The following is a 57671-nucleotide window of genomic DNA, read 5'->3' as shown; positions in this document are numbered from 1 at the left end:
GGGCGGCAGCTGGCCAGGGGCGGCGGTGCCCAGCGCGGGCGTGCGCACCCCCCGGTGCGTGGCCCGGCCGCGGGCTACCCGTCGCCGCCGGGCGGCCGGGCTGTCCCCGTCGGGCGTCTCCTCCCGATCCGCGGCCTCCCGGCGCGCGGACGGTGCCCGCCCTGGCGCCGGCTCCGGTGCCTGCTCTGACACCGGTTGCGCACCGGCGGCCGGCTGCCGGGGGCCGTCCACCGGTTCCGAGGGGTTACCTGCCACGTCCGCCAGCATGCCTCAGGCACGGGCCGGGGACGGAGATTGAGGGATGGGTCGTCGGCGCGCGGCCCCGGGCGGGCGGGAGGCCCTGCACATCTCGCCGGTGGCAGGGGCGATGCTGAGGGGATGCGAGAGGTGAGCATCCAGGGTGACGCGATCCGGCTGGGCCAGTTCCTCAAGCTCGCCGACGTCGTCGAGGCGGGATCGGACGTCAAGGGGCTGCTGACGGGCGGCATGGTGCGGGTCAACGGTGACGTGGAGAACCGCCGCGGACGCCAGCTCGTGCCGGGTGACGAGGTGCAGGTTCCGGGCGAGCAGCTGCGGGTCGGGTGACGGCGCCGCACTGGTGAGGGCTGGTCGGCGCCAGTCAGAGCTGGTCGGAGAACGTGGCCGCCCAGTCGTGCACCTTCGCCACGTACCGCCGGGTCTCGCCGATGTCGGGGATGCCGCCGGCGGCGCGCACCGCGTCCGGCCCGGCGTTGTAGGCGGCGAGGATCAGCGACACGCGGTCGCCGGGCAGGTGGGCGACGAGCTGGGCGAGCTTCGCCTCGTAGGCCGCGGCGGCCGGGATGGCGTCGCGCGGGTCCATCGGATCGGCGACGCCGTCATGGTTGCCGTCGACGCCGAAATCCGCCCAGGTGGACGGCAGGAACTGCATGATCCCGCGGGCGCCGGCACGCGACACCGCCTTCGGGTTGAACTTGCTCTCCACCCGGGCCTGCGCGGCGAGCTGGGCGGCGGTGAGGGTCCCGTAGGCGGTGGCGGCGGCCTGGAACAGCGGGATCAGCTCGTCCGGCACATGGTGGGGGCGCTGCAGGATCCCGCAGCCGGCGGCCAGGGCGAGCGCGAGCAGGGCGGCCGCGACCGGCCGCGCGGGCACCCGCCGGATCATCGGCCTACCGTCCCTCCCCCAGGCCGGCCTAGCCGACGAGTGCTGAGCGCAGTGCCCGCAGGTCGCCGTCGCTGACGCCGGCCTGGCGCGCCCAGGCCGCGGCGCCGCCCCACTCGGCGTCGACGCCTTCGAGGAAGCCGCTCATGACCTCCGGCCGGCAGCTGAGCTGGCCGGGGGTCAGCGGGACCGCCGAGCGGTTGTAGGACGGGCGGTCGGCGAGCCGGGAGTTGACCCGTTCGATCCGCTCGTTGGTCCGGGTGTAGTCGTCGATGATCGCGGCGCGGTCGACCTCGGCGATGCTGAGGATCATCGCGGCGAGCACACCGGTGCGGTCCTTGCCGGCCGCGCAGTGGAACAGCGCGGGGCCCGCGGCCGGATGGGCCAGCACGCGCAGCGCCTGGGCGACGGCGTCCTCGGCCCGGCGCAGGTAGTTCAGGTAGTGCTCGACGCGGTCGGCGGAATCCTGGTCGCGGACGATCGCGGGGTAACGCGGATCGTCCGGCATCACCCACTCGCCCGGCAGGAACGACAGGTGGTGGTAGGCGATGGCCTCGAACTCCAGGGGGCCGCGGCCCTCCCGCAACGCCTCCTCCTTGGCCCGCAGATCGATGACCGTGCGCAGGCCGTAGGTATCCCGCAGCAGGATGACGTCGTCCTCCGTGGCGGTCTGCACCGAGTCGGCGCGCAGGAAGACGCCGTATCGGGTGAGCGAGCCGTCGGCCGTGGGCAGGCCGCCGAGATCGCGAACGTTGTCACAACCCGTCATGGTGAGCCAGCGATCCACGGGTCAGATCCTACGGTCGCGGACCCGCCCACCACAGGCCGATGACGGCGTTTCAATGGACGAATAGCGATTTCGTGGCTGATGGGGCCGCTAGTCGACGCGGGCGTGGCGCTCGGCGGGGACGGCGCCGCGCGGATCGGGCGCGGTGTCGGGCCAGCCCGTGCGGGGCCGTGGCCGGCCGGGTGCGGCGTCGATGGGCCGGGCCGGGACGCCCGCGACGACCTCCGCGGCGCGGATGTCGTCGGTGACCACGGCGCCGGCACCCACGACCGCCCGGTCGCCGACCCGGCGGCGGCCGACGACGCTCGCCTGCGAGCCGATCCACGCCTGGGCACCGACGGCGACGCCGCCGGACAGGCGCGCGCCAGGCGCCATGGTCACGTAGTCGCCGAGCCGGCAGTCGTGCGCCACGCTCGCCGCGACGTCGACGATCACGTGCCGGCCGGTGCGGATGTTCGTCGTGAGGCTGGCCAGAGCGCAGATGACGGTGCCGGGGCCGAGCCGGACGTCGCCGCCGAGGCTCGCCCGCGGATGCACCAGGGTGGCGGGACGGCGGCCGTGCACGGACGCGTGGTGATCGATGCGCGCCCGGGTCGCGGCGTCGCCGTATCCGATGAGGTAGTCGGCGTCGAGCTGGCCGAGCAGGGCCGGGCCGCCAAGCAGCGGTGCGCCGCGGCGGGCGACCGGATCCGGGTCGGCACAGCCGTCGTCGAGGAAGCCGAGGAACGCGTAACGGGCCGGGCCGCCGGCGGCCGCCGCGGCCGCGTTGACCGCCTCTACCACGTCGAGCAGCTCCCGGCCGTGGCCGTCCGCACCCACGATCACCAGGGGACGTGGCTCGTCAGGCACGCGGCGAAACCTAGAACGTCATCTCTATGAGTTCAACTCAACACTCACAGCGGCGGTGCGGCGCCTGAGGTTGATGTGACGTCCGGCGGGTGACGCGGAGTGTGGCGCCACGATTGCGCGTCGCCATCAACTACTATCGGCATCCTTCTGAACTCGAAGGGTGATGAATCGGTGAAGGTAGTCGTGACAGGCGGTGCCGGTTTCATCGGTGCCCACCTGACCAGGGCGCTGCTCGCCGCCGGTGCGGAGGTGGTCGTGATCGACGATCTCAGCACGGGTGCCGTCTCGAACCTCGCGAGCCTGCCCGTCAAGCTGGTCCGGGGCAGCGTGACCGACCGCGAGGTGGTCGAGGAGGCGTGCACGGGGGCGGACAGCATCGTCCACCTGGCCGCGCGGCCCTCGGTGGAACGCTCGCTGCTCGACCCCATGGCGACCCACGCGGTCAACGCGACCGGCACCCTCACGGTGCTCGACGTCGCCCAGCGGGCCGAGACGCACGTCGTCGTCGTCTCCTCCTCGTCGGTGTACGGCGCGGGCGGGACGCTGCCGCGCCCGGAGGACGGGCCCTGCCGGCCGCTGAGCCCGTACGCGGCGTCGAAGCTGGCCGCCGAGGGATACGCGCTGTCCTACCAGGGCGCCTTCGGCCTGCCGGTGCTGGCGGTGCGGCTGTTCAACGTCTTCGGCCCCTACCAGTCGGCCGGGCACGCCTACGCCGCCGTGGTGCCGACGTTCATCGAGGCGGCGCTGGCGGGCCGCCCGCTGACCGTGCACGGCGACGGCCGGCAGACCCGCGACTTCACCTACGTCGCGAGCGTCGCCGAGATGCTCTGCGACGCGGCGAGACGGCGGCTGAGCCATCCCGACCCCGTCAACATCGCCTTCGGTACCAGGACGGACCTGCTCACCGTCATCGGCGAGCTGGAGCGGATCCTCGGCCGGTCGCTCACCGTGCGCCACGACGCGCCGCGCTCCGGTGACGTCCGAGACTCCCAGGCGGCGACAGCGACGATGCGCGCGCTGTTCCCGGACGCCACCGGGATCACTCTCGGCGAGGCACTGGAGGCGACGGTCGCCTGGTACGCGGAGCGGGGGGTGAGCGCGCCGGCCGACCCGCCGGTCAGGACGTGACGCCCCTCGCCGGGTCCGCCGTCGGCTGGCGGGGGATCAGGTCGCGCACGGAGCTGGGGGCGGGTGCGGCGGCGCGGGTGAGGGCGGCCAGCTGGGCCAGCACCGACGCCGGTGCCGCGCCAGGGTCCAGGGCCAGGGTCAGCGCCGGGTCCAGCGCCGGCACCCCCACGTGCGAGATGAGGGGATGATGCGGGCGCCGGTCGGACTCGCCGGTGCCGAACAGCTCCTCGTGCAGCTTCTCGCCGGTGCCGAGCCCGGTGTAGACGATGTCGATCGGCCGTGGCTCGCGGGCGGCGAGCCGGCGGGCGACGTCGGCGATGCGCACCGGCTCGCCCATGTCGAGGACGAGCGCCTCGCCGGGCGCGCCGATGGCGCCGGCCTGCAGGACCAGCTCGACCGCCTCGGGGATCGTCATGAAGTAGCGCGTCACCTCCGGGTGGGTCACGGTGAGCGGCCCACCCGCGGCGAGCTGGCTGGCGAACACGGTGAGCACTGAGCCGTTGCTGCCCAGCACGTTGCCGAAGCGCACGCTGACGAAGGTGCCGTCGGCCTGGCCGGCCAGGTGCGCGGTGAGCCGCTCGGTGATCCGCTTGGAGTAGCCCAGGGCACTGGCGGGGTTCGCGGCCTTGTCGGTGGAGATGTTCACCAGCCGCTCGACGCCGCAGGCGAGCGCGGTGCGCAGGATCGTCAGCGTGCCCCAGACGTTCGTCTTGACCGACTCGCCGGGGAAGCGCTCCAGCAGGGGCAGGTGCTTGAGCGCCGCGGCGTGGAAGACGACCTGCGGGCGGCGCTCGGCGAAGAGCCTGGTCATCAGGTCGAGGTCGCGGATGTCGCCGAGCACGATGGCGTCGTCGTCGAGCATCGCCCGGCCGGAGATCGACAGCTGGACGGCCCGCAGCGCCGACTCGTCCCGGTCCAGCATGATCAGCTCGGCCGGGCCGAAGCGGGCGATCTGGCGGCACAGCTCCGAGCCGATCGACCCGCCGGCACCGGTGACCAGGACCCGGCGGCCCGCCAGGTAGCCCGCGGCGCCGCTCATGTCGGTGCTGATCTGGCGGCGGCCGAGCAGGTCGGCGAGGTCCATGTCGCGGATGTCGCCGACGCCGACCCGGCCGTCGATCAGATCGCCCACCCGCGGCACGACCTTCACGGCGAGCCCGGCGTTCTCGGCGATTCTGCTGATCTCCCGGAGGAGCTCGGCATCGGCGCTCGGGATCGCGACGAGCACCGTCCGGGCGCCGGTGTCGGCCGCGACGGCCCCGATCGCGTCCCGCCCGCCGCGCACCCGCACGCCGGACAGGCGCAGGTTGTACACGTTCGGGTCGTCGTCGAGCAGCGCGACGGGGTAGTAGGGGCTGTCCTGCGAGCGCAGCATCGCCGCGACGACGCTCTCCCCGCCCTGACCGGCGCCGAAGACGAGGATCGGCTCGGCCCGGCTCCGGTCGGGGCGGCGCAGCCGTTCCTCCAGCAGCCGCCACAGGTAGCGGACGCCGAACATGACCACGAGCGTGACGGTGCCGCCCAGCGGGGGCACGCTCAGCGGCATCGGCCGGGGGGAGCCGAACGTGGCGATGACGACGAGCACCCCGACGATCGTCAGCAGCACCGCGACGAGCAGGCCGAGCACCTCCTCGAACCCGCCGAACCGGTAGCGCCCCAGGTACAGGTGCAGCGCGGTGCCCAGGAAGTGGAGCAGGCAGACCGCGAGGGCGCAGATCACCCAGAAGCCGAAGCCGGACAGCGCGCTGAGGGTGTAGTCGAACCGACCGAACTGGGCTGACGTGAGCCCGATGATCATCGCCAGGCTGTCGAGCGCGATGTGCAGCCCCACTCGCTGGCGGAGGTCGAGGCGCGACACGCGCCGTGCGAGGTGCTCAGTCCACCGGCTACCGACCGTGCCGTCTACTCTACGTCTCCACATGAGGCCATAGAGTAAGCGTAACGGAGAGTAAAATAATCGCTACTCATCGGGTATGTTGGGGGGGTCCTCAATGACGGTGAGTGGTCGGGATCTTCATCCCGGGAGGGTGGTCGACGAGTGGAACTGCGCGACTATGTCCGCGTCCTTCGCCGCAGCTGGATGCTCATGCTCGCCTTCGTGGTGCTCGGCGGGCTGCTCGCCGCCGGCTCGACCTGGCGGTCCACGAAGGAGTACGCCGCGTCGGTGACCATGGTCGTCTCCTCGCCGGACAACGCCGACGGTGCCGCCTCCGCCTACCAGGGCGGCCTGCTGTCCCAGCAGAGGGTGAAGTCGTACGCCAACCTGGTGGCGAGCGACCGGGTGGCGATGGCCGTCATCCACCGGCTGCACCTGCGGACCACCCCGGACCAGCTGCGCGGGCAGGTCACCGCGCAGGCCGTCCCGGACACGGTGCTGTTGAAGGCCACCGTGCGCGACCGGGACCCGCGGCAGGCCACGTCGATCGCCGACGCGGTCGGGGAGGAGTTCTCCGACGCCGTCGCCATGATCGAGCGTCCCGCCGACGACAGCCCGCCGTCCGTGCGGGTGAACGTGTGGGAGCGCGCCAAGCTCCCCACCTCGCCGGTCGCCCCGCAGCCGACCCGCAACATGGCGCTCGGCCTGCTGCTCGGCCTGATCCTGGGGATCACCGCGGCGATCGTCCGCTTCCGGCTGGACACCAGCATCTCCGGCCAGGACGACGCCCGTGACGTCACCGACCTGCCGAACCTGGCCATGATCAACTATGACACCGAGTCGGTGCGCCGCCCGCTCATCACCAACGCCCGGCCGCACTCCGCCCGGGCCGAGGCGTTCCGCCAGCTGCGGACCAACCTGCAGTTCGTCGACGTCGACGCCGGACCCCGGTCGATCCTGGTCTCCAGTTCCGTGCCGGGCGAGGGCAAGACGACGACCGTCTGCAACCTCGCGATCAGCCTGGCGCAGGGCGGCCACCGGGTCTGCCTCATCGAGGGCGACCTGCGCCGGCCGTCGTTCTCCGGCTACCTCGGCGTCGAGTCGGCGGCGGGCCTCACCTCGGTGCTCATCGGCGCGGCCGACCTCGACGACGTCCTGCAGCCGTGGGGAGAGGGCCGCGTCGGCGCCGGCAAGATCGAGGTGCTCGCCTCCGGGCCGGTCCCGCCGAACCCGAGCGAGCTGCTCGGCTCGCAGAACATGGCCGACCTCATCGACCTGCTGCACACCCGGTTCGACTTCGTGCTCCTCGACGCCCCGCCGCTGCTGCCCGTCACCGACGCCGCGGTGCTCGCCACCCGCGCCGACGGGGTCCTGCTGGTTGCGCGGGTTGGCCGGACCCGGCGTGAGCAGTTGCGCCGCGCCACAGAGACGCTGCGCGCGGTGGACGCCCGGATGGTCGGCACGGTGCTCAACATGGTCCCGACCAAGGGACCGGACGCCTACTACTTCGGCCAGTACAGCAGCTACGCGCCCCGCGGCCGGCACGCCCGCGCCGCCGCCGCGCGCGCCACGCGGATGCTCGCACCCGACTCCGGCGTGCGCCCCGCCGGCGGCCGCGAGTCCGTCACGGTGCCGGCCGCGCGGGAGTCCGCGGACGCCGATCCGCAGGGAACCGGCGTGCGCCGCGAGGTGGCTGGGCGCGAGGTGGCGGTGCGCGAGGTGGCGGTGCGCGACGCGGCGGTGCGCGACGCGGCCGGACGTGACGCGGCCGGTTCGACCGGCGGCGGCCGCTCCGGCGGTGACCGCTCCGGCGGAGTCCAGGCCCGCTCCCGAGCCGGCTTCCGCCGGCGGGGCCCCGCCCAGCCGGACGGCGGCCGCCAGCCCGGTGACGCCGGCACGGGCGATGCCGGCGCGACGGCCGGTCCTGCCGAGGCCGGGATGGCGCCGGGCGGGCGGCGCGCCATCCGACCGCCGTCCGGTCGGTGACAACCGGGGGATCGGGGAACAGCATGCCGGAGCCGGGGCAACCGGCCCGGCGAGCGGCGACGGGCTCGGATGATCCACCTGTCATCCCGCGCCAGCCGGGCGCGGGATCCGTCCCGGACGGGTCGCCACGGCCCGCCTGGACACAGCTCGGCACCAGGCCCGGTGCCGCCAGCAACGCACTGCCCCTTCCCGGCCGCGTCGGCGAACCCGCCGATCACCGGCCGGGCGATGGCCCACCACGGGCGGACACGCGGCCCAGCGCCGACGCCGACGACAGCGCTGGCGCCAGGGGAGCCGAGAACGGTGACGGCGGCCAACCGTCCCCGGGCGAGGAGGACGAGCGGGACGGTGCCGAACGGGGCTGGCGTCCACGGAAATGGGTCGTCGCGGGGATCGCGCTCTGTTTCGCCCTGATGCTGGGCCTCCTCGGCTGGGTCGGTGTGCGCGGCCTGCTGGCCCGGGAGCAGCTGGAGCAGGCCCGGGCGCGGATCACGTCGCTGCAGCGGCAGATGATGGCGGGGGACTACCCGTCCGAGCGCGACCTGCGTGCGCAGGTGGCGGCGATCGGCCGGCGGGCCCGCGCGGCCCGTTCCCTCACCGGCGACCCGGTGTGGTCGGCGTTCGGCCACGTCCCCTGGGCGGGCTGCCCGCCCCGGTCGGCGGCGGAACTCATCCGGGCGGTGGACGCCCTGTCGGGCACGGGCCTGCCCGCCGTCGCCGATCTCGGCGCCACCCTCGACCCGACGCGGCTGCGGCATCAGATGACCATCGATGTGGCGGCGCTCGCGGCCGCCCGCCAGCCGGCCCAGCGGGCCGCCGCCGCACTGGACGCACTGCGGGCCGCGGCCGAGCGGGTCCCCGACTGCGGCCGGCTCGGCCGGGTCACCGGCGTGGACGGCGCCCGCGCGGAGCTCGTCGACCGCGGCGGGCAGCTCTCCGACGCGCTGGACAACGTCGCGCTCGCGGCTCGGATCGGGCCGGACATGCTCGGCGCCGCCGGCCCGCGCCGCTACCTGCTCATCGTGCAGAACCCGGCCGAGTCCCGGGCCAACGGGGGAATCATCGGCGGGTTCGGCGTGCTGACGGCGGACCGGGGACGGCTGGCCCTGACCGGCATCTCCGGCAACGGCTCACTGCCGGGCGGGCCCACCCAGCCGGATCCGGTCGCCGAGCTGACCGGCTCGTTCGGCGCGCGCTACAGCTCGTTCTGGCCGAACCGGGTGTGGGCCAACGCGAACCTGACCCCGGACTACCCGACCGCCGCCCGCTTCTACACGGCGATGTACCGCACGGGGACGGGCGTCCCGGTGGACGGCACGATCAGCCTCGATCCGACGACGATGGCCTACCTGCTGGCGGGCGGGCGGCCCGCGGTGCTGCCGGGCGGGCAGGTCGTCTCGGCGGGGAACCTGGTGGATCTGGTGGAGTCGCAGGTCTACGCGCGGATCCCGACGGTGTCGGGGCGGGACCGTTTCTTCGCGCAGGTCGGGCAGGCGGTCTACGGGTCGCTGGAATCCGGCGGGGGCAATTCGGCGAAGCTCCTCACCGCTCTGACCCGGGCGGTCCGAGAGGGGCGGTTGACTGTGTCAAGTGACCACGCCGATGAGCAGGAGGTTCTTTCGTCGACGGCGCTGGGTGGCGCGCTGCCCACCGGCACCGGTCCGTATCTCGCCGTCGTCACCCAGAACGCCGCGGCCAGCAAGCTTGACTACTGGCTGCGACGGCGGACCAGCTACAGCGTGCAACGGCTGCCGAACGGCGCGGGTGCGGTGACGATCGTGGTCCGGGTCACCAACACGGCCCCCGACGGCCTGACCGCATACGTGCGCAACCGAGCGGACGAGCCGAACTCCGACGGCAACCCGGGTGCCCAGAACAGCATCTGGCTGTCGGTGTACACGGGTCGGGACAGCCTCTTCGCGGGCGCACGCCTCGACGGTCAGCCCATCGGTCTGACCACCGGCAGTGAGGCTGGCCTGCCGGTCGTCTCGACCTACCTGACCATCGACCGGGGCCAGACGAGGACGCTGGAACTCAAGGTGCTGGAGCCGCAGGCGGGTCCGGCGCTCGCCGTGCGGCCGCAGCCGCTGCCGGTGCCGGAGCGCCTCGACGTCCAGGGGGTGCCGGTCACCTCCCCATGGTCACGTAGAGTTGGAAGTTGACTGCGGAAGGTTGTGGACACGGAGAGTAGTTATCGATACTCTCCGTGTCGTCAATCGTTCATCTGCTTGACCTGATCTTCCGCAGGGAGAGTGCCTGTATGAAGTTCCGACCCCTCGGAGTCGCGCTGGTGGCAGGCGGCGGCATGGCGCTCGCCGCGCTGCCTGCCCTGCCCGCCGCGGCTATCGACGACCCGCCCATTCTCGGTGACACAGCGTATCCGCCCGTCGGTGGTGGCGGCAGCGGCGGCAGCAGCAACTGCTCGGGGCCTATCGGGTCGGGCAGCGTCAGCAAGTCGGTGATCATCGCCGGCGAGAGCGTGGTGTTCAGCGGCTGCGGATTCGTCCCCGGTTCCGCCATTCAGATCGAGGTCAACGGCGTTCTCCGCACCCGCACCTACGCGGGCCGCACCGGTGCGTTCGGCGTTCCCGTGAACCTCACACAGACCGGCTCGCAGCACCTCGCCGCCATCGGCCGGGGCGTGTTCACCACCGGCACGACCGGCGTCGTACCGGGACCTGGCCGCGGCGGCCAGCCGCGGCACAGGCCGGGCAATGGCAGGCCGATCTTCCCGCCGCACGGCGGCCCCTGGGGCCCGGGCGGTCCGGGTGGCCCCGGTGGTCCCGGCGGCCCTGGTGGACCGGGTGGTCCTGGTGGGCCGGGCGGTCCCGGTGGACCGGGTGGTCCGCAGATCGCTGAGCCCGAGGGACTGACGGATGCCGGTGCTCCCGACGCCGGGACCGGCGAGGTCGGCCCGGTCGTGCCGCCGATCAACGTCGGTCTGGCGGCAGCCCTCGACCCGCCGCCGGCCCAGGCCGCGGGTACCCGCATCGTCAACGCCGACGTCCTGGTCGTCGGATTCGGCCAGCACGGCATCGAGGGCCTGCCCTTCGACCCGGGCTGGATCGGCAGCTGGATCGGCGACTGGATCGGCCACGACGGCAAGGACCGCGACGACCGCGACGGCTGCTTCGGGGACGGCTTCGGGGACAAGGACCGCTTCAGGGACGGCAAGGACGGCTTCCGGGACGGCAAGGACGGCTTCCGGGACGGCAAGGATGGCTTCCGGGACGGCAAGGACGGCTTCCGGGAGGCCCGGGCCGACGAGCTGTCCGACGGGGACCGCTTCAAGGACGGCCACGACGGCAAGGACGGCTTCCACGACGGCAAGGACGGCTTCCGGGACGACAAGGACGGCTTCCGGGACGACAAGGACGGCTTCCGGGACGGAAAGGACGGCTTCCGGGACGACAAGGACCGGGACGACAAGGACGGCCTGTTCGGCGACAAGGACCGGGACGACAAGGACCGTAGGGACGGCCACGACGGCGTGCCCTGCGTCGTCGCCGGCGTCGGCGTCGGTGTCGTCGGCGGCGGCGGCGGGGTGGGCGCCGGCGGCGCGGCGGCACCGGGGGGCGGGGCACTGCCGTTCACCGGTGTCGAGACCGGTGCGATGGCCTCGATCGCCCTCGCCCTGCTCGGTGGCGGAGCGCTGCTGCGGGTGGCCGCCCGCCGCCGCCGGGTCGCCGCGATGACGACCGCCACCGCCACGCGGACCGAGGCCTGATCGGTTCGGGGCCTGATCGGTTCGGTTCTCCCCGCATCGCCGCTGGCCACGCGCCCGCGGCGGTGCGGGTGCATCGCACTCCACAGGAAACAGCGCACTCCACAGGAAACAGCGCACTCCACAGGAAACAGCGCACGACCATCGGTCCCGCCGGGCCGTCCGCCGCCAAGCCGCGGCCACCGGCGGAGGCCGACCCGGCCGCCCCCACCCGCGCGGGGGCGGCCATCCTGGCGTGGGCGCCCGCTCAGCGCCGGGTTCCTGTCAGCGCAGCGGGTCGAAGGGGGCGAGCTCGGGGACGGCACGGCCGGTGACGATCGCGTCCGCGAGCAGGCGGCCGGTGACCGGGCCCAGCGTGATTCCCCACATGCCGTGGCCGCCGGCGGCGAAGACGCGCGGCGACGACGTCCGACCGACCAGCGGCAGGCCGTCCGGTGTGCAGGGCCTGGGCCCGACCCACTCGTGGGTACGCCGGTCGAGGTCCACCCCGCGCAGCAGGCCGCGGGTCGCCGTCACCACCGCCTGGATCCGCCGCGGATCGAGCGGGGCGTCCGGCGCGCGGAACTCCATCATTCCCGCGACCCGCAGCCCGGCGCCGATCGGCGTGCAGGCCACCCGGGAGGCGGGGAAGTAGATCGGCCCGCTCGGCGGCTGCGGGGTCGCGACGTGGAAGCTGTAGCCGCGGCCGGCCTGCACCGGCCGGCGGATCCCGAACGGCCCACCCAGCCGGGGCAGCCAGGCGCCGGTGGCCAGCACCACCGCGTCGACCGCGCAGGCGGCGGACGCGGGTGAGGTGTCCACCTCGACGTGCTCGGCGGCGGGGCGCAGCGCGTCGACCGCCGTCGACTCGTGCAGGACGCCGCCGCGTTCGCGCACGCTGTCGGCGAGCGCGGCGACGAAGCGCCCGGGATCGGTGAACCGCTGCCCGTGCAGCGCCACGACGTAGCGGACGTTCTCGCCGAGCAGGGGTTCGAGGTCGCGCGCGGTGACGGGATCGAGCACGTCGACGTCGGCCCGCTGCCCGGCCGCGCGCACCTCGGCGAGTTCGGCGAGCAGCACGTCGAGGTCGGCGCGCCGCTGGTAGCCGGCGAGCAGCGGTGCCGCTGCGCGGGTCGGCGCGCTCACCCCGCCGGCGGCGAGGTCGTCGAAGGCGCCGAGCGCGCTGCGGGTGAGGGGTGCGAGCGCCCGCATCGCCGCCTGCCAGTGGCGCTGGGTGCTGTGCCGGACGAAGCCGGCGACGAAACGGGCGAGCGCCATGTCGGCGACCGGTGGCACGTACACCGGGGAGTCCGACCGCCACAGCACCCGCAGGCCGTAGCGCAGCACCGCCGGGTCGGGCAGCGGGGTGGTCAGGGAGGGGGTGAGCCAGCCGGCGTTGCCCCAGGAGGAGCCGGCGCCGGCGGGATCCGCGCCACGGGTCAGCCGGTCCCGGTCGAAGACCGTGACGCGTACGCCGTGGTCCTGCAGGAACCAGGCCACACACAGCCCGACCATCCCGCCGCCGACGACGGCCACGTGATCGGGAACGGCCCGCGTCCGATTGTCCATCGGCATGATTGTCCGCCAGTCGGTGCCGGCTCGCCCGAGATCCGGGCGGCGAGCCGGCACCGACCGGCGCCACGGTGGAGCGGGTGTTACTTGCGGCCGAGCGAGGCCCGCAGGTACTCGCGGTTGAGTGTGGCGATGCTGTCCATCGGGATGCCCTTCGGACAGGCCACCGTGCACTCGCCGGTGTTGGTGCAGCCGCCGAAGCCCTCGGCGTCCATGGCCTCGACGAGGTTGAGCACGCGTTCCGCCCGCTCCGGCGCGCCCTGCGGCAGGCTGTTGAGATGCGCCACCTTCGCCGAGGTGAACAGCATCGATGAGCCGTTCGGGCAGGCCGCGACGCACGCGCCGCAGCCGATGCAGGTGGCGTTGTCGAACGCCGTGTCCGCGATCGGCTTCGGCACCGGCGTGGAGTGCGCCTCGGGGGCGCTGCCCGTCGGGGCGCTGATGTAGCCGCCGGCCTGGATGATCCGGTCGAGGCCCGACCGGTCCACCATCAGGTCCTTGATGACGCCGAACGCGACCGAGCGCCAGGGCTCGACGTCGATCACGTCACCGTCGTTGAACTCGCGGATGTGCAGCTGGCAGGTGGTGGTCCGCTCGCGCGGGCCGTGCGCCTGCCCGTTGATGACCACGCCGCAGGCTCCGCAGATGCCCTCCCGGCAGTCGTGGTCGAAGGACACCGGGTCGTCGCCCTCCAGGGTGAGCCGCTCGTTGAGCACGTCGAGCAGTTCGAGGAAGGACATGTCCGGGTTGGCGTCGGGCACCTCGTAGGCCACCATGCGCCCCGGCTCGTCCGGGCTGGCCTGGCGCCAGATCCGCAGGGTGAGCTTCACCGTCGGCTCCTTCTCACGCGTAGTTGCGCTGTGCTAGGTGGACGTAGTCGAAGTTCAGCGGCTCCTTGTGCAGGATCGGCTGGTCGCCGGTGCCGGTGCCGCCGAACTCCCACGCGCCGGCGTAGGCGAACCGGTCGTCGTCGCGGCGGGCCTCGCCGTCCGGGGTCTGGCTCTCGACCCGGAAGTGGCCGCCGCAGGACTCCTCGCGATGCAGCGCGTCGACGCACATGAGCTCGCCGAGCTCGAGGAAGTCCGACACCCGGTTGGCCCGCTCGAGGCTCTGGTTGAGCTGGTCACCGGTGCCGGGCACCTTCACCGAGCGCCAGAACTCCTCACGCAGCTCCGGCAGCCGGCCGAGCGCCTTGCGCAGGCCGTCCTCGCTGCGGGCCATGCCGCACTCCTCCCACATGATCTCGCCGAGCTCGCGGTGGAACGAGTCCACCGTCCGCTCGCCGTCGATCGAGAGCAGCCTGGTGAGCCGGCCGGTCGCCTCGTTGACCGTGTCGACCACGGCCGGGTGGCTGGCGTCCACCTTCTCGAGCTTGGTGGACGCGATGTAGTTGCCGAGCATCGGCGGCAGCACGAAGTAGCCGTCGGCCAGACCCTGCATCAGGGCGCTGGCGCCGAGGCGGTTGGCGCCGTGGTCGGAGAAGTTCGCCTCACCGACGACGAAGCAGCCCGGGATGGTGCTCTGCAGGTCGTAGTCCACCCACAGGCCGCCCATCGTGTAGTGGACGGCCGGGTAGATCCGCATCGGGACCTTGTACGGGTCCTCGCCGGTGATGCGGTCGTACATCTCGAACAGGTTGCCGTACTTCTCGCGGACCTTGTCCTCGCCCATCCGGCGGATGGCGTCGGCGAAGTCGAGGTAGACGCCCAGGCCCCCGGGCCCGACGCCGCGGCCGAGGTCGCACTGGTTCTTCGCGGCGCGCGAGGCGATGTCGCGGGGGACCAGGTTGCCGAAGCCCGGGTAGATGCGCTCGAGGTAGTAGTCGCGCTCCGCCTCGGGGATCTGGTCCGGGGAGCGGGTGTCGCCGGGGTTCTTCGGCACCCAGATCCGGCCGTCGTTGCGCAGCGACTCGCTCATCAGGGTGAGCTTGCCCTGGTAGTCGCCGGAACGCGGGATGCAGGTCGGGTGGATCTGCGTGTAGCACGGGTTGGCGAAGTACGCGCCGCGCCGGTGCGCCCGCCAGATCGCGCTCGCGTTGGAGTTCTTGGCGTTCGTCGACAGGTAGAAGACGTTGCCGTAGCCGCCGGTGGCGAGCACGACCGCGTCGGCCAGGTAGGTGGAGACCTGCCCGGTGATCAGGTCGCGGGCGACGATGCCGCGGGCGCGGCCGTCGATCACGATCAGGTCGAGCATCTCGGTGCGGGCGTGCATCTCCACGTTGCCGGCGTCGATCTGCCGCGACAGCGCCTGGTAGGCGCCGATCAGCAGCTGCTGGCCCGTCTGGCCGCGGGCGTAGAACGTCCGCGCGACCTGCACACCGCCGAACGAGCGGGTGTCGAGCAGACCGCCGTACTCGCGGGCGAACGGCACGCCCTGCGCGACGCACTGGTCGATGATCTGCGTCGACGTCTGCGCCAGCCGGTAGACGTTGGACTCCCGCGCGCGGAAGTCGCCGCCCTTCACCGTGTCGTAGAACAGCCGGTAGACCGAGTCACCGTCGTTGCGGTAGTTCTTCGCCGCGTTGATGCCGCCCTGGGCGGCGATCGAGTGCGCGCGCCGCGGCGAGTCCTGGTAGCAGAACTGGATGACACGGTAGCCCTGCTCGGCCAGGGTCGCCCCAGCCGCGCCGCCGGCGAGGCCCGTGCCGACGACGATCACGGAGTGGCGGCGGCGGTTCGCCGGGTTGACGAGCTTGGCGTCGAAGCGGCGCTTGTCCCAGCGCTGCTCGATCGGGACGTCCGGCGCGGTGGTGTCGGCGATGTCGTCGCCGATTTTGTAGAACGTCATGTCAGCCTTCTTCGCGTCTTCAGTCCACGAGCCCGGCGAGGACCGCCACCGGAACCACGATGAATCCGGCCGTGAGGAGAACGGCGAGTGTCGTCGCGGTCGCCTTGAGTGCTCGGTCGCGGCTCGGCCGGTTCACCCCGAGCGTCTGGGCGGCGCTCCAGAAACCGTGCTGGATGTGGAGTCCCAGGCTGAGCATGGCGACGATGTAGATGACAGTGACCCACCACACACTGAAACTCGACACGACGTTGTCGTAGGCCGCGCCTTCGACCCCGTGCCGGTTGAGGGTGAGGGTCGTGAAGTCCAGGAGGTGGTAAACGATGAACAGCGCCAGGGTGATGCCGCCGTAACGCATGATGTGCGTCGCGTAGCTGGCTCTGGCCCGTTGGTGGTGGACGTACTTGGTCGGCCGCGCCTTCAGGTCACGCCGGCTGAGCTGGTACGCGGAGACGACGTGCAGGATCACCGCCAGACCCAGGCCGACCCGCATAATCCACAGAAACCATGCTCCGTGCAGGACCGGTTCCCCGATCGTGCGCAGCCAGTGGGCGTAGTGGTCGAAGTCGGTCGGGCCGAAGAAGATCTTCAGGTTGCCGAGCATGTGCACGATCAGGAACAGCAGCATGAGTGCGCCCGTGACGGCCATCACGGTCTTCTTGCCGATCGTTGAACGCCAGAAGTTCAACGGGGCGGAGGAGGACCGCTTGGGGCGCGGGGGGCGCGCGGCGGGCGCCGGTCGCGTTGGGGTTGTTACAGCCACGCACGCACCCTAGAACCACGCTGTCCAGTGGTCCAAGACATGATAAGGCTGGACTCCATAGCCGACCCCTATGGAGGTCTACGCTGGCGGGCGTGCAGCTCCACCAGCTCGCCTATTTCGTCGCCGTCGCGGAGACCCGGCATTTCACCCGGGCCGCGCAGCGGATGCATGTGGCGCAACCCTCGTTGTCCCAACAGGTCCGGGCGCTCGAACAGGAGTTGGGAGCACCACTGTTCAACCGGGCCCGCGGCAACATCAGCCTGACCGCCGCCGGCGAGACCCTGCTGCCGCTCGCCCGCCGTATCCTCGCCGACACGGAGACGGCCCGCCAGCGTGTCACCGAGCTGCTCGACCTGCGCCACGGCACGGTCCGTCTCGGCGCCACCCCCAGCCTGTGTACCGGCTTCCTGCCCGACGTGCTGCGCCTGTTCCACCAGCGCTACCCCGGCATCCGCCTGCTCGTCGAGGAGGGCGGCTCCCGCGACCTGGTCCGTGACCTCGCCGGCGGCGGCCTCGACCTCGCGCTGATCATCCTGCCGCTGCACAGCTCCGACCCCGCCCTCGCGACCTCCCCCCTGATCCGGGAGAGCCTCGTCCTCGTCTCCTCCCTGGACGAGCCGCCGGTGGTCACCGGCCGTCCGCTGGCCGTCCCCGACCTGCGTGACCATCCGCTGGTGATGTTCCGCCGCGGCTACGACCTGCGCGAGGCGACGGTCGGAGCCTGCCGCGAGGCCGGCTTCGAGCCGACGTTCGCCATCGAGGGCGGCGAGATGGACGCCGTCCTCGGCTTCGTCACCGCCGGCCTCGGAAGTGCCGTCATTCCCAGCATGGTGGCCCGCCGTCTGGGTATGCGCGTCACCCCGTTCGTGCCCCCCGGCCTGCAACGCACCATCGGCCTGGCGCGTCGCCGCGACGTCGAGCCCACCCGCGCCGCCGTCGAACTCCAACGCGCCCTGTGGGAGTACCTCCGCGACGCCTCCGCCACCGGCAACCTCCCCGACGGCACCCGCCTGCTCACCCCCCACCCGCCCACAACCGCCCCGACATCGCCCGAGTCGCATCCGGCCGCCGACTCGCCGCCTCCACCTCCCACCGGCGACGGTGAATCCGCCTCCTTGCTCGCGCGGTAGGCCGCGGAGGGAGATGCGATCTCCGTGGCCGACTGCATGTAGTTCTGAGTTCCTGTTGGGCCTGGATCCAGAGGGTCGACCGCTCCGCGTAAGCTGCATATCGGGCATACTTCCCGCGGGCGGGAAGTGCCTACGGGGGGCGGCGGCTCCGTGTCGCGAATTCGCGGTTGCCCGTCCGCTTTGACACGGATTACGCGACACGGCCTGCCGTGAAACGGCCAGATGGCTGCCACGACCCGCTGCGACAACACCCACGAAGATCGCAACATGGGGTGCGCGCCGGCCACGCAGGAGCCACCTCTGTCCGCGTCGGCAACTCGAGAGCCACCCCGGCTCGGGCCGGCCGAAATATGTTCGTCGCGTGAGCGTTGCCCGCGACCACGAGGACATGCACTGTCTCATCGACCAGCTCAGCCCGAGCCAGGTCCGTCGGCTGCGACTGCTCATCACCCAGGACGAGGAACTGTCGCAGGTCGCGGCAACCCTGTCCCGGCCCGAGGCCCCCTCACCCGCGAACGGCCTGCCGACACTGATCGCATCCTGGACGGCCCTCTCGACCTTGCGGTGTGACGGCACGCTGCCGAGCCTCAGGTGGTTCGACCGCCAGCATCGTCGAGCCGCGGTCAGACTTGGCATGAGCCGGTCAGGCTCGCTGGTCTTGATTCAGCGCATCCCCATTTCCCACCAGGACACGAAGCCTGGATGTGAAGCGTCGACGGCGAAGATCAGTGCTGAATTGAGGGGCCCGGATGTTGGCCCGCGAGATTGCCGATGCGGGTCATTCCGGGAACATAGGCATCCAGCTCGCCCAGCTGGAAACGGCACAGCCCCATCGCCCACCACGAGACGTCATCGTCGGCGCTTGACGCGCGGTAATGATTTCTTTGAAGATGAGTGATCCATCCGCCGTCACCCAGCCCGATCAGTGTGGAGGTCAGCTCACCAGTCGTGGTGTTCCACGTCCGGCAGGTGCCGTCCTCGCCTGCTGTGACAAGAACCGTGCCATCGGGGGAGAAGCTAATCTCCCACAGCACGCTCGTATGACCGATGAAGGTGTGAATGCAGGTTCCGGTGGCTACATCCCACATCCGAGCCGATCCGTCATCGCTGGCCGTGGCGAGGTGGGTGCCGTCGGGGGAAAATGCGATGTACGTAACATCGGCCGCGTGACCGGTGATCGCGCAGAGGAAGGTTACGTTGGTGGTGTTCCATAGGCGTGCGGTGCCGTCATTGCTGGCCGTGGCGAGGCGGGTGCCATCGGGGGAAAAGGCAACCGTTGTAACGCTGTCCGTGTGGCCGGTGAGTGTGTGGGTGCAGGTTCCGCTAGTGGTGTTCCATAGGCGTGCGGTGCCGTCGTCGCTGGTGGTGGCGAGGTAAGTGCCGTCGGGTGAAAATGCGACGTCCCGGACTGGGCCGGTGTGGCCGGTGAGTGTGTGAGTGCAGGTTCCTGTGGTGGTGTCCCATAGGCGAGCGGTCTGGTCGATGCTTGCCGTAGCGAGTTGACTGCCATTTGGCGATATGGCGACCTCCCATGCCACGCTGGTGTGGCCGGTTAGTGTGTGGGCGCACGTTCCGGTGGAGTCCCATATACGCACTATGCCGCTGTCAGTAGCGGCGGCAAGATAGCTTCCGTCGGGGGAGAACCTGACGTCCCAGACCGGACTGGTGTTGCCCGTGAGCGAATGAGTGCAGGATCCCACGGTGGTATTCCATAGGCGCGCGGTGTTATCGCCGCTGGTGGTGACGAGGTGAGTGCCGTCGGGTGAAAATGCGACGTCCCGGACTGGGCCGGTGTGGCCGGTGAGTGTGTGGGTGCAGGTTACGTTGGTGGTGTTCCATAGTAGTGCGGTGCCGTCATTGCTGGCCGTGGCGAGGCGGGTGCCGTCGGGGGAAAAGGCAACCGCTGTAACGCTGTCCGTGTGGCCGGTGAGTGTGTGGGTGCAGGTTCCGCTAGTGGTGTTCCATAGGCGCGCGGTGCCGTCGTCGCTGGTGGTGGCGAGGTGAGTGCCGTCGGGTGAAAATGCGACGTCCCGGACTGGGCCGGTGTGGCCGGTGAGTGTGTGGGTGCAGGTTCCGTTGGTGGTGTCCCATAGACGTGCGGTGCCGTCGTCGCAGCTAGTGGCGAGATGAATGCCATCAGGCGAAAACTCTACTGCCAGAACCTTGCTGGCGTGACCAGTCAGAATGTGCTTGCAGCTCCCGGAGGTGGTTTCCCAAAGACGTGCGGTTCGGTCGTAGCTAGCGGTGGCGATGCAGTCGCCGTCGGGAGAAAAGGCCACCGAAGAGACCGCACCGCTATGTCCGGTGAGAGTGCGCAGGACAGTGCCCGTACGACTGTCTGTAAGAACGAGAGTGCTGTATGCAGAATAGGCCACGAGCCGTCCATCAGGTGAGAACACGACATTCTGCACAGGGCCGGCTGCTGGGGTGCATAGGGTCGGCCTGTCGCGGCCTGTCAGAGCGGCCTGCCGAAGCTCTGGGTTGCTGGCTAGGCGAGGATCGGTGGTGCAGCCGAGGAGGGCTGCCTGGAACCAATCGCCGCCGTCGATCGTCGCAGCGGTGACCGTGCAGCGCTCAAACCGGGCGGACGTGCAGTCGGCATCGGTCAGGTTGGCGCCGGTGAGGTCAGCATCGATGAGGGCCGCTCGATGCAGGGTTGCGCTGGCAAGATGTGCACCGCGCAGCGTGGTGCTGGTGAGAGTTGCACCGGTGAGGTCGGCGTTGGTGAGGTCGGCGTCGGTGAGGTCCAAGCCGGACAGGTCGGCGCCGGTTAGATCGGCGCCGGCCAGGTGGGCGCCGCGGGTCAGGGTCAGGCGATGGGCGTGTGCGTGGGCCTTGCCGTGGCGGCGAGTGAGGTCCGCGTGGTGGCGGCGGGCGAGCGCCAGGGCGTTGCGGCGGGCCGCAGCCGTGGCGTCGTCGTCAGCAAGGATGCTGCGGGCCCAGCGGAGGGTGGCGGGCCAGCCGGCGAGGCCGGCGACGAAGTCGGCCATGAGGGTGGAGACGGGGCGCTGGGTGAGGGGCTCGACGGTGACGCCGGCGGTGCGCAGGTGGGGGGTGCAGGCGGTGGCGACGAGGTATTCCATCACCGAGGCGTGGACGAAGGTGAAGGCGTCGTCGCCGGTGCGGACGAGCAGGGTGCCGGAGCCGACCTGGTGGGCGGCGTGGTCGGAGTCGAGGCCGTGGGCGTCGAGGGTGGTCAGGACGGTGCCGGCGGTGGCGGCGAGCTCGCGGGTGCTGACGGTGCGCTCGGTGGACTGCCAGAGCTTCACGGCCAGCGCGGTGACGGCGGCGAGGCGGTCCTCGGTGGTCAGGGCGGGGGCGGCGCCGGACGGGCGGGCACGCGCTGACTCGTAGTCGAGCCACGCGGCGATGAGTTCGCGGTAGAGGTCGGCGGAGCTGATCGTGCCGGTGGCGGCTTGGACCTCGCGCAGCCGTGACTCGTCCAGGCGGGCGATGAAGCCGAGCATCCGCGGATTGCGGCTGAGTCCGAGCAGGTCGTGGATGTCGCGGATGAGGGCGAGGCGGTCGGCGGCGCGGGCGGTGTCGCCCTCGTAGAAGCGAGTGAGGAACGCCTCGATCTGCTCGTCGGTGAAGTCGTCCAGCTCGATCAGGCCGCGGCGGTTGGCGGTGTCGAGGCGGGCCGCGAGGGCGGTGCGGACCTGGTGGTCGGAGCGGAAATGCTGGCTGCGGCTGGTGAGGACCATCTTCGCGCGGCCTTGCAGGGCGTCGAGGAGCGTCGTCAGGTGCTCGGCGGCGCGTTCGTAGGTGACGCGCAGGGCCAGTTCGTCGAAGCCGTCGAAGAGGAGCACGATCCGGCCGTTGCGCAGCATGTAACGCAGCGCGTCGCGGTCGAAGCGGGGAACGCCGGCGCCGGCCAGGTGGGCGGCGAGCAGTTCGTCGAGGCCATGCGTCTTCTCCAGGTGACGCAGTTCGACGAGCATCGGGACGACGTGCGGCAGATGCTCGGGCAGGGCGCGGGCGAGCTCGTGGAGAAGGAAGGTCTTTCCTCGGCCGAAATCGCCCAGGACCAGGACGAGGCCGCCCTCGTCGGCGGCCATCCAGTCCAGGAGTTGTGCCCGGGCGTCCTCGCCGTCGAGCGTCGCGCCGGCGACGAGGGTGCGATCGAGGTGTTGGAAGCGCTGCGTCAGGTAGAGCGACGGCGGGTAGATCGGGTCGCGTCGCAGCCGCTCGGTCTGGTCGGCGACGTAGGACCGCAGGTCGATGAGCCCCTGGTACTGGACGAAGCTGACCAGCCGCACGCTCTGGCGCAGCGCCGCGTCCACCAGCGCCGGCGCCGCCGGGTCGCCGCCGTAGACCAGCGTGGACACGAGCATCGGGTCGAACGCCGCGTAGCCGCGGTGTACCTGGGCGGCGAACGCCTGGACGTCGTCGGCGTCGGGAGTGCCGTCGAGTACGCCGACGGGATGCTGCGTGACGATTGTCCCGTCACGGCAGGTGACTCGAAGGTAGCCCGGAACACCGCCACCGGCGGGGGAGATCTCGAGGACGGATACCTGGTGCGGAGCCTCGACGGAGTGCAGCAGCCGCGCGACCTCGGCGACCCGGTCCACGAACCGTTCTCGGTGAGTCTCCTGCCCTCGCCGTTCGGCCCGGTCCTGGTCGTTACGGCCATGCCGATCGGACGGGTTGTCGGGCTGCGCGGCCGGGTCGGGGAGCGTGGCGTCAATTCCCGCCCAGTGTCTGGCCGTGCGCCGGAGAGGCTCGGCGCCCAGGTCAGCCCACTGCGCAGATTCCGCGGACCAGTGACGCAGGCGGCGGGTGAGCCCGTCCCGTTCGACCCGGGCGAGTTGGTAACGCGGCGCGGACTCGGCCTCCGGCTTCGCGGGGTCGTGGCGGCCGGACGGCACTCCGACCCGGAGGGCCCGCCCGACCTTGACCCCGCGATGTGTGTCGTCCTGACCGCTCAGGACAAGATTGAGCATGCCCAGAAGGTCGCTGCGGTGCCTCAGGCTGGCGGCGAGCGAGGCGGCGGACTCCATCTCCTGAACCGCGCCGAGCCTGAGCCATCCGCGCTGTGCGTAGGCGGCCAGACGGGAGGCGAACCGCTGCTCCTGGGCCGCACCGATCGTCCGGCGGTCATTCGGCGCATGATGCGTGACGTCCATGGTCGAGTTCATGGCGGCCACGACCAGGTTGAGCTCGTCGATGGGGAACAGCGACCATTCCTGGCCGACCGCGAACACCCCGCCCGCGGCGCCGGCCGCGCCCGCGCCCGCGTAGAAATTCTCGATCATGACGGCGAAATGGCGCCACTTCGGCCAGTAGGGCGGTTCTGGGTCGATTTCGTCGGCCTCGCAGGTGTCGAAGTAGGAGCGGCAGGCAGCCAGGTTCACGTCTCGCGAGCCAGCCACCATCACCAGGCGGGATCGGGACAGGCCGAAGGCGCCCAGGAGGTCGTCGAACGTCTGCACGGCTGTCTCGTATTCGCGGCGCAGACCGTGTTCGGCGACGTCGCCGGTCACCACCACCAGGTCCGGTGACCAGGCCGGATCCAAAGCCGCCACATCCTCGGCGACCCGGTTGGGCAGTTCGGCCAGTGGTAGCGGTGCGCCGTCCAGGCCGGCGCGGAGCTCGGGCAGGTGCAGCACGGTCACCGCGTCGCGAACCGAACCGCCACCCGGTCGCCGGCGGTCGTTGCCTTCCGCGCCGACGGGGCCGGGGCCTGGGAAGGGCGCTGGCGAGGGCGCGTCGCCCGGCCAGACAATCCGCTCGCTGTGGTCCGGATGCCGCGGGCCGCGTAGGCCGGTGATGAGCCGGGTCGCGGCTTCCCGCTCGTCGCAGCCGACGAGGTCGATGAACGACAGGCGGCTGACCAGCGGCGTCAGCTCGCAGGGGGAGACACGGACGGGGACGAGGAATCCTTCACGCTCGTGGGCGCGGATGAGGGCTGCCTCGCGTTCGGCTCGGCCGTAGCTGGCCGGGTCGAAGTAGTGCGGGGAGAGGATCGCGATCATCCGGTTGGCGGTGGCCAGAGCCTCGTCCATTCGGCCGACGAAGCTGCTGCCTGCCGCCCAGTCCCATTCGTCGTACTCGACGCGGAACCCCTCTGCCTTCAGCTTCGCGGCGACCCAGCGTGCCCACGGCCGGTCCGGGCCCGCGACGCTGATGAACAGATGCTCGGCCGCGCCCCCGGCATGTTCCCCCATGAACACAGCGTGGCAGACCCGCCACATTCATGGCAATCTGCTCCGAGGGCTGACGTCGCCCCCTGGGGGCAATCGCCTGCGAACTGACTTGAGCATGTGGCGCCACGCCGGTTCGAGACGATTGCCGTGACCGCGAAAAACCGCGTTACCGCGGTAACGCGGCGGAAGCTGGGCAGGCGGTGAGAGCGGAAGCCGACGGTCAGAGGGCCGGGGGGCCGTGGCCGAGGATCTCCTCACGCTCGTCCGGGGAGGTCTGCGGCTGGGTGTCGTCCGCGAGGAAGCGCAGGAGGCGCGCGCGGCGGTCGGCGGCGGCGCGGGCGGCGGTCAGGCGGGCGCGGCGCTCCCGCAGCGCGACGGTGATCGCCTTCGTCGTCGTCTCGCCGGTGAGGGCGGCCACGTCGGCGGCGAGCTGTTCGGTCGCGGGGTCGTCGATGGTCAGGGCCATGGCGGAAGTCTGCCGGATCCGGAGCGTGCCCATCACGCTCCTTCCAGGTCTGTCCGGTACCGGCCACCGGGACGGATGGTTGTGCGTGTACTGATGTTTCCGGGCGCGTTGATTCACGGTCATCTTGGGCTGTGAGCGTTTCGCTTCGGTGCCGTTGGGACCCGGTGCCGGAGGAGGAGACGCATGTCCGTGAATCGTCGACAGGTGATGGCCGGGGCGGGGACCGCCGGGCTGGGATTCGTGCTGGCGGGGGCGGTGGACGCCGTCTTCGCGGGGACGGCGAACGCGGCGTCGCCGAAGGCGTTCCGCGGCTATGGGGAGCTCGTCGCGGACCCGAACGGGGTCATCGACCTGCCAAAGGGCTTCCGCTACACGGTGTTCTCCCGCGCGGGCAAGGACACGCTGAACGGCGGCGGGGCGGTGCCGGCGTCGCACGACGGCATGCGCGCGTTCCCCGCCGGGCCGGGGCGCAGCCTGCTGGTGCGCAACCACGAGCTGTCGCCGGGGACGAAGGACCCGATCGTGCCGCAGCGGCCGGGCCTCGTCTACGACCCGGCCGCGCCGGGCGGGACGACGACGCTCGCCGTCGAGGGTGACAAGCTGCTCAGCCACGTGCCGAGCCTCGCGGGCACCTACCGCAACTGCGCCGGCGGCGGCACGCCGTGGGGGACGTGGCTGTCATGCGAGGAGACCGAGGCGACGCCGGCGACCGAGGCGGTGCTGACGAAGAAGCACGGCTACGTCTTCGAGGTCGACCCGTTCGGTCGGCTGCACGACGCGGCACCGGTGCCGCTGACCGCGCTCGGCCGTTTCGCGCACGAGGCCGTCGCCGTCGACCCGCACACCGGCATCCTGTACCTGACCGAGGACGCGGCCAAGCCGTACGGCCTCGTCTACCGCTTCCTGCCGCGCAACCCGCGCGGCGGCCCGGGCACCCTGCGGGCCGGCGGGAAGCTGCAGGCGCTGCAGGTGCCGAGCACCCGTGACCTGTCGATCGTGCGCGACCTGGGCACGAAGCTCAACGTCACCTGGGTCGACGTGCCGGACCCGGACGCCACGACCGTCTCGGTGCGTGCGCAGCTCGACAACGCCAAGGTCACGCGGGTGCCGAAGGCCGAGGGGATCTTCTGGTCCGACGGGGTCGTCTACATCGTCTCCAGCTACGCGAAGACGTCGGAGGGCGCGGCGGCGAACCACGTCGGGCAGGTGTGGCGGTTCGAGCCGCGGCGCTCGACGCTCGAGCTCGTCCTGCGTCTGGAGCCGGGCGGCCGGTTCGACTCGCCGGACAACATCGGCATCTCGCCGTTCGGTGGGATCGTGCTGTGCGAGGACGGCGATGGCGAGAACTACCTCGTCGCCCCGTCGGAGGACGGCACGCCCTACCCGCTGGCCCGCAACGCCGCCAGTGACAGCGAGTGGGCCGGCGCGACCTTCTCCGCCGACGGGCGCTGGCTGTACGCCAACGTCCAGGGCGAGGGGATCACCGTGGCCATCACCGGTCCGTGGTGGCGCGGCTGACGATCACCGGCTGGTGATCACTGGTAGGTGATGAGGTCCGGCGGGGGCGTGAGAGCCAGCGTCTCCGCCGGGCTGAACATGTTCGTGTCCTCGTCGAGGAAGAGCTTGAAGCCGGTGAAGAACGGTGGGCGGGCGGCGAGCAGGGCGTACTTCGCGAGCTTGTCGTGCCGGACGCCGAAGCCGTCGATGTGGAACACGGTCGCCAGTTCCGGATGGGCGGCGATCGCCGGTCGATCGGGCAGCATCGACTGCGTGAACTGGTGAATCACGAACAGCTTCTGCGGAAGATGACGTGCGCGGACGATCCCGGTGAGCCAGGCGGAGACCTCGTTCAGGCCCGCCGCGTCGCTGCTGCCGATCTGCTTGCCGGGAATCTGCGTCGGGCCCATCTTCCATTCCGGGTCGAGGGCGAGGCCGACGTCCGGTTCGCGCAGGAAGCGCTCATAGCGGCGGGCCTGGTCGAGGAAACGGCCGCGGCCGGGCTGAAGGTCCAGGATGAGCAGCATGCGGTGCGCCCGGGCGGTGTCGAGATACGCCTGGACGGCCGAGTCGGGCAGCGTCGAGCTGTACAGCCCGTCCGGGCCCGGCGACGCCGACGCGACGGTCGTGATGAGCTCCATCGCCGGCTGCACCGGCCGGCCACCCGCGGCGAACGGTGCCGCGGCCGCGAGGACGCGCCGCGCGGCCTGGTCGGGTGTGCCCTCCCCGAGGACACCGAGCGCGCCGCCGCCCGCCGAGCCGTAGTGCGCCACGATCCGGTAGGCGGGCAGCAGGGTCCGCCCGCCGAGCGGGAGCTGCGGGCCGTCGGCGCCGCCGCCCGCGGGGCGAGCCGGCTCCTCCACGCGCCCCGGACGGCCTGAGGCGTAGGGGTTTGCGGGGGCGGCGTCGGCGTCCTCGTGGTGCGACGCACCGCAGCCTGACCCCAGCAGGGCCGCGACGAGCACGGCCGCGACGGCGAGCGGCAGCGGCAGCCTGGCCGGGCGGTGTGGTGATCGTGGCTCCGGTCGGGGGGCCGATCGGAGTCGGCGCGCGTCGTCGCGTGGCCGCCTGTGGTCCGTCGCCTGGGGGTCGACCATGGCGGCGCTCCTACCCGCGATCCCGCCGTTCGTCACCGCCGATATGGGGCGCAGTGCGGCCGGCCGATCGAAGAGGGCAGGTCGCGGACCTGACGGTCCGCCTATCCGTCCGCGTGATCGCATTAATCAGTCTTATCGGTGATCTAATCGCACCTGGTCTATTTCGATTTAACAGATCTTGATGACGTCGAGGTTTTCTTGGTGGCCCTCACCGAGTGGGTGCGGTTCGGGCACTGTTTTCTTTTTGGCCCGGCCTGGTCGGACCTGCCGTTGTTGGCTAAACTCTGTCCGAGCAGTCGTAGATCGGGTAGTTTCACATCTGCGAGGGACTGTGATGCGGGGACGTTTGTCGCGCGGTTCGCGTGAGCTGGTGTCAGTGCACGGCGAGGGCGGCGTCGCGGGACCCGTCCACCTCAAGAATGCTGGAGGCGATATGAACAGTGTTGATATTGCGCTGAAGGAGTCACTCGAGATCGGCGGCGCCCTCGGGGCCGCCCTCGTGGACTTCACCAGCGGCATGACCCTCGGCACGGCCGGCAACTCGCACGCGCTGGACCTCGAGGCCGCCGCCGCCGGGAACACCGAGGTCATCCGGGCGAAGCTGCGCACCATGGAGAGCCTGGGCCTGCAGGACACGATCGAGGACATCCTCATCACCCTCGGCCGCCAGTATCACCTGATCCGGCTGCTCCAGAGCCACTCCGGGCGCGGGCTGTTCCTCTACCTCGTGCTCGACAAGAACCGGGCCAACCTCGCCCTGGCCCGCCACCGTCTGCGCGCCATCGAGAGCCAGCTGGACGTCTGAGCCGCCCCGCGCGGCGCCTCCCGTTCGTCGAGGAAAGGACAGACTGTTCCTGGCGGACAGCTGGTTCCTGGCGGACTGGCTGGTTTCTGACGGACTGGCTGGTTTCTGACGGACTGGAGGTGCCATGGCGGCAGCGGTGGGCGGGGGGCCGACGCTTCGGATCCGCGGAGCGGTGCTGGTCGGGCCGCAGGAGGTCCGGGACGAGCTCTGGGTGGTCGACGGCCGGGTCACCTTCACGGCGCCGACCGCGGACGCCGCGCGGGACGTGCGGACGGTGACAGGCTGGGCGCTGCCCGGCCTGGTCGACGCGCACTGCCACGTCGGCCTCGACGCTCATGGCGCGGTCGACCGTCCGACCGCCGAGGAGCAGATCACCGCCGACCGGGCCGCCGGCGCGCTGCTGCTGCGGGACGCGGGCTCCCCGGCCGACACCCGGTGGGTCGACGAGCGGGACGACCTGCCCCGCCTCGTCCGTGCCGGTCGGCACATCGCCCGCACCCGCCGCTACATCCGCAACTACGCCGCCGAGGTCGAGCCCGAGGATCTCGTCGCCGAGGTCGTCACCCAGGCCGCGCGGGGTGACGGATGGGTCAAGCTCGTCGGTGACTGGATCGACCGCGACCTCGGCGACCTGGCCCCCTGCTGGCCCACGGACGCCACCAGGGCGGCGATCGACGCGGCGCACGCCGCCGGCGCGCGGGTGACCGCGCACTGCTTCGCCGAGGACTCCCTCGCCGATCTCGTCCTCGCCGGCATCGACTGCGTCGAGCACGCCTGCGGCCTGACCGCCGACACGATCCCGCTGTTCGCCGAGCGTGGCGTCGCGATCGTCCCAACCCTGATCAACATCGCCACGTTCGAGAACATCGCCCGCGGTGCCGAGGCGAAGTTCCCCGCCTACGCCCGGCACATGCGGGACCTGCACGCCCGCCGGCACGACACGATCGGCGCCGCGCACGACGCCGGCATCCCGATCTACGTCGGCACCGACGCCGGCGGCAGCCTGCCCCACGGCCTGGTCGCCGCCGAGGTCGCCGAACTTCGCCGCGCCGGCCTGTCCGCCGAGGAGGCGCTCGCCGCCGCCACCTGGTCGGCCCGGGCCTGGCTCGGCCATCCCGCCCTCACCGAAGGCGCCCCCGCCGACCTCGTCATCTACCCCGCCGACCCCCGCACCGACCTCGCCGTCCTCGCCACCCCCGACCTCATCATCCTGCGGGGCCAGCCTGTCGCCAGATGGTATCGCCAGTGATACCATCGGCCATGGCCATGACTCTGCGCCTGAGTGACGACGAGGCCGAGGGCCTGCGGCGTCGTTCCGAGTTGGAGCACCGCTCGATGCAGGAAGTCGCTCGGCAGGCGATTCGGGAGTACATCGAAGCGCACAGCCGTGCTGATCTTCTTGATCGGGTTCTCGACGAGGAACTGCCCCGATACGCGGAGGCGCTCCGTCGCCTCGGCGAATGATCTATCTGAATCTCTCCGAGCTGTTGCGTGTCGCCGAACGCGTTCTGTATGCGCCGCCGCAGGTCCGTGACCACGGCCTGCTGGAATCGGCGCTGGCCCGGCCGCAGGCGAGCGTGTTCGGGCGGGATGCCTACGCGTCGCTGCACGACAAGGCCGCCGCCCTCGCGCACTCGCTGGCCCGCAACCACGCTCTCGTCGACGGTAACAAGCGCCTGGCTCTGGGCGCGGTCATCGCCTTCTACGGCCTGAACGGGCATCGGTTGACCCTCACCAATGACGAGGCCTACGACCTGGTGACGGGCGTCGCCGACGGCACGTTCGACTCCGTCGAGGAGATCTCCGCGGTACTCGTGAACGGCACGTGGCGATGGCGCTGACCACCGGTCAGGCGCCGGGCCAGGTGGCGGTGGTGACGGCGTGGTGGAGGATGCCGGAGCTCGCTGTGGGGTCGATGGTGGCGGCGGCGAGCCAGGCGGGGGAGTAGTAGGTGTCGGTGTAGCGGTCGCCGGAGTCGCAGAGCAGGGTCACGACGCTGCCGGTGCGGCCGTCGGCGACGAGCTCGCAGGCGAGCCGCAGGGCGCCCCACAGGTTCGTGCCGGTGGACGGGCCGGCGCGGCGGCCGGTGAGTTCGCGCAGCAGGCGCATCGCGGCGATGGACGCCGCGTCCGGCACGCGGATCATCCGGTCCACGACGTCGGGCAGGAAGCTCGGCTCGACCCGCGGTCGCCCGATGCCCTCGATCCGCGAGCCCGGCGCGAGCACGCTCGGGTCTCCGGTCGTCCATGAGCGGTGGAACGCCGAACCCTCCGGGTCGACGACACACAGGGCGGTGTCGTGCTGGCGGTAGCGCAGGTAGCGGCCGATCGTCGCGCTGGTGCCGCCGGTGCCGGCGCCGACGACGATCCACGCCGGCACCGGATGGCGTTCCAGCGACATCTGACTGAAGATCGACTCGGCGATGTTGTTGTTGCCCCGCCAGTCCGTCGCCCGCTCGGCGTAGGTGAACTGGTCCATGTAGTGGCCGCCAGTGGCCGTCGCGAGGCGTTGCGCCTCGTCGTAGACGGTCGTCGCGTCCTCGACGAGATGGCAGCGCCCACCCTCCCGCTCGATCAGCGCGATCTTCGCGGCGCTCGTCGACGCCGGCATCACCGCGACGAACGGAAGGCCGAGCATCCGGGCGAAGTACGCCTCCGAGATGGCGGTGGAGCCCGAGGACGCCTCGACGATCGTCGTGCCCGCACAGATCCAGCCGTTGCACAACCCGTACAGGAACAGCGAGCGGGCGAGGCGGTGCTTGAGCGAGCCGGTCGGATGCGTCGACTCGTCCTTGAGGTAGACGTCCACGCCCCGCCCGGTCGGCCACAGCGGCAGCGACAGCAGATGGGTGTCGGCCGAGCGGTTGGTGTCGGCCTCGACCCGGGCGATGGCCTGGCGGATCCAGCCCCGGTCCGCCCGGCCCGGCGCGGCATCCATGCACCTCATCAAACCTGGTTCGATGTGGATACGCCCGTCAGAGCAGTGCCGTCCGTCAGAGCTGGGTGCCGAAGACCTGCGTCCAGTAGGTGCCGTACTCGCCGCCGGTCGCGTGGCCGACGCCGATCTGTCGCAGCTGCGGGATGAGGATGTTCGCGCGGTGCCCGGGGCTGTTCATCCAGCCGGTGACGACCTCCTCGGCGGTCGTCTGACCGGCGGCGATGTTCTCCGCGACCCGCGAGTAGCGGTAGCCCAGCGCCGTCACCCGGTCGGAGACGGTCCGCCCGTCGGGGCTGGTGTGGGCGAAGAAGTCGCGGGCCGCCATGTCCCGGCTGTGCGCGTCCGCGGCGGCGCACAGCATCGGGTCGACGCCCAGCGGCGCGAGCCCCGCCTTCTCGCGCTCCCGGTTGGTCAGCACGACCACCTGGGCGAGCATCGGCGCGAGCCCGTCGCGGCTGGCCGCGGGAGGCGGGGGCGGTGCCGGGGGTGCGGCCGGCGCGGCGGGGGTGGGATCGTCGTCGACCACCACGCCGTAGTCGCGGGCGAGGCCGGCGAGGCCGTCGGCGTAGCCCTGGCCGACGGCGCGGACCTTCCACCCCGGCCCGCGGCGGTAGATCTCGACCAGGGTCAGTACCGTCTCGCGGGTCAGCGGCGGCGGGGCGAAGTGGACCAGGACGCTGCCCCGGCCGTTGTGCAGCGTCACCACCGGGGCCGGCAGCTGCCCGAAGGGGGTGGTCCCGTCCTCGGGACTGGCCATGATCACCACCCGGTCGGCGCCGGGGCGCAGCGCCGCCGGGTCGACCGTCACCTCGCCGCCGGCCAGCGTGACGCCCGCGGCGCGCGGCTGGTTGTAGAAGACGAAGTCGCCGTCCCCGTCGACCTTCCCGTGCGCGGAGACGACCAGCGCACACAGATCGAACGGTCCGCTCAGGCGAACCAGGACGGGGCCCTGGGGCAGGGGTGCGTTGGCACCGGGCACCAGCTCTGTCATCCGTCCCACCGCCATCCTCACGTGCCGTTTCAGGCATCCGAGCGTCCACGATACGAAGTCGGCGTTGTGGTGGGTTTGCTTGTCAGGCCGGACACCTCGGCCATACCGTCGCGTTCGGGTTGCCGTGATCAACGGCTTCGGGGTCCCGGAGTGAATTCGGCCGCGTGAGTTCGGCCGCGCAGGGATCGCCGCGGGCATGACGCAGGGTGCCGTCGTGCGGCGGTGCCCGGAGCAGGGTGGGACCGGTCGTGGACGACGTCATGGGCTTCGCGCTGCTCAGCCTCGGGTCGGGTGCGCTGTACGCGCTGGTCGCCGCCGGCGTGGTCGTGATCGCGCGGGGCGCCGGCGTGCTCAACATGGCACAGGGCGCGTTGGTGGCCTGGGCGGCCTACGCCTTCCACGGCCTGCACGGGGCGTGGGGGCTGCCGCTGGCGCCGGCGGCGCTGCTCGCGGTCGCCTCCACGATGGCGATCGGCGTCGGTTTCCACCTGCTGGTCATGCGCCCGTTGCGGGAGGCGACCCCGCTGCTGCGGCTGATGGCCACCCTCGGGCTCCTGATCATCCTGCAGTCGTCGCTGACACTGATGTTCGCCGGCGCGGTACGCACGTCACCGACGGTGCTGCCGACCGGATCGGTGCGGCTGTTCGGCGAGTCCATCGGAGTCGACGTGTTCGTCCGGCTCGGCGCGGTCGCCGTCCTGATCGCGGGGCTGTGGGCGCTGTTCCGGTGCACCACCCTCGGTCTCGCCGCGAGCGCCGCCACCGAGAACCCGCGGGCCACCGCGGCGCTGGGCTGGTCGGTCGACGCGGTCGCCGCCGGCGCCTGGGGTCTCGGCTCGGGCCTGGCCGGGCTCGCCGGCGTGCTGCTCGCCCCGCTGCAGAACCCACTGTCCTCGGCGAACCTGCTGTTGCTCATCGTCCCCGCGCTGGCCGTCGCGCTGGTCACCCGGTTCCGCTCGTTCCCCGGAGTGCTGCTCGGCGGGCTCGTCCTCGGCGTCATCGAGGTGGAGACGCAGTACCAGCTCGTCGCCCGTCACCCGTTCTGGCGGGGCGTCGACCGGGCGGTGCCGCTCGCCGTCATCGTCTTCTACCTGGCCGTGCGCGGGCGGGGCCTGCCCGAGCGAGGGCACCTCGCCGAGCGGCACCCGGTGCTCGGCAGCGGCCGGGTCCATCCGCGGGCGCTCGCCGTCACCGTCGCCGCGGCGCTCGCGGCGATCTGGTGGGTGCTGCCGCACGACTGGGTGGACGCGCTCGACGCCAACGCCCTGTGGGCGCTGATCATCCTGTCCGTGGTCGTGCTCGTCGGGTACACCGGGCAGCTGTCGCTGGCGCAGCTCGCGTTCTCCGGGATCGCGGCGCTGATCGCCGGGCGGCTGGTGGCGACCCGCGGCTGGCCGCTGGAGGCGGCGATGGCCGTCGGGGTGGCCGGCACCGCCGTCGTCGGGCTCCTGTTCGCGCTGCCGGCGCTGCGCACCCGGGGCCTGCAGCTCGCGGTCGTGACGCTCGGCCTCGGCGCCGCCGTCGACGCGCTGCTGTTCCAGCGCGGCTACCACTCGCCGCCGCCGGCGAGCGCCAGGGCGCTGGGCTCGCTGTTCGGTGACCTCGCCTCGCCGGAGGGGACCGTCGTGGGCCGCCAGCGCTTCCTCGGCGTCCCCCTCGACACGGTCACCGACCCGCGGGGCTTCGCGACGGTGTCGGTGCTCGCGTTCGTCCTCGTCGCGCTCGCCGTCGCCAACCTGCGCCGCGGCCGGGCCGGGCGGCGGCTGATCGCGGTGCGCACCAACGAGCGGGCCGCGGCGGCGCTCGGCATCAGCGTCGTCGGCGCCAAGCTGTACGCGTTCGCGCTGTCCGCGGCCATCGCCGGCTTCGGCGGCGTGCTCTACGCGTTCTTCGTCTACGGGCAGCGCGGCAACCTCGACTTCGGTGACGGGACGTTCGCGCCGTTCTCATCGATCCTGCTCATCGCCTACGCGGTCGTCGGCGGCGTCGGCTGGGTCAGCGGGTCGTTCGCCGGCGCCACCATGGCCGCCGGGGCGCTCGCGACCCGGCTCGGCGCGGCGGTCGGGGAATGGCTCGGCCGGCTCGGCGCGCTGCTGCGGGTCCTGCTCGCCGCGCTCGCCGGCCTGCTGGGCCTGGCCGGCGGCGCGGCGCTGACGAACAGGGCCTCGTTCCCCGGCCGGCTCGGCGCGACGGCGCGGCGCTGGCTGCCGTGGATCGCGGCGCTCGGGGCCGCCGTCCTCGCCGCGGTCCTCGGCGGCGCGGTGCGGCACTGGCTCGCCAACCTCGACCGCTACGTGCCGCTGATCGGCGGAATAGTGCTGGTCGCGGTGCTGTCCCGCTCCGGCGGGGGCATGGCGCCGGAGAACGCACGCTCCGCCCGCCGGCTCTACGACCGCTTCGTCCCCGGCGCCGCCGAACGCCGCACCCGCGCCGACGACACCCGGCTGACCCGGGTACTCGGCCCCGCCGTGGACGCCACGGTGGCCGTCTCTGCGGCGGTGGCCGCCTCACCGGCGGTGCTGTCGGTGTGGGGGCTGACGGTCCGCTTCGGCGCGGTCGCCGCGGTGCGCGGGGTGGACCTGCGGGTGCTGCCGGGCCAGGTCGTCGGGATGATCGGCCCGAACGGCGCGGGCAAGACGACGGTCATCGATGCCATCACCGGCTACGCGCAGGCGTCGGCCACCTCGATGATGCTCGGCGGTGAGCGTCTCGACCGCCTGCCCGCGCACCGCCGGGCCCGCGCCGGGCTGAGCCGGTCGTTCCAGAACCTGGAGCTGTTCGAGGACCTCACCGTGCTGGAGAACATCCAGGCCGCCAGCGACGGCCGCGATGCCCGCGCCTATCTCAGCGATCTGCTGGTCCCGCGCGCGCGCCCGCTGCCCGCCGCGGCGCTCGCCGCCGTCGACGCCTTCGGGCTGCGCCCCGACCTGCTGCGGGTCGTCTCCGACCTGCCCTACGGCCGGCGCCGCCTGCTCGCGATCGCCCGCGCCGTCGCCGCCGGGCCGTCCGTCCTGCTGCTCGACGAGCCCTGCGCCGGGCTCGACGAGTCGGAGAGCGCCGAGGTCGCGGCCCTGCTGCGCCGCCTCGCCGACGACTGGGGCCTCGGCATCCTGCTCAACGAGCACGACATGGACGTGATCATGGACGTCTGCGACCGGGTCGTGGTGCTCGACGCCGGCGAGCTCATCGCCGAGGGCACCCCGGCCCAGGTGGCGGCCCACCCCCGGGTGCGGGCCGCCTACCTGGGCGAGCCGGAGCCCGCCGCCCTCGCCGTCACCTGACGCGAGAAGGCGCCTGACTCAGGGCCCCGCCTGACTCAGGGGCTCCGCCTGGCTCAGGACGCCGCGCGGCGCAGGATGGCCAGGCCGTCGTAGGTCTCGGTGCCGAGTGGGACGAACGACTTCGACGCGCTGTCCCAGCGGGCGCCGCGCAGCGTCGTGTTGAAGATCCGCTCGGCGCCTGGGATCGGGGTGGTCGCCGTCAGGTCCAGCGGCGGGACGATGCCACCGAGGTCCAGATGCTTCGTCCGGCCGAGCTGGGCGAGCAGGTTCTTCGCGGTCAGCTCGCCGGAGACCTGGCTGCCGACCTTCTCGGCGATCTGCACGGACAGCCAGGCGCCGGTGGTGGTGGTCGTCGTGCGCAGCGCCGGGGCGGCGTCGGGGTCACCGGCGGCCTGCTCGGCCTCCAGCTCCCGGACCATCCGGGCCACCTCGGGGAACTGCGCGGCCTGGCTCAGCTCCGGGAACGCGGTGGCGATGACCAGCTTGTCGGCGGCGGGGCCGAGCGTGGCCAGGTACTTCGGCGACAGCGTGCCGCCCGCGTGACAGGTGCGGATCTGCTGGCCGGCCTTGCCGATCACCGCGTAGGCGGCCTGGTCGAACACGACCAGCACGGCGCCGTCCGCGCCGGAGCGGGTCAGCTGGGAGATCGCCGGGGTGAAGTCGCTGGTGGTGATCGGGATGCGGATCTTCGGGTCGATCGGGTGGTTCACGGCCTTCCCGCCGCCCTCGGCCATGGTGATCAGCCGGTCGCTGGCGCTGAGGTCGTAGCCGACCAGCCCGATCCGGCCCGCCCCCGCCTTCGCCAGCAGCGACGGGCAGACCGCCGGGTAGAACGTCAGCGGGCTGATGACATAGCTGATCGGGGAGCTGAGCTCGGAGCCGTCCGCCGAGACGCCGGACGAGCCGATCGACGGGATGCCCGCGTTCTGCAGGATCGGCATGATCCCGCCGCTGCCGCTCACCTCTGCGACGACGGCCAGCACCTTGTCGTCCACGGCCTGCTGGGCGCACTTCTTCGCGGCCGCGGGATCGTTCTTCTCGTTGCAGTGCTCGAGTTCGACCGGATGCCCGCTGATCCCGCCGCGGGCGTTGACACCGCGCACCGCGGCGCGCGCCGCGGCCACCATCTCGGGGTAGTTGGTTCCCGGCGTACCCGTGGGTGCGATGATCATGAGCTTGACCGGAGTGCCCGCGGCGGCCGCGCCACCCGCCGAGCCGCCACCCGACGAGCCGCCGCACGCGGCGAGCGTCGCCGCGACCATGGCGGCGACACCCGCCCCGGCGAGCCCACGCAGCCCGAATCGTCGTCGCACCCTGCCGCCTCCTTGACCGTCCGTCCTTGCCGCGGCCACCGTAGACCCGCCCGGTTCGGCCCGGTACGTCAGGGTGAGTCGGCGCGGGGGTCGGCTCAGATCACCTGCGACCAGGCGTAGGTGAAGCCCATGATCTGATCGACGAGCGCCTCCAGCAGCGTCGCCGTCGCCGAGTCCGTCACCCGGCCGTGGGCGTCGACGACGCCGTCCCCCGCGCCGAACGCCACGCCCAGGGGTGTCGGCCAGCCGCGCAGGGCATGCACGGTCGAGCGCAGCGCGCTCAGCGTCGTGCCGGCCTCCTGCGCGCCCGTCGCGGACACGATCAGGCCGACTGCGCGCCCGTCGAGGTACGGCCTCGGTGCGCCGCGCAGATCCTCGAGGTAGTCCAGCGCGTTCTTCACCATCCCGGACATGGCGCCGTGATAGCCCGGGGTGGCGACCACGAGCGCGTCGCAGCGCTCCACGGCCGTGAGCAGCCGTAGCGTCGCGGGGGTCCGTTCGGGCCGTTCGGGGGCGTACATCGGCAGGTCCAGCTCGGCGGCGCCGAACAGGATGGTCTCGGCGCCCGCCTGGGCCATGCTGCCGAGCGTCGCCGCCAGCACCAGGTGGGTGGCGGAGTCCGCCCGGGTCGCCCCCCCGAGCCCGACGATCACCGGCCGGCGCCGGCGGGCCCGAACCGGCCCGATCCCGGCGGGAGACACGTCAACCGGCGGCCGGGCCGTACGGCTTGGCAGCGCGCCCCCGGACGGCAGGGCGTTACCGCCGCCACCGGATCGCAACGCGCCGTATGAATCCCCCACGACCCCTCCTCAGGACCCCTGTCCGCATTGTCCTGCCGCAGACTCTGTCCTATCCAACCGGTGCTGCCCAGATGCAGACGGGTCGTCGAACCGCTCACGCGCGCAGGGGTTCGCGTCGTCCGGCGGGGGGCGGTGGCCGCCGTGGTGATGCTGGGGCGCGCGGCGCAGGGATGCCGGCAGAACCCGGGCGCCGGGGCCGCGCGCGGCGATCCGATCCTGCGGGTTGGAGATCCGGCAGCGCCGCAGCGACAGGCAGCCGCAGCCGATGCAGGCCTCGAGCCCGTCACGCAGGGCTACCAGGGCGGCGATGTCCTCGTCGAGTCGGGCCCGCCAGCGCCGGGAGATGACCGCCCAGTCGGCCTTCGTCGGAGTGCGCGTGTCGGGCAGGGCGGACAGGGCGGCGGCGACCTCGTCCAGACTCAGACCGACGGCGGTGGCCGCCCGGATGAACGCGAGCCGGCGCAGCACATGCCGCTCGTAGCGGCGCTGGCCACCGCTGGTGCGGGTGGCGGAGAGCAGGCCCTGTCGCTCGTAGTAGCGCAGCGCCGACGGGGCGAAGCCGCTGCGCCGGGACAGCTCGCCGACGGTCATCAGATCGGTGGGGAGCATGCCCGGATCATATAGGTGAAGTTGACGTCAACATCAGGAAAGCCGGTCAGTCGGCCGCCGCGCGGAACGGTCCGGTGATCTCGAAGGTGATGCCGCTGCGGTCACGCCCGGTGACGCCACGACGGGACGAGAGATACAGCCGGGTGCCGTCCGGGCTGAACGCGGGACCGGTGATCTCGGAACCGCGGTGCCCGGGCAGGCGCAGGAACGGTGCGGCCTCGCCGGCCGACGTGATGAGCGTCAGCGCCGGCTCGCCACGCCCCGCCGCGACGAACAGATCCCCCGAACGGGCGGCGGTGAGCTGGCCGATCGACGTCGGCGGCGTCCCACCGAAGATGGCTGTCCCACCGGAGACGGCTGTCCCACCGGAGACGGTGCGTAGCGCCCACAGCCGCCCGTCGCCCCGGGTCGTGACGTAGCAGACGCCGTTGGCGTACCAGCAGCCCGCGGCCCGGTCGAAGGCGCGCGCGTCGCGGGCCTGGCGGCGGGTGGCGCGAGGGAAGCCGTCCGGGTCCGTCACCCGGGCCCAGCGCACGTGGTCGGGGCCCGCGCCCGGATCGCCGACCAGAACCTCGAGGCTGCCGCGGGACAGATCACCCCACCGGTCGGGACGGAACCGGTACAGGCAGCCGTCCGACCGGTCCTCGGTCAGGTAGAGCACGCGGTCGTCGGGATCGCAGGCCACGCCCTGATGGGCGAAGCGGCCCAGCGCCGGGCGGCCCACCGCCGCCCGGGAGCCGTCCGGGTACACCTCGTATACTCGGCCGGCGAAGAGGCCCTCACAGACCAGCCAGGTGCCCCACGGCGTGGCGCCGCCGGCGCGCGGCTGGGTGATGCCGTGCAGGACACGCTCCGCGGATGCCACGGAGCCGTCCGGTCGCAACCGCAGGGCCGAGGCGCCGCCGCCGAACGTCACTCCGGAGTTCGCGACATAGGTCCACCCGCCCCCCGCACCGGGCAGGCATCCGCCGCCGCACGGACCATCCGGCCAGACGTAGTCCGTCGAGGCGACCTGGACCCGGCAGTGAGCGAGGATCCGGCTGGTGAAACCCGCGGGCAGCGCCACGCCGAACCGGTCCGCCGCGCGCGGTGACCCGTATGGGCCAGGCCCTGGGTGGGTGAGCGCCCGGCTCGTGGCTGACGCACGAGCAGCCGCGGCCCTGGGCGCCGCGGAGGAGTCGGAGAAATCGGAGGAGTCGGAGGAGTCGGAGGAACGGTTGCAGGCGGCGGCGGTGCCGGACAGTGCGGCGGCGCCGAGGGCCGCCGCCGTCGAGCGCAGCACCATTCGTCGGTCCATGACGTCGCGTCCCTCCCGAGCTCGGTCCATCAGCCTAGGGTCACGCGGGCTGCGCGTCGGGTAACACGACGTCGGAGCGTGCCGTCGATCTCACCGCGCGCTGATCCCCGGGGTGGCCCGGTAGGGACGGGCGGTGGAGCGGTCATGGCAGGCTGTCGAAACGATGGACGACACCACGCATCGGCGGTTCAACCCCCTCACCGGCCGTTGGGTCCTGGTCTCACCGGGCCGCGTCCGCCGGCCCTGGCGCGGCGGACAGGAGGCGCCCACCCCACCCCCGGCCGTCCCCTTCGACCCGACCTGCGAGCTGTGCCCCGGCAACGAGCGCGCCGGCGGCACCTCCAACCCCGACTACCAGGGCACCTACGTCTTCACCAACGACTACCCGGCCCTGCGCCCCCCGTCGGACGACGAGGTCCCGCCCGAGCCCGACCCCGCGGGGACAGGCCTGCTGCGCCGCGCGGCGGCCCACGGCACCTGCCGGGTGATCTGCTTCGGGCCGGACCACGGCCGCGGGCTGGTGGACATGACCCACGTCGAGGTCCGCTCCGTCGTCGACACCTGGGCGGCGCAGGACGCCGAGCTCGGCGCGCGCTGGCGCTGGGTGCAGATCTTCGAGAACCGGGGCACTGCCATGGGCGCGTCGAACCCGCATCCCCACGGCCAGGTCTGGGCCTGCGACGCGCTGCCCGACGAGGCCGCCGTCGAGGACACCCACCAGCGGGAGCACTTCGCCCGCTCCGGCAGTTCCCTGCTGCTCGACTACCTGCGCACCGAACTCGTCGCCGGGGAACGGATCGTCCTCAACGAGGAGGACTGGGTGGTCGTCGTGCCGTTCTGGGCGATGTGGCCGTTCGAGACGCTGCTGTTGCCTCGGCGCCCGGTGAGCCGGCTCGCCGACCTCGACCCCGCCCAGCGCGACGGCCTGGCGCACGTCCTCGGCCGGCTGCTCGCCGGCTACGACGCCCTGTTCGCCCATCCGTTCCCGTTCTCGATGGGCTGGCACGGCGCCCCCGGACCGCACCCCGCGCCCACGCCGCCCACGCCGCCCATGCCGTCCGACCGGCGCCCGGAGACGGTCTGGCAGCTGCATGCCCACTTCTACCCGCCGCTGCTGCGCTCGCCCACGATCCGCAAGCACGTCGTCGGCTACGAGATGTTCGCCGAGGTGCAGCGCGACCTCACCCCGGAGGATGCCGCCATCCGGCTGCGTACGGTCATGTCGGCGTCCTGGGACAGTGTGGTGACCCTGCCGCCCACGGCCGCCACGGCCCTGCCGGGCAGCCCGCTGCATCTGCGCCCCTCGTGACGCCCGTGCTCCACCTGACGGCGGCCGACCGCGCGGTGCGGGCGTTCGTCGCCGCCTACGGCCATCGGCCCACCCACCTGGTCCGCTCGCCGGGACGGGTCAACCTCATCGGCGAGCACACCGACTACAACGACGGCCTGTGCCTGCCGATGGCGATCGACCGGGAGCTGTGCATCGCGCTGCGCGGCGACGACGACCAGACCGCCGGCGACCCGTGCGTGCGGCTGGAGTCGGAGCGGGAACCCCTCCCGGCCGTGGTGCCGCTGCCGCCGCCGGCGCCCGACACGCCCCCCGGTGGCCGGGCCGCCGGCTGGGCCCGCTACGTCGAGGGCGTGGCGGTCGCGGTCGAGACCGTGGGGAGGCAGGTGGGCTGGCACGGCGCGCTCGCCAGCGACATCCCGCCCGGGGCGGGGCTGTCATCGTCGGCGGCTCTGGAGCTCGCCGTCGCCGTCGCCGCCACGAGCCTCGCCGGGGCCGTGCCACCGCTGGTGACGCTCGCGACGCTCGCGCAGCGGGCGGAGAACGCGTGGGTGGGCGCGGCGACCGGCCTGCTCGACCAGCTCGCCTGCGCCGGTGGCGTCGCCGGGCACGCGCTGCGCGTCGACTGCCGGACCCGCGAGGTCACCCCGGTGCCGCTGCCGGCCGGGATCGCCGTCGTCGTCCTCGACACCGGCACCCGCCGGCAGGTCGTGACCAGCGCGTACGCGCAGCGCCGCGCCGAGTGCGAGCGGGCGGCGCGGGCGTTCGGCGTCCCGGCCCTGCGCGAGCTCACGCGCCTGCCGGATCGCGCCGCGGGCGTCGTGGACCCGGTGGCGCTGCGGCGCGCGGCGTTCGTCATCGCCGAGAACGCCCGGGTCGACGCGGTGGCCGAGGCCTTCGCCCGCGGGGACGCCGCCGAGGCGGGACGGCTGCTGCTGGCGGGTCACCGGGGGCTCCGCGACGAGTTCGAGGTGTCCGGGCCGGAGCTGGACGCGGCGGTGGCGGCAGCCGCGGCGGCACCCGGCTGCTTCGGTGCCCGGATGACGGGCGGCGGGTTCGCCGGGTGCGCCGTGGCGCTCGTCGAGCGGGATCGGCTCGCCGCATTCACGGAAGCGTTCACACCCGCCTATTCCGCCCGCACCGGTCGTAGCCCCGTGCTACATGTGTGTTCGGCGGTCGCCGGCACGTCCATCACCGTTCTCGGCTAGCCGCTGCCTCGCCTGCCCGATCGACGCTTTTCCGCCCGGCGGTGTGCTGTTCTGGCCCGGTATCGGGGAGCTTGATGGCAAGCGGGCTACCATGTCCGCTCTGACCGGGCCGAGATGAGGAGTTGAGAGGCCGGTGTCCGTGCTGGGCTGGGTGCGCGACGGGTTGTCGGGGCGCGGTCGCCGCCGGCATGCGGTGGCGGTCGCCGTCGTGGTTCTGGTCGGGCTGGTCGGGATCGTGGCGGCGGCCCTGCCGTCGTCCTCGTCCGCGACCACCGCGGCGAGCGTCGCCGCGGCTCTCGCCCCGACGGCTCTCGCCCCGACGGCTCTCGCCCCCACGGCTCTCCTCCCCACGGCTCGCGCCGCGGCGCCGGCGGCCGCCGGGAACCCCGCGCCCGACCTGCCCCGAGTGGGTGACGTGCCCCAGGCCGAGACCGACCCAGCGCTCCCCTCGACGGCCGCCACCCAGACGCCCGCCGCCACCCGGATGCCCGCCGTTCCCGGCAGCCCGGCCACGGCCGGGCCTGCGGGCGGGCAGGGCGGCGGTGTCGATCCGACGCGTCGGCTGACATCAGGGCGCACCTACGAACTGCATTCCGATCTCTGGCTGACGCCCGAGTTCCGCGGCGCCCCCCGGCCGCTGGTGATCATGCTGCATGGTCTGGTGAACACGGCGGACAGCCTGCGTGAGGCGTCTGCCGCCGACCCGTTCGCCGACACGCACGGCTTCGCGGTGGCGTACGGCGTCGCCGTGCGCGGCGCGTGGAACGCGGGCGGCTGCTGCGGCGACGCGACCGCGGGCGACGTCGACTACATCCGTCAGATCGTCGACGACGCCGCCCGCCACGTCCCCGTGGACCGCTCCCGCGTCTACGTCTGGGGTTTCTCCAACGGCGGCATGCTTGCCGCCAGGATCGCCTGCGAGGCACCGGATCTGGTCGCCGCCGTCGGTATGGTCGGCGGCCAGGTGATGGCGTCCTGCCCGACCGTGCCCGTCCGCATGCTGCACATCCACGGCACCGCGGACACGACGGTGCCCTGGCGCGGTGGCTGGTCGGACTATCTGCACATGAACCTGCCTGACGGCGAGACCGAGGCCAGCCGTTTCGCTCCCGGTTCCGAGATCCGCCACCAGCTCTGGGACGGCGGCCACACCTGGCCCTGGTGGGCTGTCGGCGCCCTGTGGGATTTCTCGTCGCCTGCCTCGCTGGCCGCCGTCGGCCGCGGCGGAATCGTCTCGGTGCTGTCCGCGCCGCTTCCCTAGGACGCCCCAGCCTCCTGACCTCCTTCGTCCATGCCGTGGATGAATGCGTCGAGGTCGATGGTGGTGAGGGTGGGTGGTGTGGTCGAAAGACCCCGGTCTGGCCTGGATGATCACCGCAAGGGCGAGAAACCGTGTTACCGCGGGAACACGCGGCCCCGGCCGCCTACCCGGCCTGGACCGACAGCGATGGGCGCGGTGACGAGCGCGAGGGTCGAGGGGCTGTGTGCCCGCGAGGACGCACGACCCGGCCGACTGCCGAACCAGCCCGGCGACCTGGCCCGGCGAGCCGCGGGCCAGGTCGGCGGTCAGCCCAGCAGCGTGTCGATCGCGCGGTAGACCCGCTCCTCGGAGATGGGGTAGGGCGTGCGCAGGTTCTGCGCGAACAGGCTGACGCGCAGCTCCTCCAGCATCCACCGCACCCGGCGGATCTCCTCGCCCGGAGCGCGACCCGCGGGCACGGTCGCCAGCAGCTCCCGGTAGGCCTCCGCGGCGCGGGCGACGGTGGCCGTGTTGACGCGGTCGCGGTTCGGGTCGCGGGGGAGCCGCTCCAGCCGGCGCTGCAGCGCGGTCAGGTAGCGGGTCAGGTCGGCGAGCCGGTCGGTGCCGGTGTCGGTGACGAAGCCGCGGTAGATCAGCCCGTCGAGCTGCCGGCGGGCGTCGGCGACCGAGTCCGCCAGCACCGGCGCGCGCACGGCCCGCAGGGCCAGGTCGACGGTGTGCGCGAGCCCGAGGACGTCCTGCACCTCGCGGACGACGGCGAACGACGCCTCGGGCAGCCCGGCGCGCACCGCTGCGAGCAGCGTGGCGAAGGCTGCCTCATCCCAGGCGGGGCCCCCGCCGGCGGCGATCAGCCGGTCGGCGGCGGCGCGGACGCAGTCGTCGAGCAGGTCGGCGGCGTCGCGGTGCGGGTTGTTGCTGAGCGCGAGTTTCGCCGCGTTGGACAGCCGCCCGTTGAGGCCGCGGATCGGTGAGGGGACGCCGAGCAGCACCAGCCGCCGGGTGCCGGCCCACATGGCGGTGCGCTGCTCCGCCTCGGTGTCGGTGGCGCGCACGGCGACGGTGTCGCCCTCGTCGACGAGCGCGGGGAAGGCGCGTACCACGTGGGCGCCGCGGCGCAGCTCGACGACCTTCGGCAGGGTGCCGATGCCGTCCCAGGCACGCAGGCCGGTCCGCTCGACACCATCCGCCGCGGCGGCGACGGCCTCCCGGGTGCGCGGCCGCAGCCGCTGCTTGATGGCGTCGAGGTCCTTGCCCTCGGCGAGCATCTCGCCGCGGCCGCCCTCGACCCGGAAGGTGATCCGCAGATGGTCGGGGACGGCGGTCAGCGACCAGGAGTCGCGGGGGATCTCCGGGCCGCCCATCCGCCTCAGCTCGTGCTCTACCGCGAGGAGCAACGGCGTGCCGGCGTCCGGTGAAATGCGGGAGAGCACCGTGCGGGCGTAGTTCGGCGCGGGGACGAAGCTGCGTCGCACCGCCTTCGGCAGCGCCCGGATCAGCGCCGTCACCAGCTCCTCGCGCAGCCCCGGCACCTGCCATTCGAACCCGGCCGGATCGACCTGGTTGAGCACGGCCAGCGGGATGTGCGCGGTGACACCGTCGGCGGCCGCTCCGGGCTCGAACTGGTAGGTCAGCGGCAGCGTCAGCGCGGGGCCGAGGCGCCAGGTGTCCGGGTAGTCGGTCTCGGTGACCCCGCCCGCGCCGGCGGCGACGAGCAGCGCGGGGGTGAAGTCGAGCAGGTCGGGGGTGTCCCGGCGGGCCCGGCGCCACCAGGCGTCGAAGTGGCGGGCGGAGACGACGTCGGCGGGGACACGGTCGGCGTAGAAGGCGAACAGCGTCTCGTCGTCGACGACGATGTCGCGGCGGCGCGCCCGGTGCTCCAGCTCCTGCGCGTCGGCGAGCAGCTGCTGGTTGCGGCGGAAGAACTCGTGCCGGGTCTGCCAGTCTCCCTCGACGAGGGCGTGGCGCAGGAACAGCTCGCGGCACAGCGCCGGCTCGATCCGGCTGTACTGGACGGGACGGCCCACCACGATCGGCACCCCGTACAGCGTCACGCGCTCGTCGGCGAGCACCGCTCCCTGCCGCCGTGACCAGCGCGGTTCGCTGTAGGTGCGGTGCACCAGATGGCCGGCCAGCGGTTCGATCCAGTCCGGGTCGAGGCGTGCCGCGGTGCGGCCCCACAGCCGGGACGTCTCGACGAGCTCCGCGGCCATCACCCAGGCCGGCGGTCCGGACGGGCGCTGCTTCGGCGCGTCCGATCCGTCGCGGACGGTCTGGTCGGTGGTGGCGGTGCGGGCTGCGCGGCGGGCCAGCGCCGAGCCCGGCCACAGGGCGAACCGGCCGCCGCGGGCGCCGGCGTACTCGCGTCGCTCGGAGTCGTACCGGCCGATGTGCGAGAGCAGGCCGGTGAGCAGCGCCCGGTGCACCGCCCGCGGGTCGGCCGGGGCGGCGTCGGCGTCACCGACGGCGAGCTTCAGCTCCCGGGCGACGGCGCGCAGCTGGCCGTGGACGTCCTGCCATTCGCGGATGCGCAGGTAATTGAGGAACTCCGTGCGGCACAGCCGGCGGAACTGGTTCGCCGAGTGCTCCTCGCGGGCGTCGCGCAGGTACGTCCACAGGTTCAGGTAGGCCAGGAAGTCCGACGTCGGGTCGGCGAAGCGGGCGTGGCGCTCGTCGGCGGCCTGCTGGTGTTCCACCGGGCGTTCCCGCGGGTCCTGGATGGCCAGCGCCGCGGCGATGACCAGCACCTCGCGCAGGCAGCCCTGCTCGTCGCCGGCGAGCACCATCCGGGCCAGCCGCGGGTCGACCGGGATCCGCGCCAGGCGCCGCCCGAGCGCGGTGATGCGCCGCCGGGCGCCGTCCGCCGCCCGCGTGTCCGTGCCGGTTCCGGTGCCAGTGCCGGTGTCGGTGCCAGTGCCGGTGTCGGTGTCGAACGCGCCGAGTTCGGTGAGCAGCAGCTCGCCGTCGTTGATCTGGCGGGGGTCGGGCGGGTCGAGGAAGCCGAACGTCGCCATCTCGCCGAGCCCCAGGTCGGCCATCCGCAGGATGACCGAGGCGAGGTTGGTCCGCAGGATCTCCGGGTCGGTGAACTCGGGTCGCCCGGTGAAGTCCTCCTCGCTGTACAGCCGGACGCAGATGCCGTCGGCGGTGCGGCCGCAGCGGCCCTTGCGCTGGTTCGCCGACGCCTGCGACACCGGCTCGATCGGCAGCCGCTGCACCTTCGTCCGATGGCTGTACCGGGAGATGCGGGCGGTGCCCGGGTCGATGACGTAGTGGATGCCGGGCACGGTCAGCGACGTCTCGGCGACGTTGGTGGCGAGCACCACCCGCCGTCCGGTGTGCGGCTGGAAGACCCGGTGCTGCTCGCCGGCGGACAGCCGGGCGTAGAGCGGGACGATCTCGGTGAGCGGCCGCTGCTCGCGGGTCAGTGCCTCGGCGGTGTCGCGGATCTCCCGCTCGCCGCTGAGGAACACCAGGATGTCGCCGGGGCCCTCGGCGCACAGCTCGTCGACGGCCTCGCTGATCGCCTGCGTCTGGTCGCGCTCGACCTCGCTCTCGCCGTCGGCCGCCGCCAGCAGCAGCGGGCGGTAGCGGACCTCGACCGGGTAGGTGCGCCCGGACACCTCGATGACCGGGGCGTCGCCGAAGTGGGCGGAGAAGCGGGCCGTCTCGATCGTCGCCGAGGTGATGACGACCTTCAGGTCGGGGCGGCGCGGCAGCAGTGAGCGCAGGTAGCCGAGGATGAAGTCGATGTTGAGGCTGCGCTCGTGCGCCTCGTCGATAATGAGCGTGTCGTAGCGGCGCAGCGACCGGTCCGAGGAGATCTCGGCGAGCAGGATGCCGTCGGTCATGAGCTTGATCAGGGTGTCGTCGTGCACCTGGTCGGTGAAGCGGGTCTGGTAGCCGACGACGCCGCCGCCGGTCTGCGGCGCCGGGGTGGAGAGCTCCTCGGCGATGCGGTCGGCGACCGTGCGCGCGGCGATGCGCCGTGGCTGGGTGTGGCCGATCATCCCGCGCACGCCGCGGCCGAGCTCCAGGCAGATCTTCGGCAGCTGGGTGGTCTTGCCCGAGCCGGTCTCGCCGGCGACGATCACGACCTGGTGGTCGCGGATCGCGGCCAGGATCTCGTCCCTGCGCTGCGTGACGGGCAGGATCTCGGGGTAGGTGATCGCCGGCACACGGGCGCGCCGGCGTTCGACCCGGGCGGCCGCGCGCTCGACGTCCGCCGCGATCGACTGCAGGGCATGGGCGCGCGCCGCCGGTTCCCGGGTGCGCCGGTGGTCGGCGAGACGCCGGCCCAGCCGGTGGGCGTCGCGAGGGGCCAGCTCCGCGAGCCGGTCCCGCAGCTCGTCAACCCGCTCCAGGCGGTCGGGCTCCAGGCGGTCGGGGACGACGGGGGACGCGGGCGGCGGAGGATTCACGGGGTTTCCTTCCACACGCGGTCCAGCCTAGGGCACGCCCGCGCGGTCGAGGCCGCGCGCGAAGACGGGCGATACCGGCCATCGGAGCGCCGCGGCCTGTACCGTGCGACCTGTTCGCCGGGGAGGACGGAGCCACAGTGGTGACGGACCTGGACGATGCCTCGCCGGGAGAGCGGTGCGCGGGGCGGTTCGGCGGGATCGGGCCGGGGGCCGTCGACGGCGCGGGCGTGACGGACACCGCCTTCGGAGCCGCGGCGCTGGAGCTCGGGCGGGCGTCGATCGAGCCCGGCCGGGCCTACCAGGCGCTGGAGCGGGTCATGGCCGGGGTGCTGGTCGCGATGCGCGGGGTCGCCTGCGGGCTGAGCGTGTTCTATCTGTTCGTCTGGGACTGGTACGACACCCATCCGGCGGCCGCCGCGATGGTCGTCGCGGCCGTCACCTGGGACATCGTCTTCTGCGTAATCAGCCTGCGGCGCGGGGTCGGCCGCCCGCTCGCCGCGGTGAGCGTCGCCCTGGCGCTGGCCCTCGCCCTGACGGCGCGGGACTGGCTGCCGCCCGAGTCGGTGGGGGACACCGGGAACTTCGTGTTCCTCGCCGCGATCAACGGTGCCGCGGCGGCCGTCTGGGCCTTCCCGCCGGCTGTCGCGGCGGGCCTGGTGCTGCTGCTCGGCGGCGGTGCCCTCACGGGCGGCTGGGGGCACTTCCCTCAGGCCATCGCCGACACGGTGGTCCTGGTGATCACGCCAGGCCTGTTCGGCCTGTCGGTCGGCCGGCTGCGCGAGATCGCCCACACGGCGGACCGGCGCTGGGCCAACGTAGTGGCCCGCCACCGCGGGGAGGCGGTCGTCCTCGCCGTCGCCCGCGACCGCCGGGAGCGGGAACGGATCATCCACGACACGGTGCTCAACACACTGACCGGCATCGCCTGGGGCGGTGGACGGGACGTGGAGCTCGCCCGGCGCCGATGCGGGCAGAGCCTCGTCGCGGTGGAGGGGCTGCTCGATCCGGACGGTCTCGGCGGCCCATCGATCAACGAGCGGCTCGCTGAGGTCGTCGGGGAGGCCGCCGGGCGCGGGTTGATCATCACCCTCGACACCGGCGGCGGCGGGACCGGCGGCGGGACTGGCGGTGGCGGGACGGGCGGCGGCGGGATCGTCGAGCCGCCGGCCGTCGTCGTCGCGGCGTTCGCGGGAGCCGTGCGGGAGGCGCTGGCGAACGTCGAGCGGCACGCGGGCACCCGGCGGGCCCGGGTGCGGGTGGACGGTGGCCCGGATGTGCTGATCGTGCGGGTGTCCGACAGCGGGCGTGGGTTTGATCCGCGCCTGGTCGACCCGGCGCGCCTCGGGCTGCGCCGGTCCATCGCCGGCCGGCTCGAGGACGTCGCCGGGACCGTCACGATCACGTCGGCGCCGGGCGCCGGCACGACCGTCGACCTGCGCTGGCAACGTCCGGTACGGCCGGCGGACGCGGCCTGTCCCGGGGTCGGTGAGGGCCCGCCGCGTGCGCTGCGCCGGCGCGTCACCGCCCTGCTCATCGGCGCCGGCACCGACGTCCCAGGCGGGGCGCGGGGTGGGTTCGTGCCGGACCGGCGCGGGGTCACGGCGATCGCGGCCGACCTGGTGGCCGACTACGCGGCCGGGGTGCGGCGCGCGGTCGGGCACGTCGCCGGCCTCTGGTTGTTGATCATGCTTGCGCCCCTGGTCGCGACGCTCGGCTGGGTGCGGGTGCCGCTGTTGGCCGGCGCGCTGTGGACGGCACTGGCGGCCCTGATCGTGGTCACCGCCGTGCGGATCCGCACCCGGCCGCTGTCCGGTGCCGAGGCGGGTGGGCTGCTCGTGGCGAGCCTGGCGATCGCGGTGGTCGCCAGTGAGAACTCCCGCGGAGCGGACATCGTCCGCATCGCCGACTGGCCGCTGCTGGTCGTGCCGCTGCTGCTCGCGTTCATCACCGCCTCCCGGCCGACGCGGGAGTGGGTCGGCGCACTCGCCGCCACGATCGTGCTGTTCGTCGGCCTGGTCCTCGCCCGGGATCCGGGCAGTCCGCTGGTGCTCGCCCGACTCGGCTCCACCCTCTACGGCACCTGCGCCGTGCAGATCATCACGGCGATGCTCGGGCCGCTGTTGCGCGGCACGGCCGTCGCGACCGCGCGCACCCTCGCCGCCGAGGCGGAGATCGCCGCGCACGCCGACTCGGCGTCGATGATCCGCCGGGAGCGGCTCGCCTGGCTGGGCGCCGTCCAGCGCGACGCGCTTCCGCTGCTCGCGGGGGTCGTCGACGGCCGGCTTGATCCGCGGACGCCGGCGGTGCGCAGCGGGTGTGCGGTGCGGGCCGCGGCGATCCGGCGGATGCTGACCGGCGGCGGTCCGTCGTCGGCGCTCGCCGACCTCGACCCGGTGCTCGCGGATGCCGAGGGGGCGGGGATCGGCCTGGTCGTCCAGCGGGACGGTGACCTGCGGACGGCGCCGGCGGCGGTGCGCGTGGCGCTGGCCGACCGGGTCGGCGAGGTGCTCGCCGCGGCCCAGGGCGGGCGGGCGTTCGTCACGGTGCTGTGGGCGGCGTCGGGCGGCAGCGTCGTCGTGGGGATGCCCTGGCCCGACCGGGCCCCGCCGACGGTGTCCGCCCCGGCCACGGATCCTCTGGCGGAGCTCCAGGTCCACGTCGAGGTGGCCGACCGGTGGCTCAGCCTCGAGCTGACCTGGGCCTCGAGCTGACCTGGGCCTCGAGCTGACCTGGGCCTCGAGCTGACCTGGCCGGTGGCGAGCCGGCCGGGTGCTACAGCTCGTTGACGATGCGCCGGAGCAGGTCGGGCGTCTCGCCGGGGGTCGTGCTGTCGACGCTGAGGCGGTTGTAGACCTCCATGTAGCGGTCCACCTCCTCGCGCTTGTCCAGGTAGGACGAGCTGGTCAACTGCTCCAGGTAGACGACGTCGGGCAGGTCCATCTCCGGGAACCGCAGGATGGTGAACGCGCCGCCCTCGGCCGCGTGGCCGCCGAAGGCGAACGGCATCACCTGCAGGGTGAGGTTCGGCAGGTCGGAGATCGTGATCAGATGCTCGATCTGGGCCCGCATCACCTTCGGACCGCCGATGGGCCGGCGCAGCGCCGCCTCATCGACGACTACCCACAGTCGCGGAGGGTTGTGGCGATAAAGAAGTTTTTGCCGATTGACGCGAACGCTGACCCGCCGCTCGACCGTGTCCACCGGCAGGCCGCCGCCACCCTGCGCGATGATGGCGCGGGCGTAGTCCTCGGTCTGGAGCAGCCCGGGAATGAACTGCACCTCGTATGTTCGGATCAGTTGCGCCGACTCCTCCAGCCCGACGTAGGGCTGGAACCAGGACGGCAGGACATCATTGAAGTTCTGCCACCAGCCGGCCGTGTTCGCCTCCCGGACGAGCGACAGCAATGGCGCCCGCTCAGCTTCGTCCGTGACCTGATAGAAGGTTAGGAGGTCGGCGACGTCCCGTTCTTTGAAGCTGACTCGCCCCAGCTCCATCCGGCTGATCTTCGACTCGGACGCACGGATGTGGTATCCCGCGGTCTCTCGGCTGATGCCCTTCTCCTCGCGAAGTCGACGGAGCTGGGAGCCGAGCAGGATCCGACGAACCGTCGGCCCACTTCCCGGCTGAGCTGTCGTCACGGTCGGCCCCCTCGCCATCGGTCAACGCAAGAGTATGACATCTGATCTTCTGGATCCCGTTACGTCTCTGGTTCTCATGTCTGATCGGCTGTCGCTTGTTTAGCGTAGTGAGGGTTATTTGTATACTCGCTCACCGAGAGTGGGTGGCAGGGGAGTCTCGCCGCCGGAGTCGGATAGCCGCCCGCGGCCCGCGGGCCCGCTCGGTCGTCACACTCGGTGGTTCCGATCGTTCGGAGTGTTTGCGGCGGCCGGCCCGGCGAACCCGCCGCGCGTCATCTCGCCGTTCCGTTCCGTTGTCCGTCGCCCTCACCTCTTCTCCGGTTGTTTCGCCGTCCGAGCGGATCCGCGGCTCCGATTCCACCTGACGCCGCCGGGCGGGAGGAGTGCACGGCGGCCCACTCGGGTAGGTCCGCGCCGGTCGCGCCGGCGGCGAGGCTCGCGGGTGGCAACCGGTATGGGCCCCGGCGGCATCGGTCCGCCGGCCGTCTGGCCGGGTCGCCGGGCCGCGCCGGCGTGGGCGCCGAGGGTCCGTGTCGTGCGATGTCCTCCTGTGCGGTGTGGCGATGGGCCCTTGTTGCGTTATGTCCGTGGCAGCCGGGCGGCGTGATGCCCGACGTGTCGGACTCTGAACTTTTACACCAGTGGGGTACCTCTGGCGGGAGTCCCCGTGGGGCTCGCGAAGCTCGCGGGGAGAGGTCCCCGGTCGGCCCGGGCGGCATTCCCGCTCGTTAGGGGCCCTGTCCGTCGGCTTTGTCCGTTCTTGTCGCGGCCTGGAGGCTGCCGGCCGATGCGCGATTTCCCACTTTATGGATTTTCGTCGCTTATTCGGTGTCCCCTTCGGGCTATCGCGCGTCGTGCGCGGGCTTCCTCCTGTCGCGTGCCGGGTGCCGCCGGCGGGCCTGGACCCCCGGTCTGGACCCCCGGTCTGGACCCCCGGTCTGGACCCCCGGTCTGGACGCCCGGCCTGGACTCCCGGCCGGACCGCCGCCGTGGCGATAGGTCTGGCTGCCAACGACGATCGCACGTGAGGTTGTCTCACGCACATGCGCCCCGCTTGATGCACGTGCACCTGACCGTGCTGTATCGTGAGCCGAAGTTCGTGCAGGCGCACACGCGGACACGCCGGGCGGGGCTGGCGGGGCGGTCCCCTCGGCATGATCCACGGGGGTCCATCGCGGCGCGGCGGTGCGGCAGGCGGACTGCGTGAGGTGAGGGGTCGTCCCGGTGCGGCCTCCTCGGGCTTCGGGAGAGCGCATGAGCATGATTTACAGCGGCATGTCGGCGGCGGCGCTGGAGCGCGTCACCTGGCAGAAGAGCCGCCGGAGCAACTCACAGGGCAACTGTGTCGAGATGGCGAGGCTGCCCGGCGACGAGGTGGCCGTGCGCAACTCCCGCCACCCCAACGGCCCCGCGCTCGTCTACACCCGGGCGGAGATCGAGGCGCTGATACTCGGCGCCAAGGACGGCGACTTCGACAACCTCCTGCAGTAGCCGACTCCCGTCATGGTCCTGCTGACTCCGGTCGTCCCGTCGAGACAGGCGCGTGCCATGGCGGTCACGGATCCGACGTCGCACATCGACGTCGGCCTGGCCGCCGGCCTGCCCGATCGGATGGACACGCGGCGCAACGAGGCCCGCACCGTCCCTTCCCGAACCAGCCCGCCCTCGCGGTCGACGGTCGCGTTCGCGTGCCTGCCGGCTTCCCGGACCGGAGACAGCATGCCCACGCCGCCCACGGAACGGATCTTCAGTTCTGGGGATCTCCCCCTGCTTTCCCTGCCGGGCGCCGACGGGCTGATCACCTGTCAGTGGACGCACGAGACCGTCGGGCTGTCGGCGCCGCTGGAGGAGGGCGGCGACGCGATCGCCGAGCGCCGCCGGGCCCAGGTCGGCTTCGTCCTGGTGGAACCCGCGTGGCTCGTCCGGGCGGCGGCGGAGCGGGTGCGGGCGCCGGGGATCGACGCCATCGTCCTGCACGCCCACGCGAGCCCGCCCGGGCGCAGCGCGCTGGCGCTGGCCTTCGCCTCACACCTGCGCAACGTGCTGCGCCGGCCGGCCGGCGGCGTGGACCCCGCGCTGGGCAGCAACGTGGTCACCTCCGGGCTGCGCCCGGACCTGCGGGGATTCGGTGACCTGGTCCGCGTCCCCCACCTGGTGACGATCACCGACGGCACCGGCGCCGTCGCCGACACGATCGTCTGGGAGATCATGACGGGCGACCAGTTCGACGCCTGGCTGGACGGCGCCCCCCGGCCGGACCAGCGGGCCATCGAGGCACATCTGCCGGGTCTGCTGCGGCTGCGCGGCCTGCAGCGGCTGGGCCGGCTGGACCATCGGCGAGCCGGTGCCCTCGTCGACATGCTCGGTGACGGCCCGCTGACGACCCGCCTGATCCATCGCTTTCCCCGCGTGGTCCTCCCGTTGGCCGCCGCGGCCTGAACCGGCCGGCGGACCCTCGGACCCACCACGGCCGGCCCGCAACGGCGCGGGCCGGCCGTGGTGCCCTGCCCTGCCGGACCCCGCGGGGAGCAGTGGGGGCTCCACGGGCCCGGCGGGGCTTCGTGTGTCCTTCTGTGTGCCGTGGCCCATCTGGGGAACCGCGATGCGCGACGGTTGTTCTGCGGCGCGCCTTCCACCACCAGACCGGCGTTCTGGGCCTATGGTCAGGCGCACCGGAACGCCGCTTTATGGGGAGAGTCGCGGATGACCGTATCGCTCGAGGATGCCCGCCGGATCATCGCGGCCGGCGAAAGATATGCGATTCACCTCGGTCAACCGGTTAACCTCGCCGTCGTCGACCATGCCGGCATTCTGGTGGCCCACGTCCGCATGGACAACGCCCGCCTGGGCACGGTCGACATCTCCGTCGACCGGGCCTGCGCCGCGCGGGCGTCGGCGCTGCCGTCGCGCCTGGTCAACCACACCGGGGGTGAGCTGGGCGGGGGCGAGCCGGGTGACGACGGATGGTTCCGGCCCTCGTCCGCCGCCGGTTCGGGGCTGACCGGGGCGGTCCCGCTGTGGCGCAACGGCCTGATCGTCGGTGCGGTGGGTGTCAGCGGCGGCCCCACGCCACACGACGAGGCGATCGCCCGAGCGGCGGCCGCGGCCTACTGACGCCCAAAACCCATCCGGTCCATCGCCGCCGAATCTCACACAATCAACGGATCGGCACCAAAAGGCCTGATCGGCCGTCTAGCTTGGTGGCGTGGGGAGCGTCACGGTCGGGCCGGCCGGATCGCGCCGAGCCCGCCGGCGAGTGCACACCCGGCGGGCGCTTCTCGCCGGCTTCGCCTGTCTGACGTTGGCATTCGCAGCTGTCGCATGCCACGTGACCAGCGACAACGCGGCCGCGGCGCCCAGCTGCGACGAGCCTGGTATCTCCCCGGGCGCCGTGCGCCTCGGACTCGTCTATCCCGACACCGGCAACTCGGCGTCGTTGTTCCAGTCCTTCCGTGCCGGGGTCGACGCGCGGCTCGGGATCGCCAACGCCGCGGGTGGGATCGACGGCCGGCGGGCCGACTACATCTGGCGGGATGACGCCTCGAACCCGCGGGGCAACGCGGCCGCCGCCCGCGACCTGGTCGCCAACCAGCACGTCTTCGGTCTCATCGAGTCGACCTCCGTGGCCACCGGCTCCGCGGCCTACCTGCATGGCCTGGGCGTTCCGGTGACAGGCACCTCCCTGGAGGCCGCCTGGACGCAGAACGACAACATGTTCAGCTACTCGAACATGATCTCGGATGGCCCGTCGGTGACCACCTGGGGGGCGTTCGTCGCCGAGCACGGCGGCCGCCGGGCGGTCATCGCCCAGTCGGGCTTCTCCGCGACCTCGGTCACCCTGGCCGACAAGCTGACGCTGAGCCTGCAGGCGGCCGGCGTGCGGGTGGTGGGCCGGGTCGACGCGACCGGGCCGATCGACGTGGCGGGCATCGGGGAGAGGGTGCGCGACAGCGGCGCGGACGTCCTCGTCGGCGCGGTGACCGGAGCCGCCTTCGGCCAGGTCGTCGTCGGCGCCCGCGCGGCCCGCGCGAACCTGCGCGTCATTCTCTCACCGGTCAGCTACGACCAGCGGCTGCTGCAGGTGTTCGGCCCGGTGCTCGCCGGCGTCTACACCTTCGTCGACTACCAGCCGTTCGAGGTCGACACCCCGGCGCACCGTCGTTTCCTCGCGGCCATGCGGCTGTACGCGCCGCAGGTGTCGCCGCCGGCGCAACAGGCCGCGCTCGCCGGCTGGATCTCCACCGACATGTTCCTGCGCGGACTCGCCGCCGCCGGTCCGTGCCCGAGCCGAGCGGCGTTCATCCATGGCCTGCGCGCCACCAAGGGGTATGACGCCGACGGGCTGCTGCCCGCCCCGATCGACTTCTCGTCGCATTTCGGGCAGGTGAACCGCTGCTATACCTTTCTCCAGGTCGACGCGGACGCGCGGCATTTCGACCTGATCCGCCCGGCGCCCCGGTGCGGCACCGAGCTCGGCCAGTGACCCGCCCACCGTGGGTGGTGGTGTGAGCGGCTCGGGCTCGCCGAGCTCCCCGTCTGGCGGACGGTCGGACTAGCATCTCGAGCGCGACGGAAAAACTGCGTACTTCGGTGGTCCGGTCCACGATCGTCCGTCCGGCGGTCGGCCTGGCCGGCCCGCCGCCCGAGCGTCCGGATGACCGCACCAGGAGATGCCAGTGAGTTCAACGCCCGTCAACGTCACCGTCACCGGCGCCGCCGGTCAGATCGGCTACGCGCTGCTGTTCCGCATCGCGTCGGGTCAGTTGCTGGGCGCGGACACGCCGGTCAGGCTGCGCCTGCTGGAGATCCCGCAGGCGGTCCGGGCCGCCGAGGGCACGGCCATGGAGCTCGAGGACAGCGCCTTCCCGGCCCTCGCCGGAGTGGACGTGTTCGACGACGCCAAGCGGGCGTTCGAGGGCACCAACGTCGCCCTGCTCGTCGGCGCCCGCCCCCGCACCAAGGGCATGGAGCGCGGCGACCTGCTCTCGGCCAACGGCGGCATCTTCAGGCCGCAGGGCGAGGCGATCAACAGCGGCGCCGCGGACGACATCAGGGTTCTCGTCGTCGGCAACCCGGCGAACACCAACGCGCTGATCGCCCAGACCCACGCGCCGGACGTGCCGGCCGAGCGGTTCACCGCGATGACCCGTCTCGACCACAACCGGGCGATCGCGCAGCTGGCCAAGAAGCTCGGCGTCCCGAGCAGCGAGATCAAGAAGATCACCATCTGGGGCAACCACTCGGCCACCCAGTACCCGGACATCTTCCACGCCCAGGTCGGCGGCCGCAGCGGCGCCGAGGCCGTCGGCGACGAGAAGTGGATCGCCGAGGAGTTCATCCCGCGGGTCGCCAAGCGCGGCGCGGAGATCATCGAGGTGCGCGGCGCCTCGTCGGCCGCCTCCGCCGCCTCGGCCGCCATCGACCACGTCTACTCCTGGGTGAACGGCACCCCCGAGGGGGACTGGACGTCGGCGGCGCTGCCGTCGGACGGCTCCTACGGCGTGCCCGAGGGGCTCATCTCCTCCTTCCCCGTCACCTCCGCCGGCGGCCGGTTCGAGATCGTGCAGGGACTCGAGCTCGACGCCTTCTCCCGCGAGAAGATCGACGCCTCGGTGCGCGAGCTCGCCGAGGAGCGGGAGGCCGTGCGGGCGCTCGGCCTCATCTGAGCCTCACCGGTACGGCGGCGTGCCCCCGCGCCGCCGTACCGGGCCGAACGGCCATGTGCGTGGACTAGAATGATCGGGTCGGCCGCACACTGGTTCGGGGGAACGTGTGACGCAGAGGCTCAGCGAGGCGGAGATCGAGGCGCTGGCTCGCTCCTACAGCACGCGCACGCGTGCCATCCAGCTGCTCGAACGCGCCGGCCTGTCGCGGGACCGCGCGCCGGTGTTCGTCGACTCGGCGCGTGACTTCTGGTTCGAGGTCGCCTTCGTCGTCGAGGCGGGCGCCATGATCGACGGCCGGGCCCGCATCCTCGCGACCGCCGCCCGTGACTACCCGGGCAATCCCGCCTTCTCCGCGGCGCGGGCGTCGCCTCGGCATGGCCAGCACACCGGCCCGGAGTTCGGCCCGGGGCAGCCGGTCGACCTGCCGCGTCACGTCAGTCTGTTCTCCCTCGACGCCCGCGGGTACAGCAAGAACGATCTGCACGGCCAGGGCGACTGGCAGGACGGCCTGCGTGAGATCGTCGCCGCGGCGCGGAAGAACACCGGTCTGGTGGATCACCTCGTCGTCCTGTTCCAGAACTCGGGGGACGGCTGCCTGTGCGCCATCGACGGCTCGGTGGCCAAGGCGATCCTCGCCAGCGACTTCGTCCGTGAGCTGCGGATCGCCCAGAAGGCGTTCAACCGGTACCGGCCGGCCGACAGCCGGCTCCGGCTGCGCATGTCGCTGCACCAGGGCGAGATCGTGTCGAAGGCGGACGGTGCCGCCGGCGACGCGGTCGTCGTGACCACCCGCCTCATCGACGCACCGGCCGTGCGCCAGTTCCTCACCGACTATCCGGAGGCCGACCTCGTCCTGGCGATGTCGCCCGCCTTCTTCGCCAGCACCGCCGCCGAGCGGCTGCGAGATCTCGACCCGGAGCAGTTCACCGAGATCCCGGTGTCGGTGTCCGACAAGTACGAGGGCGTCGCGTGGGTCACCCTGCCCGGCCACCCGGGCAATCCACCTGTCCTGTCCACGCCGCGCGCCGGCGGCCCGGTGCCGGCCGGGACGTTCGGGGCCCGGCGTTCGGGCGGCGACGGCCCGCCGCCCTTTCCCGGCCGCCTCGCCTAATGGGAGCTACCGGGTCGGCATAAGGCAGGCTCGGTGCCGGTAGCCGCCGGCTGGTGAGCACTCTCCTCGCCTGGGCCGAGTTCGAGTCCTTGCGTCAGATCGTGCCCCTGCCGGTGGTCGGG

Annotated in this window: 42 protein-coding genes (1 of these 42 running past the window's edge); 22 read left to right on the top strand and 20 right to left on the bottom strand. The window is 72.6% G+C overall.

What is annotated here, in order from left to right:
- Positions 1–267: the 5' portion of a PucR family transcriptional regulator gene (locus AC6EXY_RS19400; RefSeq protein WP_499817689.1), read on the bottom strand. It extends 1353 nt beyond the left edge of the window; only the first 267 of its 1620 coding nucleotides appear in the window; the start codon lies at positions 265–267; the stop codon falls past the left edge of the window.
- 111 nt (positions 268–378) lie between these two features.
- On the opposite strand from AC6EXY_RS19400, the gene AC6EXY_RS19395 reads away from it, so the two are divergent.
- Positions 379–585: an RNA-binding S4 domain-containing protein gene (locus AC6EXY_RS19395; protein WP_207770357.1), complete on the top strand. Its 207-nt coding sequence runs from the start codon at positions 379–381 to the stop codon at positions 583–585.
- 34 nt (positions 586–619) lie between these two features.
- On the opposite strand, the gene AC6EXY_RS19390 is transcribed toward AC6EXY_RS19395, so the two are convergent.
- The 3 genes from AC6EXY_RS19390 to AC6EXY_RS19380 form a co-directional block, all read right to left on the bottom strand.
- Positions 620–1144, bottom strand: a complete 525-nt coding sequence (locus tag AC6EXY_RS19390; RefSeq protein ID WP_101832581.1) for a lytic transglycosylase domain-containing protein — start codon at positions 1142–1144, stop codon at positions 620–622.
- A 28-nt stretch (positions 1145–1172) separates the two neighbouring features.
- Positions 1173–1910, bottom strand: coding sequence for a tyrosine-protein phosphatase (locus AC6EXY_RS19385; protein WP_423748101.1), 738 nt, complete (start codon positions 1908–1910; stop codon positions 1173–1175).
- Between the two features lie 108 nt (positions 1911–2018).
- Positions 2019–2777, bottom strand: coding sequence for an acetyltransferase (locus AC6EXY_RS19380; protein WP_101832579.1), 759 nt, complete (start codon positions 2775–2777; stop codon positions 2019–2021).
- Positions 2778–2948: 171 nt separating this feature from the next.
- On the opposite strand from AC6EXY_RS19380, the gene AC6EXY_RS19375 reads away from it, so the two are divergent.
- Positions 2949–3905, top strand: coding sequence for an NAD-dependent epimerase/dehydratase family protein (locus tag AC6EXY_RS19375; protein WP_101832578.1), 957 nt, complete (start codon positions 2949–2951; stop codon positions 3903–3905).
- Here AC6EXY_RS19375 and AC6EXY_RS19370 read toward each other — a convergent pair.
- The gene (locus AC6EXY_RS19370) at positions 3895–5826 is read right to left on the bottom strand and encodes a polysaccharide biosynthesis protein (protein WP_499817688.1); all 1932 of its coding nucleotides are present in this window, start codon (positions 5824–5826) and stop codon (positions 3895–3897) included. The two genes, AC6EXY_RS19375 and AC6EXY_RS19370, sit on opposite strands and share 11 nt — an antisense overlap.
- A gap of 117 nt (positions 5827–5943) precedes the next feature.
- Here AC6EXY_RS19370 and AC6EXY_RS19365 point away from each other — a divergent pair, with 117 nt between their 5' ends.
- The 3 genes from AC6EXY_RS19365 (at position 5944) to AC6EXY_RS19355 (ending at position 11494) form a co-directional block, all read left to right on the top strand.
- Positions 5944–7767, top strand: a complete 1824-nt coding sequence (locus tag AC6EXY_RS19365; RefSeq protein ID WP_101832576.1) for a tyrosine-protein kinase domain-containing protein — start codon at positions 5944–5946, stop codon at positions 7765–7767.
- 23 nt (positions 7768–7790) lie between these two features.
- Entirely contained in the window at positions 7791–9929 is a 2139-nt protein-coding gene (locus AC6EXY_RS19360) for a DUF4012 domain-containing protein (RefSeq protein WP_243407669.1), read from the top strand.
- A gap of 98 nt (positions 9930–10027) precedes the next feature.
- Positions 10028–11494, top strand: coding sequence for a collagen-like domain-containing protein (locus tag AC6EXY_RS19355; RefSeq protein ID WP_499817687.1), 1467 nt, complete (start codon positions 10028–10030; stop codon positions 11492–11494).
- A gap of 261 nt (positions 11495–11755) precedes the next feature.
- On the opposite strand, the gene AC6EXY_RS19350 is transcribed toward AC6EXY_RS19355, so the two are convergent.
- From AC6EXY_RS19350 to AC6EXY_RS19335, 4 genes are all read right to left on the bottom strand, one after another.
- Entirely contained in the window at positions 11756–13039 is a 1284-nt protein-coding gene (locus AC6EXY_RS19350; protein ID WP_243407667.1) for an NAD(P)/FAD-dependent oxidoreductase, read from the bottom strand.
- Between the two features lie 86 nt (positions 13040–13125).
- Entirely contained in the window at positions 13126–13872 is a 747-nt protein-coding gene (locus AC6EXY_RS19345) for a succinate dehydrogenase/fumarate reductase iron-sulfur subunit (RefSeq protein WP_101832573.1), read from the bottom strand.
- Positions 13873–13885: 13 nt separating this feature from the next.
- Positions 13886–15829 carry a fumarate reductase/succinate dehydrogenase flavoprotein subunit gene (locus AC6EXY_RS19340; RefSeq protein ID WP_101832572.1) on the bottom strand — a complete coding sequence of 648 codons (1944 nt, stop codon included), beginning with the start codon at positions 15827–15829 and terminating at the stop codon, positions 13886–13888.
- A gap of 19 nt (positions 15830–15848) precedes the next feature.
- Positions 15849–16514, bottom strand: a complete 666-nt coding sequence (locus AC6EXY_RS19335) for a succinate dehydrogenase cytochrome b subunit (protein WP_101832571.1) — start codon at positions 16512–16514, stop codon at positions 15849–15851.
- A gap of 167 nt (positions 16515–16681) precedes the next feature.
- Here AC6EXY_RS19335 and AC6EXY_RS19330 point away from each other — a divergent pair, with 167 nt between their 5' ends.
- A complete protein-coding gene (locus AC6EXY_RS19330) occupies positions 16682–17719 on the top strand; it encodes a LysR family transcriptional regulator (RefSeq protein WP_499817686.1) in 1038 nt (345 codons plus the stop codon).
- Positions 17720–18444: 725 nt separating this feature from the next.
- Here the strand turns inward: AC6EXY_RS19330 and AC6EXY_RS19325 are convergent.
- Positions 18445–23886 (bottom strand): WD40 domain-containing protein, encoded by a 5442-nt coding sequence (locus tag AC6EXY_RS19325; protein WP_499817685.1) that lies wholly within the window; start codon positions 23884–23886, stop codon positions 18445–18447.
- A gap of 199 nt (positions 23887–24085) precedes the next feature.
- A complete protein-coding gene (locus tag AC6EXY_RS19320; protein WP_207770316.1) occupies positions 24086–24364 on the bottom strand; it encodes a type II toxin-antitoxin system VapB family antitoxin in 279 nt (92 codons plus the stop codon).
- 150 nt (positions 24365–24514) lie between these two features.
- On the opposite strand from AC6EXY_RS19320, the gene AC6EXY_RS19315 reads away from it, so the two are divergent.
- Positions 24515–25849: an alkaline phosphatase PhoX gene (locus AC6EXY_RS19315; protein ID WP_101832071.1), complete on the top strand. Its 1335-nt coding sequence runs from the start codon at positions 24515–24517 to the stop codon at positions 25847–25849.
- Positions 25850–25866: 17 nt separating this feature from the next.
- Here the strand turns inward: AC6EXY_RS19315 and AC6EXY_RS19310 are convergent, their stop codons facing one another.
- Positions 25867–26925: a hypothetical protein gene (locus AC6EXY_RS19310; protein ID WP_101832072.1), complete on the bottom strand. Its 1059-nt coding sequence runs from the start codon at positions 26923–26925 to the stop codon at positions 25867–25869.
- Positions 26926–27358: 433 nt separating this feature from the next.
- Between AC6EXY_RS19310 and AC6EXY_RS19305 the strand changes: the two genes are divergently transcribed.
- From AC6EXY_RS19305 to AC6EXY_RS19290, 4 genes are all read left to right on the top strand, one after another.
- The gene (locus AC6EXY_RS19305; protein WP_101832073.1) at positions 27359–27730 is read left to right on the top strand and encodes a hypothetical protein; all 372 of its coding nucleotides are present in this window, start codon (positions 27359–27361) and stop codon (positions 27728–27730) included.
- Positions 27731–27854: 124 nt separating this feature from the next.
- Positions 27855–28979, top strand: a complete 1125-nt coding sequence (locus AC6EXY_RS19300) for an amidohydrolase family protein (RefSeq protein ID WP_499817684.1) — start codon at positions 27855–27857, stop codon at positions 28977–28979.
- Between the two features lie 11 nt (positions 28980–28990).
- Positions 28991–29194: a ribbon-helix-helix protein, CopG family gene (locus AC6EXY_RS19295; RefSeq protein WP_243407377.1), complete on the top strand. Its 204-nt coding sequence runs from the start codon at positions 28991–28993 to the stop codon at positions 29192–29194.
- On the top strand, positions 29191–29571 hold the full coding sequence (locus AC6EXY_RS19290) for a type II toxin-antitoxin system death-on-curing family toxin (protein WP_101831239.1): 381 nt from the start codon (positions 29191–29193) through the stop codon (positions 29569–29571). The genes AC6EXY_RS19295 and AC6EXY_RS19290 overlap by 4 nt, the downstream gene beginning before the upstream one ends.
- Before the next feature lie 7 nt (positions 29572–29578).
- Here the strand turns inward: AC6EXY_RS19290 and cds1 are convergent, their stop codons facing one another.
- On the bottom strand, positions 29579–30667 hold the full coding sequence (gene cds1 / locus AC6EXY_RS19285) for an L-cysteine desulfhydrase Cds1 (protein ID WP_101831238.1): 1089 nt from the start codon (positions 30665–30667) through the stop codon (positions 29579–29581).
- Between the two features lie 55 nt (positions 30668–30722).
- Positions 30723–31658 carry a CAP domain-containing protein gene (locus AC6EXY_RS19280; RefSeq protein WP_499817683.1) on the bottom strand — a complete coding sequence of 312 codons (936 nt, stop codon included), beginning with the start codon at positions 31656–31658 and terminating at the stop codon, positions 30723–30725.
- A gap of 248 nt (positions 31659–31906) precedes the next feature.
- On the opposite strand from AC6EXY_RS19280, the gene AC6EXY_RS19275 reads away from it, so the two are divergent.
- Positions 31907–34939 (top strand): branched-chain amino acid ABC transporter permease/ATP-binding protein, encoded by a 3033-nt coding sequence (locus tag AC6EXY_RS19275; RefSeq protein WP_101831241.1) that lies wholly within the window; start codon positions 31907–31909, stop codon positions 34937–34939.
- Positions 34940–34992: 53 nt separating this feature from the next.
- Here AC6EXY_RS19275 and AC6EXY_RS19270 read toward each other — a convergent pair whose 3' ends face one another.
- The 4 genes from AC6EXY_RS19270 to AC6EXY_RS19255 form a co-directional block, all read right to left on the bottom strand.
- Positions 34993–36252 (bottom strand): ABC transporter substrate-binding protein, encoded by a 1260-nt coding sequence (locus tag AC6EXY_RS19270; protein ID WP_101831237.1) that lies wholly within the window; start codon positions 36250–36252, stop codon positions 34993–34995.
- Positions 36253–36347: 95 nt separating this feature from the next.
- A complete protein-coding gene (locus AC6EXY_RS19265) occupies positions 36348–37052 on the bottom strand; it encodes an NADPH-dependent FMN reductase (RefSeq protein ID WP_243407376.1) in 705 nt (234 codons plus the stop codon).
- Positions 37053–37061: 9 nt separating this feature from the next.
- Complete coding sequence (soxR, locus tag AC6EXY_RS19260) at positions 37062–37661, bottom strand: redox-sensitive transcriptional activator SoxR (protein ID WP_101831236.1); 600 nt, start codon at positions 37659–37661, stop codon at positions 37062–37064.
- Between the two features lie 46 nt (positions 37662–37707).
- Positions 37708–38958 carry an alkaline phosphatase PhoX gene (locus AC6EXY_RS19255; RefSeq protein ID WP_101831235.1) on the bottom strand — a complete coding sequence of 417 codons (1251 nt, stop codon included), beginning with the start codon at positions 38956–38958 and terminating at the stop codon, positions 37708–37710.
- Positions 38959–39121: 163 nt separating this feature from the next.
- Between AC6EXY_RS19255 and AC6EXY_RS19250 the strand changes: the two genes are divergently transcribed.
- The 3 genes from AC6EXY_RS19250 (at position 39122) to AC6EXY_RS19240 (ending at position 42715) form a co-directional block, all read left to right on the top strand.
- Positions 39122–40267, top strand: a complete 1146-nt coding sequence (locus tag AC6EXY_RS19250) for a UDP-glucose--hexose-1-phosphate uridylyltransferase (protein ID WP_499817682.1) — start codon at positions 39122–39124, stop codon at positions 40265–40267.
- Between the two features lie 14 nt (positions 40268–40281).
- Complete coding sequence (gene galK / locus AC6EXY_RS19245) at positions 40282–41454, top strand: galactokinase (RefSeq protein WP_499817692.1); 1173 nt, start codon at positions 40282–40284, stop codon at positions 41452–41454.
- Positions 41455–41587: 133 nt separating this feature from the next.
- Positions 41588–42715, top strand: coding sequence for a CE1 family esterase (locus AC6EXY_RS19240; RefSeq protein ID WP_499817681.1), 1128 nt, complete (start codon positions 41588–41590; stop codon positions 42713–42715).
- 305 nt (positions 42716–43020) lie between these two features.
- On the opposite strand, the gene hrpA is transcribed toward AC6EXY_RS19240, so the two are convergent.
- Complete coding sequence (hrpA, locus tag AC6EXY_RS19235; protein WP_499817691.1) at positions 43021–47076, bottom strand: ATP-dependent RNA helicase HrpA; 4056 nt, start codon at positions 47074–47076, stop codon at positions 43021–43023.
- Positions 47077–47273: 197 nt separating this feature from the next.
- Here hrpA and AC6EXY_RS19230 point away from each other — a divergent pair, with 197 nt between their 5' ends.
- Positions 47274–49844, top strand: coding sequence for a sensor histidine kinase (locus tag AC6EXY_RS19230; protein WP_133150559.1), 2571 nt, complete (start codon positions 47274–47276; stop codon positions 49842–49844).
- A gap of 61 nt (positions 49845–49905) precedes the next feature.
- Here AC6EXY_RS19230 and AC6EXY_RS19225 read toward each other — a convergent pair whose 3' ends face one another.
- A complete protein-coding gene (locus AC6EXY_RS19225) occupies positions 49906–50772 on the bottom strand; it encodes a Sco1979 family transcriptional regulator (RefSeq protein ID WP_101830201.1) in 867 nt (288 codons plus the stop codon).
- Positions 50773–52026: 1254 nt separating this feature from the next.
- Here AC6EXY_RS19225 and AC6EXY_RS19220 point away from each other — a divergent pair.
- The 6 genes from AC6EXY_RS19220 (at position 52027) to AC6EXY_RS19195 (ending at position 57549) form a co-directional block, all read left to right on the top strand.
- Complete coding sequence (locus tag AC6EXY_RS19220) at positions 52027–52263, top strand: DUF397 domain-containing protein (protein ID WP_101830200.1); 237 nt, start codon at positions 52027–52029, stop codon at positions 52261–52263.
- 57 nt (positions 52264–52320) lie between these two features.
- Positions 52321–53211, top strand: a complete 891-nt coding sequence (locus AC6EXY_RS19215; RefSeq protein WP_243407163.1) for a hypothetical protein — start codon at positions 52321–52323, stop codon at positions 53209–53211.
- A 141-nt stretch (positions 53212–53352) separates the two neighbouring features.
- A complete protein-coding gene (locus AC6EXY_RS19210; RefSeq protein ID WP_499817680.1) occupies positions 53353–53886 on the top strand; it encodes a GlcG/HbpS family heme-binding protein in 534 nt (177 codons plus the stop codon).
- A gap of 214 nt (positions 53887–54100) precedes the next feature.
- Positions 54101–55255 (top strand): ABC transporter substrate-binding protein, encoded by a 1155-nt coding sequence (locus tag AC6EXY_RS19205; protein ID WP_243407162.1) that lies wholly within the window; start codon positions 54101–54103, stop codon positions 55253–55255.
- 193 nt (positions 55256–55448) lie between these two features.
- Positions 55449–56438 (top strand): malate dehydrogenase, encoded by a 990-nt coding sequence (locus AC6EXY_RS19200; protein ID WP_101830197.1) that lies wholly within the window; start codon positions 55449–55451, stop codon positions 56436–56438.
- 106 nt (positions 56439–56544) lie between these two features.
- Positions 56545–57549, top strand: a complete 1005-nt coding sequence (locus AC6EXY_RS19195; protein WP_101830196.1) for an effector-associated domain EAD1-containing protein — start codon at positions 56545–56547, stop codon at positions 57547–57549.
- Positions 57550–57671: the final 122 nt, after the last annotated feature.

It is taken from the genome of Frankia sp. RB5 (assembly GCF_059816245.1).
Note: the sequence above shows the minus strand (reverse complement) of the source record. Positions and strands in the feature narration are given on the sequence as shown.

Coding starts and splice junctions, on each gene's coding strand:
- AC6EXY_RS19355 (WP_499817687.1), top strand. CDS start 10,028: ATGAAGTTCCGACCCCTCGGAGTCGCGCTGGTGGCAGGCGGCGGCATG.
- AC6EXY_RS19360 (WP_243407669.1), top strand. CDS start 7,791: ATGCCGGAGCCGGGGCAACCGGCCCGGCGAGCGGCGACGGGCTCGGAT.
- AC6EXY_RS19220 (WP_101830200.1), top strand. CDS start 52,027: ATGAGCATGATTTACAGCGGCATGTCGGCGGCGGCGCTGGAGCGCGTC.
- AC6EXY_RS19390 (WP_101832581.1), bottom strand. CDS start 1,144: ATGATCCGGCGGGTGCCCGCGCGGCCGGTCGCGGCCGCCCTGCTCGCG.
- AC6EXY_RS19320 (WP_207770316.1), bottom strand. CDS start 24,364: ATGGGCACGCTCCGGATCCGGCAGACTTCCGCCATGGCCCTGACCATC.
- soxR (WP_101831236.1), bottom strand. CDS start 37,661: ATGCTCCCCACCGATCTGATGACCGTCGGCGAGCTGTCCCGGCGCAGC.
- AC6EXY_RS19325 (WP_499817685.1), bottom strand. CDS start 23,886: ATGGGGGAACATGCCGGGGGCGCGGCCGAGCATCTGTTCATCAGCGTC.
- AC6EXY_RS19250 (WP_499817682.1), top strand. CDS start 39,122: ATGGACGACACCACGCATCGGCGGTTCAACCCCCTCACCGGCCGTTGG.
- AC6EXY_RS19385 (WP_423748101.1), bottom strand. CDS start 1,910: ATGACGGGTTGTGACAACGTTCGCGATCTCGGCGGCCTGCCCACGGCC.
- AC6EXY_RS19340 (WP_101832572.1), bottom strand. CDS start 15,829: ATGACGTTCTACAAAATCGGCGACGACATCGCCGACACCACCGCGCCG.
- AC6EXY_RS19300 (WP_499817684.1), top strand. CDS start 27,855: ATGGCGGCAGCGGTGGGCGGGGGGCCGACGCTTCGGATCCGCGGAGCG.
- AC6EXY_RS19215 (WP_243407163.1), top strand. CDS start 52,321: ATGGCGGTCACGGATCCGACGTCGCACATCGACGTCGGCCTGGCCGCC.
- AC6EXY_RS19280 (WP_499817683.1), bottom strand. CDS start 31,658: ATGACAGAGCTGGTGCCCGGTGCCAACGCACCCCTGCCCCAGGGCCCC.
- AC6EXY_RS19305 (WP_101832073.1), top strand. CDS start 27,359: ATGAACAGTGTTGATATTGCGCTGAAGGAGTCACTCGAGATCGGCGGC.
- AC6EXY_RS19295 (WP_243407377.1), top strand. CDS start 28,991: ATGGCCATGACTCTGCGCCTGAGTGACGACGAGGCCGAGGGCCTGCGG.
- cds1 (WP_101831238.1), bottom strand. CDS start 30,667: ATGGATGCCGCGCCGGGCCGGGCGGACCGGGGCTGGATCCGCCAGGCC.
- AC6EXY_RS19290 (WP_101831239.1), top strand. CDS start 29,191: ATGATCTATCTGAATCTCTCCGAGCTGTTGCGTGTCGCCGAACGCGTT.
- AC6EXY_RS19350 (WP_243407667.1), bottom strand. CDS start 13,039: ATGGACAATCGGACGCGGGCCGTTCCCGATCACGTGGCCGTCGTCGGC.
- AC6EXY_RS19315 (WP_101832071.1), top strand. CDS start 24,515: ATGTCCGTGAATCGTCGACAGGTGATGGCCGGGGCGGGGACCGCCGGG.
- AC6EXY_RS19310 (WP_101832072.1), bottom strand. CDS start 26,925: ATGGTCGACCCCCAGGCGACGGACCACAGGCGGCCACGCGACGACGCG.
- AC6EXY_RS19255 (WP_101831235.1), bottom strand. CDS start 38,958: ATGGACCGACGAATGGTGCTGCGCTCGACGGCGGCGGCCCTCGGCGCC.
- AC6EXY_RS19395 (WP_207770357.1), top strand. CDS start 379: ATGCGAGAGGTGAGCATCCAGGGTGACGCGATCCGGCTGGGCCAGTTC.
- AC6EXY_RS19370 (WP_499817688.1), bottom strand. CDS start 5,826: ATGTGGAGACGTAGAGTAGACGGCACGGTCGGTAGCCGGTGGACTGAG.